Origin of the sequence: Haliscomenobacter sp., assembly GCF_965225875.1 — a bacterium.
Taxonomy (GTDB): Bacteria; Bacteroidota; Bacteroidia; order Chitinophagales; family Saprospiraceae; genus Haliscomenobacter.
This window is the reverse complement of sequence record NZ_CBDDBS010000002.1, coordinates 1,671,478-1,729,148: the sequence shown is the minus strand read 5'-3', so window position 1 is coordinate 1,729,148 and position 57,671 is coordinate 1,671,478. Positions and strand designations below refer to the sequence as shown.

Genomic DNA, 57,671 nt, shown 5'->3' with positions numbered 1-57,671 from the left:
AGGCAAACTTCCGCTCCGCCCCAAAACTCAAAGAGCCAATCGCTCCATCCTTTTTTAAATCCTTTTCCCCATCGCTATGCCAGGCCATGCCTTCTTCCCCGCTGTGGTAGAGGTTGAGCAGGCAAGAATTGTAGGTTTCACCGGTTTTTTCCTCGGTGATTTTTTTCAATTCCAGCAACTCCGGCGTCCAGGGCAAGGCGCGTTTGGTGATTTTGGAATAGGTGTATTCAAAATCTGTCTCAGCATACCAGGCTACCTTGCGCTTGGTGGTGATCAGTTTGCCAAACATCAGGGCTTCGTCGTTGCGCCATTCAATCTTGTGCAGCAATTGCTGGTAGTACTGATCCGCTTCCTGAGGACTAAAGATCTGGCCAAAATAATTGACAATCCCGTCTTTCGGCAGCAGGTTGAGGCTAGCATCTGTAAGTTTACTGAACAAGTCCATGTTTCCAGATTTGGTATTCACTCCTCATACAATGTCCGCAAGGGCGAAAACCACTTTTGATGGCTTCGGCTGCGGAGGCAAAAAAAACGCGGTTGACCCGTTTCATTCTTTTGCCCGAGGCGCAATGCAAAGTACCGTAGATTTTTAATTGTTTGTTGCCGCCCAAAACGATGGTCTTATTGCGGATGGCCCGCTGTAATTCGACATCACTGACGCATTCATGAAACAGCATCGGCCTCAATTTGTTTGCGTTTTTGCCCCTTCCCAACCAATCATCGCCGTTTTGCGCGTAGGCCCCCACATGTAGCCCCCAAAGGTTCCGGTCGATTGAATTACCCGGTGACAAGGGATCAAAAAGGCCACCGGATTGCTGCCAATGGCGGTACCAACGGCGCGAGAGGCATTCGGATTGCCAATTTTTTGGGCAATGGTGCCATAGGTGGCCAGTTGTCCCATGGGGATTTTGAGCAAGGTTTCCCACACTTTGAGTTGAAAATCGGTGCCTTTAAGGTGCAATTTGATTTCATGCAGTTTGCTCCAGTCATTCTGAAAAATGAACAGGGCATTTTGCTGAATCATATCCAGTTTGCGGGTGAATTGTGCGTGGGGGAAATGCGCCTGCAGCGCCGCAAAAGCAGTGGGCTCGTCTTCATAAAAGCCCATGAAGCAAACCCCTTTGACGGTCGAAGCCACGATCAGATTGCCAAAGGGACTTTCGGCAAAACTGTAATTGATGTCCAGATTTTTTGCACCGTTTTTGTATTCCGCTGGCGTCATGCCTTCGATGTTGATGAAGAGGTCGTGTAGCCTGCTGGTGCCGGAAAGTCCGGTTTCGTAAGCGGTATCAAACAAGGTAGCCTGTTCTTCTTTCAAGAGTTTTTTGGCGTGCTGCACGCTGATGTACTGTAAAAACTTCTTCGGACTTGTACCCGCCCATTCACTAAACAAACGTTGAAAATGAAAAGGGCTTAAATGTACCTTTTCGGCCACTTCATCCAGATTGGGTTGCTCCTTGAAGTGGGTGCGGATGTATTCGATTGCCTCGGCAATGCGGGTGTAGTTGAGTTGATCTTGTGTGTTCATCGTTGGTGCTTTTTACGCTACAAAGATCGGAGGAATGGGGCTGGGATAAAATCCGAAACTTGCGGAGATGGTGTACATTTTTATTTTCAGACACGAAGGACATGAATGGCCCCTGGCTTTAGCCTGGGGTCATGGAAACACTCTCTTGATCGGGCTTTAGCCCAAGCCTTATTTCAAACGAGGGCTAAAGCCCGAACAAGAGGGATTACGCCAACCCCAGGCTAAAGCCAGGGGCTATTCATGTCCTCCGAGCAAAACGTCCATTAGTTTTTTTTACAAAACAAATCTATGCAGTTAGGCGCAAAAAAGCTACTGCCATAGAGCGATCTCCAAATTTCCCCAAAATCCTTAACTTACCACCCGAAAAGAAGATGAAAGCCCTGCCTCTTTCATCTTTCATCTTTCATCTTTCATCTTTAATTAATGCAGTACACCGAGTCTTTCCTTCGTGAGTTAGAAAAACTCAATCCTGCCCAGCGTTCCGCCGTTGAGCAGATTGAAGGGCCGGTGATGGTGATTGCGGGGCCGGGCACAGGGAAGACGCATATTTTGGCCTCGCGAATCGGTAAAATCCTGATCGAAACCGATACCCAGCCACAAAACATCCTTTGCCTCACCTTTACCGACGCCGGGGTGACGGCCATGCGCGAACGCCTGCTGCAACTCATCGGGCCGGATGGACACCGGGTACACATTTACACCTTTCACTCCTTTTGCAACGCGGTCATCCAGGACAACCTCGAACTGTTTGGTCGCCAGGATTTGGAGCCCTTGGGGGATTTGGAAAAAGTCGACCTCATCCGCAGCTTGCTCGACCAACTGGATGTAGAGCACCCGCTCAAACGAGGCCAAAGCGACATCTACTTCTACGAAACCCACCTGCAAGACTTTTTTCAGCGTTGCAAAATGGAAGACTGGACGGCGGAGTACGTCATCCAGCAAATTGATACCTGGTTGGCCAGTTTGCCCGAACGCCCCGAATACCGCTACCAGCGCAAGCAGGGCGATCACCAAAAAGGCGACCTGAAGGAAGCTAAAATCAAGGAAGAGCAAATCCGCATGCAACGCCTGCGTGCCGCCGCCGAGCTCTACCCGCGTTACGAAGCCGCCAAACAAGCTGCGCGCCGCTACGATTACCAGGACATGATCCTTTGGGTGCTCCGCGCCTTTGAAACCCACGAGTACCTCCTGCGCAGCTACCAGGAGCGCTACCTGTACGTGTTGGTCGATGAATACCAGGACACCAACGGTTCCCAAAACGAAATCCTGCTGCAACTGATCAACTACTGGGAGACCCCCAACGTGTTTTTGGTGGGCGACGACGACCAGTCGATTTTTGAGTTTCAAGGTGCCCGCCTCAAAAACCTCACGGATTTTTATACCCGCTACGAAAAGGATTTGCACACGGTGGTGCTGAGCGACAACTACCGCTCCGTCCAGCCTTTTTTGGACAGCGCCGGGCAACTCATCCAACACAACCAACTGCGGGTTATCCAGCAATTGCAGGCACTGGGTTTGAATAAAAACCTCAAAGCGGCTGCCGCCAAAGGGCAAAACCAGCCCCACATCGTGGAATACCCCAACCGCATCAGCGAAGAAAGTGACATCGTGCGGCAGATCGAACAGCTGCAAAAAAGTGGCATTCCACTCCAGGAAATCGCGGTGATCTACGCCCAACATCGGCAGGTGCGCAATTTGCTGGGTTTGTTGGAAAAAAAAGGCATCCCTTACCTCACCCGTCGGGATGTGAACATCCTGGAATTGCCGCTGATCCAACGGCTGCGCAACTTGTTGGACTACCTGCACCACGAAACCTTACAGCCGCATTCGGGGGAGCAGAAGTTGTTTCAAATCCTGCACGCGCAGTTTTTGGGCATTCCCCCAGTGGAATTGGCGCGGCTGAGCACCCACTTGTCGCGCTTTCCTACCGATGCCCGCCCACCCTGGCGCGAGCTGCTGCTGGATCAAGGTGCCTTGTCGGAACTGAATCTGGAACATGCCAATACCCTGAGTAACTTCGCCATTTTGCTGGAGGAGCTCATCAGCGATAGTTTGAATGAACCCTTGCCCGTTTTATTGGAAAAATTGCTGAACCGCTCGGGCTTCCTGCAATTCATCCTGGCGCAGCCCAATCACGCCTGGCAAATCCAGGTGCTGCACACTTTTTTCCAATACGTGCGCGAAGAATGCCAGCGCCATCCGCACTACAGCCTTGGCGAGCTGCTACACAACCTGCACCGTATGGAGGCCAATCGCCTGCCCCTGGCCCTGAGCCGCCTGAGCGACGATCAGGTGGGGGTACAACTCCTGACGGCGCATGGCGCGAAGGGTTTGGAGTTTAAGGCTGTCTTTATGCTGGATTGTGTCAAAGACTATTGGGAGCCTTCCAATGGGCGCAACAGTTACCGCTTCTCCTTGCCGGAAACTTTGACGTATTCGGGAGAAGAGGATGCTACCGAGGCGCGGCGCCGCCTGTTTTATGTAGCGATGACCCGGGCCAAAAGCTTTCTACACCTGTCTTACGCCCGGCAGGACGATACGGAGAAAGAATTGCAACGGGCCTTGTACATCGACGAGTTGTTGAGCACCGAGGCGCTGAGTTTGGAACAAAAAGTGCTGCCTGCTGCCGAGATCCTGGGTACTCAATTGCTGCGCTTGCAGGAACAGGAAAAGCCGAAAATCGCGCCGCAGGATCGGGGTATGGTGGAGGCGCTGCTGCGCGACTTCCGCATGAGCATTTCGGCCTTGAACACTTTTTTGAATTGCCCCCTGGCTTTTTATTACGAATACATCCTGAAGGTGCCGGGCTTGCACAACGAGGCCACGGCTTATGGCACTGCGGTACACAATACCTTGCAACGTTTGTTTTTGCGCATGTTGGCCTCCCCGCAACGGCTCTTCCCCTCGGAAAAAGAACTGCTCTACTTCTTCGAACAGGAACTGAACCGCCAACGCCAACAACTCTCCAACGCCTCCTTCGAGCGTCGCCTGGAACTGGGTAAACGCCAACTGAGCCGCTACTACAACTATTACTACGGCCGCTGGCACAAACGGGTGAAGGTGGAATACACCATCCGCCAGGTGGAGGTCGACGGCGTACCGCTCACGGGCACCATCGACAAAATTGAATACTACGACCAGCTCCGCGTGGGCATCATCGACTACAAAACGGGCAGCCACGATACCAGCAAACTACGCCGACCCAGCGATACCAACCCCCACGGCGGCAGCTACTGGCGGCAACTGCTTTTTTACAAACTGCTTTTTGAACATTTCGACCGCTCGTCCCGCCGGGTCACCTTCGGCGAAATCGCTTACCTGGACCCTACGCCGGATGGGCAATTCCCAGTGGTACAATTGAGCTACACTGCGGATGATACAGCCTTTATGCGGCAAATGATCCGGGAAGCCTACGCGAAAATCCGCAAGCAGGAGTTTTATGAGGGCTGCGGGAAGCCGAATTGTGCCTGGTGTAATTTTGTGAAACGGGAAGGGGGCGTGGATCGAATTGAAAGGGTTGTGGTGGGGGAGTTGGATGATGAGGGGTAGTGAGAGTTGCCTAAGAACTTGTTGTCTCGTCCTAAAATTAAAGGCTTGTCCTAAAAGTTTACATTCACCTGGCGATCCGGAATAAAGCAGCAGAGCCTCAGGAAATGACCTGCGGCTATGCCGCTGGTCGTAAACCTGGAATTTGGGCAATGAATGCAAAAATCGAATGCCCCAATTTCCCCCTTTCCTCCAGAAAAGTGTGTCACGCCTCATTTTTTCGTACGAAATAATGTAAAGGCTCAATGCCATGCTGGGAAATGCCCAACCGAAAGCCTTCAAGCGCCATCCGTACCCCAATGAGCCGTTTTCGAGCACAAGACTGGATGATGAACATCCCACTCTACGGGATTGCTGGCATCTAAACCGAACGAACTTTCAAGTGATGAATCGACAAAAAACTATACTGGTACTGGCGGTTTATGGGATCAGCAAAGGCAGACATACAACGCTTTCTCCTTGGCGTCAGTCTTTTCCCCGCAAGTTCAGCACCACTTTAGTAGTGGGGCAAAAATTAATGTCCATTTTTCTTAAGCTATAGGATTAGATAAGACACTTAAATTGAACCGTTTCCTTATCTAATCCTATGGCAAAATGAACATTTATTTTTTTATCGCCCTTAGACCTGCTGGGCCAAACTTTCTTCCGGAAAGACAAACATTAATGATGAAGATTTTACCCGTATCCATCTTGCTACTCTTTTTGGTAGGCTGCTCTGGCAAAAGGAATGCTGAAACGGAAGTGTATTTTGCAGGATTCAAAACCATTCAAACGCGAGACAAATCAAGACTTTACAAGCCCGGTACTGACACTACCGACTACCTGCATTTCCGGCCACTTGACATTGACATTTGGTATCCTGCACATCAACCATCCGCCAGGGACAGCTCGCTTTTGTTTCGCAACATTTTGGGACTTTTGGAACAAAGGGCAAATTACTACACGGCATCAAATGCTGGAAATGGGCTCACCCAGCAGGTAGCCCAATATTTTTGCGATGGTTTTAAGTGTTCTGATTCGCTGAAAGTGCTGAATTTTAAAACCCAGACCTTCAAAAATGCTAGAGCAGTAGCTGCCAAGTTCCCTTTGGTGGTCTATCTTTCCGCATACAACGGGATGAGTTATGAAAATTTTACCTTGTTTGAAACACTGGCAAAAAAGGGGTTTGTGGTGGTTTCGATCAGTTCCATCGGGCGTTTTCCTGGCGATATGACCATGAAGAAGGAAGATTTATTGGAACAAATAAACGATGCAATCTTTTCCATCAATACCTTGAAATCGAGCACAAATATTGACTTTACTAAAATTGGAATAGTGGGGTATAGTTGGGGCGGGCTTGCCGGTTCAATATTGGCAACTAAAATTCCCAATGTTGCTTGTGTGGTCTCTCTCGACGGTTCAGAGTATCATCACTATGGGCAACAAAAAGAAGAAAATGCCGATTTTGATGGAATAAGATACAGTCAGGATTTTAAAAATAGGAGTATTTCGGTTCCTTATCTTCGTTTGGAAAGTTCAACTTTAGAGACTGATGAAAAAGTAGATTCGGTCTATAATTTTTCAGAGAAACTTACGGGTGAGCAGCAAATAGTAAAGATCGATGCGGCACAACATGAGGATTTTAGTTGCCTCCCATTGGTCGTAAAAACATCGGGAAATTGTAAGCTGAATAAACAAGATCAAACCATTTCAACATCAACCATAAGTTTTTTGGAGAAGCATTTGAAGCGCTGAAAGCTACTGTTCATAAAGTCCTTCGATTCTGAAATACAAAAATGTCCAGTAATGCTGCCAACCCCACCTACCGAAACCACTCATTATCCCTCGTCTCCTTTTCCCGCTCCGACTTTGTTTTCAAAAACGCATCGCGGTTCAAAAAGAACTGTTCCTGGTTGTAGGTTGGGTCATTTTCCCAGGAGGGGATTTGCCGATGTTCGTCACGTTCAATTGAATTTTTGAACAGAAAGGAAGCAAATACCCCGACTACTGCGCCCAACAAATGGCTTTCCCAACTCACGCCTTCCTGGCCGGGGAAAATGCCATAAACCATCGAGCCGTAATAAAAACCTACGATCAGGGCGAGGGCGATCGATTTGAGGTTGCGCCGGAAAATGCCGTTGAACACCACAAAAGCGGCCAGACCATAAATCACCCCGCTGGCGCCAATATGGAATACGGGACGACCAAATACCCAAACTGCAGCCCCAGTGAGCAAATAGATCAGCGAGATACTGGAGATGGCCACCGATCGATAAAAAAACAGCACCATGGCACTCAGCACAAACAAGGGTGGTGTATTAGACAACAAGTGTGGAAAATCGGCGTGGATCAGCGGCGCAGTAATGACTCCCGGCAATCCAAAGGTCTCCCGGGGGTAAATGCCCCAACTGCCCAGATTCAAATTTAAAATGCTTTGGGCAAAATGGATCAGCCAAATGCCCACCACAAATTTGAAGGGAAGCGAAAGGCTTTCGTATACGCGATGTTGGACAGCTTTTTTTGACATGGTTTCCTTTTTCAAAGATGCATTATGCAGATTTTAACGGATAGATGCAAGGAAAAGTTTTTGGGCATAGCCTGTTCGGGATTTTGGATAAAAAAGCCATTTCAATAGACGACTTTAGCATTTCACTGACAAAACTTTAAGCTTTCCTTTTTATCCCCAAAATGGGAATTGTCGTTTTAAAGTCGAAGTAATCACATCCAACCATCTAATTGAGTACATGCAGCACCCCTTTACCCTTATGTGAGCGTTTGATTCACCCGATAAAAAGGATAATTATGTTAAGGGTAACTTTTTTAACGGTCATGCTGCTGGGCTTATGGGCTTGTACCCCCGATGCTGACGACAGTTTAACGACCACCCCCGTCGAGTCCGATGATTGTTTGGTCAAAGCTTCGGCCAGTAGTGGCGCCATCATTGTGGATACTTATATTGTAGTGATGAAAGAAGGTAGTTTGCGCAGCAGTGCCACTACAGCGTCGGTACAAGCACAAGCCGAAGACCTCATGCGACGCTACAGTAGCACAAGTGAAGAAAATATCGAAAGCAGTTTTCATGGTGCTGCCATCGATGGCTTTGTGGCCCAACTCAGTGAAGCCACTGTGCAACGTTTGCAAAATGACCCTGCCGTTGATTTTGTTGAACCCGACCGCATCCTGGGCCTTTGTGCCTGTGTAGAACTGGTGAGCGCCCGGCAAGTGGTGTGGAATGTGCGCAAAACGGGCTATGGCAATGGCCTCAATTTCAGTGATAAAACCGTCTGGATCATCGATTCTGGCGTCGATTTGGATCATCCCGACCTCAACATTGATACCGAACGCAGCCAATCCTTTGTGTCTGGTGAAACCACGGTGGATGACGTGAATGGACATGGTACCCACGTGGCGGGCATCATCGGGGCGTTGAACAACAACCTGGGCGTTTTGGGCGTCGCTTCGGGTGCCCACATGGTGGCGCTCAAGGTGTTGGACAAAGATGGAGAAGGCCGGGTTTCGGATATCTTGCGTGCCGTAGCATATGCCAGCCAGAATGGCCAGGCGGGCGATGTGGTCAACATGAGTCTGGGCGGCGAAGGCACCTCTCTGGCATTGGACCGCGAAATCCGCGCTGCTGCTGATAAAGGTATCCTTTTTGCCATTGCTGCTGGGAATGAGGGTGAAGCTGCATCTGCATATTCACCAGCCCGGATCAACCACAGCAATGTTTTTACGGTATCGGCGGTGGATAGTACGGATACTTTTGCCAGTTTTTCCAATTTTGGCAATGATGTGGTGGATGTGGCGGCTTATGGGGTAAGAATTACTTCTACTTGGTTGAATGGGCGGTATGCGATTGCTTCGGGTACTTCGGCGGCGGCGCCGCATGTGGCGGCATTGTTGTTGATTCGAGGGGTGAGGATACCGACCAGGGGAACGGCTAAAAATGACCCGGATGGGGTGGCTGATCCCATTGCGAGAGAATAACTCGCTCCTGAAGTGCCCCTTCAGTGCCTTAGGTTTCTTAGGTGGTTAAAAATCTTTTTCTTCACCACCTAAGAAACCTAAGGCACCGAAGGTACACCTCAGTAGTTATTTTCTAAGCGCCCTTACCCTGATTTTAAAAGCCTCCTGCGGGTTTTTCACCAACATCAATTCAATTTCTTTTTCCGAAAAACCCCGCTCCCGCAAAACAGGCAAAAGGTGGGTAAAAATCAAAGTGTAAGGCTGAAAGCGCCCACCGCCCGGCACCCCATGCGTATACCAGCCCGCATCGTGCGACAACAAAACCCGCTTCAAACAGCCCGCCACCTTCAACGCCTCAATGGCCTTGACATAATTCATCAAGGCCGTAGAATCACCGCCTCGTTCAGCTGGATTCACCCAACCCAGGCCATCCAACGAAATCCAGGCTCCTTTTTTGGCCAAGGCTATCCGTACTGCATCGGTACCACCTTGGGCGTGCGTCCACACCCAGGCATTAAGGGCTACACCTGCCTGCTCCAAGATCTCCACCTGTTGCAAAGCCAATGGATCAGGGCCAGTATGGGCCACAATCGTCAGGCCGCTGCGCAAGTGGGTTAGTGCTGCGGCGCGTACGATTTTGGCATCAATCTCGGAAAGTGTTGATTCTCCATCTACCCCAATTTTGATGAAGCCAGGCCGGATGGAGGTGCCATCAATGCCATTTTTAAATTCATCCAGCCAGCGCTCGGCAATTTGTTCCACCGTTTCAGTATAGGCACTGGCAGGGATGTGTTGGTCACCTCTTGCTCCATAATAACCTGTATTGCTCAAAAACTGCAGTCCGGTGCTATCTGCCAAACGCGCCAGTAGTTTGGGGTTGCGGCCAATGTAGTGGGGGGTGCATTCCAAAATGGTTTTGACGCCATATTTTTGGGCGGCCCTCAAATAAGGCAGGATGACAGTTACTGCGGAGTCGTTGTTCCAGATTTCTGGCCGGGTTTTTTCTGCGCCTGACCAATCGAGAAACACGTGCTCATGGATGAGGGTGAGGCCCATTTTGGAGGGGGAAATGCTGCCGCCTATGGTTTGGATTTTTTGTGCATTCAGCACGGTTAGGCTAAGGCAGAGCAAGATGGAAAGTGAGGTAAAATGGCTGAACATGGCGGTCTTTTTGGTTTTGGACAGTAGATTTAAGGTGAATTTGGGTAAATTTTTTAGATTCATTGACCCTGACTGGAAACTTTTTGCTCCTATTTTTGGCTTTTGATTAAAACTACTTTTAGCAATGGACAGCATCCTGGAACAACTCCACGCCACCCGTCAGGCGGCCCGCAAACTGAATCAACTCAGCAATGCGGACATCAATACCATTCTAAACCGCCTGGCCGATGCCTGTGTCGCTCAAACTCCCGCTCTTTTGGCCGCCAATCAACAGGACCTGGAACGCATGGACCCCGCAGATCCCAAGTACGACCGCCTTTTGTTGAACCCCCAACGCCTCCAGGACATTGCCAACGACATTCGCAAAGTAGCTCAATTGCCTTCACCACTGGGGCAGGTATTGGAAGAAAAAACCTTGCCCAATGGTCTGGAGATCAAAAAAATAACGGTGCCCATGGGCTTGATTGGCATCGTGTACGAATCCCGGCCCAATGTAACCTTCGACGTATTTGCCCTTTGCCTCAAATCGGGGAATGCAGCTGTGCTGAAAGGTAGCCGCGATGCCCATTTTTCCAATCTGGCCATCGTTGGCCTGATCAAAAACATCCTGGCTGATTACCAGCTGGAACAAACGGTGTATCTCGCCCCCAGCGAACGGGAAGCTCTTTTGCCCATTCTGACCGCCAACCAATACATCGACCTGGTGATTCCCCGAGGCAGCCAGGGGCTGATCGATTTTGTGCGCAAAAACGCTACCGTACCCGTTATCGAAACCGGAGCGGGTATTGTTCATACCTATTTTGATGCCAGTGGCGACCTGGCCAAAGGCAGTGCCATCGTGCACAATGCCAAAACCCGGCGGGTCAGTGTGTGCAATGCCTTGGACACTTTGATCATCCACGAAGCTAGGTTGGGTGATTTGGCTGCCTTGTTGCAACCTTTGGCCGCCAGCCAGGTGGAATTGTTCGCCGACGAGGCAGCACTGGCGCAACTGGAAGGCCATTACCCTGCCGGGTTGTTGTCCTTAGCCACGGAGGCGCATTTTGGGACCGAGTTTTTATCCTACAAAATGTCGGTAAAAACCGTGGCCAACCTGCAAGCTGCCCTGGACCACATCGATCAGTATTCCTCCCGCCATAGTGAAACCATCGTAGCGGAAGACCCGGATGTGCAAGCGCAGTTTTTGCGGGATGTGGACGCAGCGGTGGTGTACACCAATGCTTCTACGGCTTTTACCGATGGTGCTCAATTTGGGATGGGCGCCGAAATTGGCATCAGCACCCAAAAGTTACACGCCCGTGGGCCGATGGCTTTGCCGGAGTTGACCAGTTACAAGTGGGTGGTGAAAGGGGATGGACATATTCGGGCGTAGTTTTTTTGCCACAAAGACACAAAGACACAAAGACACAAAGAAATAAAGGATGGTTATATTGTAACTTAGTGTCTTAGTCCCTTAGTCCCTTTGTGCCTTTGTGCCTTTGTGGCTTTGTGGCTATACTTAAAAATAAGCCCTGCCGTAGGCAGGCCCTCAAATTTTTACCATGCAAAATCCCTTCCTTACGGCCGAATGGCGTCGCCTTCTGATGTTCAATTACGCCGTTGATCCAGCGGTACTGGTGCAATACCTGCCAGCCGGAGTGGAACTGGATTTGTGGAATGATACCTGCTACGTCAGTTTGGTGGGCTTCCGGTTTATGAATACCAAAGTGCTGGGGATGGGTTTTCCCGGGCATAGGCATTTCCCGGAAATCAACCTGCGTTTTTACGTGCGGTATCAAGACCCCGAATTGGGTTGGAAAAGGGGCGTAGTATTCATCCGCGAGTTGGTACCCGTACCCACCATCACCTGGGTAGCCAATACCTTATACCGTGAGCGTTACAAAACGGTACCCATGCAGTACCGATGGAATGAAACGCCCGGACAGCTACAAGTTGAATATTCCTGGAGGCAACAAGGCCGTGAACATCGTTTTTCCACCATTGCTGATGCTCAAGGCGTCGATTTGGTTCCTGGCAGCGAAGCAGAATTCATTACTGAACACTATTGGGGCTACGCTCGCTGGGATGCACAACAGACGATGGAGTATGCCGTAGAGCACCCGCGCTGGCAAACGTATGCGGCACAAACTTTTGAATGCACTGTTGATTTTGGTGCAGCCTATGGCACAGAATTTGCCTTTTTAAATGGCCTCGAACCCAAGTCGGTGTTTTTGGCCGAAGGCTCGGAAATAGCGGTAGGCAAAGGGAGTTTATTGAAAAAATAGTGAGCTTGAATTTTTTTTGAAAAAACTTCGCAAACGAGCGTAAGAAACCAACGGCTTTGGAGATGAGTAGATGAAGCCTACTTATCAGACTTTATGAACAAAAGCTCAATTGGCCAGCACAAGGTTTTTTTGAGCTTCAATTTAGAAAGTCTATTTCGTCCAAATTTTAATTCCATGAACATGAAAAAGTTCCAAAGCCGTTTGATGTTAGTGCTCTTTTACCTCCTGATGTTGAGTGTTCCGAGCACCTTGTTGGCTCAAGTCCAACCTACCGTAACCAATACCGCTACTGCCAACGGGTTTGCGGTGAAGAAACAAGTCAGCAACTCTACTGTACCTTCGGGCGTCGTTTTTACCTACACCATTTTTTACACCATTCCGGCTGGGGCCACCAGCATCGCCATCACCGATCAGGTGCCAAGTAGTTTGGTGATTGATGGGGTTATTCCGGGTTCCGGTTGTGGTACCCCAGTGGTAAGTGTGAGTGGCAACCTAGTGACTTACAGTCTCGCTTCGGTAAGCTCCGGTTGTAGCGGCACTTTCCAAATCAACGTTCACTTCCCGGCGGGCACCACTTGCCCCGGCACAACCGCACGCAACCAGATATGCCTGGAAGCCAAAAACCAATCCAAAATTTGCACTGATTTTATCTCTACGACCGCTACTGCAAATAACCCCTTTGCCGTAAGTAAAGGTGTGACAGGTTTGTCCTGGAACCCTCAAAACAACGGTTGCCAATACATCATGGCGCTGGGCGGTAATGTTACCTATAACCTGATCGTGTACAAAGCCAGTCCTTACCAAGGCAACGACGATGGCCAAATCAACCTGAACAGCGCTGTTGTTACTGACGTACTACCTGCCGGTGCAACCTTGGTTTCCAGTACTTGCGGCATCACCCAAAGTGGCAACACCCTTACCTGGAACGTTGGCAACCTCAACGCCGCCAACCCCTGGGTGTATCAGGTTTGTCAAGTGACAGTGAATTACCCAGCAGCTTCTTTCCCAGTGGGTACTCAAATTCCCAATACTGCAACACTTTCCGGTACCAATGTTTGTAACCAACAATTCAGTGCCAACAGCAACACCACTTGTGTACAGGTTGCTGCGCCAATCAGCTCCGGTACTTTTAGCAAAGGTTTGTACCTGAACAACAAAATGCCTGGCTGCCAGGGCATTTACTACCTGACTACTTGCAACAATGGCAACACCCCGCTGACTTTTTCGGTACAAGACGTATTGCCCGCAGGTGTTACGGTTAACTCAATTGTATTCAACGCTTCTGCTCCCGTTACTGCCTCCGCTACTCTGGCCAATAGTTCGGTTTCTACCATTGCCAGCAGCCAAACGGGCAACATCAACTGGACCGCTCCAATCGGCAGCCCGGTGGCAAGTTTGAATTTTAGCCAAACTGGCCTGGCCGCTTCGGCCTGTTTACAAATCCAGATTTACTTCACCATCAATTCGAACGTAGCGCCCAATACAACCATTACCAACTGCGCCAATCTGACGTCAAGCCAAATTCCTAATCAACAAAGCTGCGTGAGTTTTGTCACTTCCACTCCTGCGCCGGATTTGTGCTTGTACAAAGAAATTTGCAGCCCCCAAGTGGCTTATCAACCTGGCAATACCTTCCGCTATCGTTTGCGGGTACAAAACATTGGTTCCCAAAACGCCACCAACTTCAACCTCAGCGATATCCTTGACCCCAGTTTGACCTATGTCGGCAACCAAATTGCCTATTCCAGCAACAATTACAATCCTGCCTGCGGTGGGGTAGGAGCAACCCCCTGGGCAATTAGCAGCCCCAGTGTTAGTGGCCAAACCCTGAACTGGAACAACCTGAACATCGCCGCCGAATGCCAGGACTTTTACTACGCCAATTGTGGGGTGTACGGCACCCAGGGCGTGACTTTTTACTTCATCGAATTTGATGTGCAAGTAGCGGCTGACGCAGCGAGTGGCATTGTTCCCAATACTTTCAAAGGCTCTGGCGGCAACCTGCCCGTTGGTGAAACTTCCAACGTGGTGTACACCATCATCAACGTAACCCATGGCACTGAACTGACCAAAGAAATCAGCAAAGACAACGTGACCTGGGCAAACAGTACGACAACAACCGCTGGTGGTAGCCTTTGGTACCGTTTGAACATTAAAAACACCGGTACTGGCCCATTGTACGATGTGCGCAAAGTTGACTTGCTGCCGATGAACGACGGTGCCAACGACTGGAGAGTGATGAATCGCTCTTTGACCCGTGGCTCACAGTTTGGCGTGAGCAACCCGACTGGCTATGCCTATGCGGTTGTTGCTACACCTCCCGCAACGGGCACCGCAGGTACCATGGCCGGAAACAACCTGAGTATTCTGAACTCGATGGGGATCAACATCGGCAGCACTGCCGACGCCTGGCCTTTCACTGGATCTGGCAACAACGTAGGCATTGGTTTCGGGGCGGCTTATGGCCTGATCAGTGGTGGTACCTTGCGCTCCAGCTTCAAGGTGACTACAGCTGCCAATGCTCAAACCAACCAGCAAGCTTGCAACGATTTTGTATCCCGTGGTTCGGGCAAATACATCATCAACGGCAACCTGACTTATACCCCGCTGACCCCGGCGGCTTCCAATACCGTTTGCGCCTCTGTAGTATCGAGTGGTTGCTGCGAAAAAACGACCCTACAAGCCATCCAGGGCAAGTGCTGCCTGAAACTGGTTACCCCTTGTGAAGTCAAACTGATTCAGGTTACGGTGCAAGGTGGAGTGATCAGCAGTGCCAACTGGAACTGTGCGGCTAGCCTGGGCGCTTACCAAGGCCAAAGCAACTTCAACTTCATCCCGAATGGTTGCGCACCTACAATGGACATGTGTTTTGACGCCAGCCCCAACAATACCACTGGCAGTATGGTGGTCATGTTCAGCATCACTTTTGCCAATGGAGAACAGTGCTTCAAAGAAATCAAACTGGACGGTTGCAAACCACAAAAACCTAGTGATTGCTGCGGCGAATGGGACTTGGTGTTCAAGAGCTCTCATTTCAAAAAGACTGGCATTTTCACTTATACGAATCCTTCTACCAAGCCAATTTGCTCGGTGAATATTCTCGCAGCGGCTGGGTTGAGCGCCGGAAGTTACACAGTGGATGGTGGTTTGTCTCAACCAATGACCAGCACCAGCCTGATTTCCCTGAGCCCTCCTGCTTACAATAGCCTGGTATTCTGGGTGAGTGCAAGTGTGACCTATGGCAGCAACATCGTTTTGCAAGTGAACTACTGCGATGGCACCTTCTGCCGCGATACCCTGAAGTGGAAAGGCAACATCATCAACCACGACGTGCCTACGCTGAGCCACGCCATCCAGTCGAAATTGTACGCAGTGCGTTTGCAAGCCGATCCTAATTCAAAGTACCACAGCGAAATTGCGGCCATGGCCGTGAGCCTGGATCAAACCGATCCTGGTACTGGTCGCTTGTCTTCTGCGCCCTACATTTTTGCTGCAAATGCTGGAAAAATTGAAGGTGAAGGCCTGCGTGATGATCAAAACTGTGCAGTCAACACTTCGATGGGTACCGATTATGTGTATAGCAGCTTCCCATCGGTGGAGGATCTGGAATACTGTGGAACGGCTATCGAAAAAGGTATCTCCCTGGTGATTGCCGACAACAGTGGTGCCAAAACCGCACCTACCTTGCTGATCACTTACTTTGATGCTGAAGGCAATATCCTCAGCACCCGCAAGTTCAGCAACTACATCAGTGGCGACATCAGCACCTCAGCGGTTGACCTCAAAAACAACGAAACCGACTTCGTACAACTGAGTGTGTATCCCAATCCGGCCAAAGAACAAGCTACCTTGACTTATGCCTTGGGCCGCTCGCGTACCTTGAAAATTGACCTTTACGATTTGAATGGCAAATTGGTTCAAACCCTGGATCAAGGGCAACAAACCGAAGGTTTCCACAAATTGAATGTGAATACGAGCACTTTGCCTGCTGGCATGTACTTCATCCGCTTGTTGAGCGATGGATTGGTACAGACGCAGAGGTTGAGTGTGGTGAAGTAGCAAATGATAACCCATTGTGGGATAAGACGAAAAACCCTACGGGGTGGATAGGTAGGTAAATTGATCCCGCAGCGCGAGGGGCGCTGCGGGATTTTTTTGTTGAAAAAGCTTACCTCAGGTTCAAAACAACCGCTCCAAACTTACCTCCGAATGAATCTCCTCCCGATAATAAGCATTTTGTAGTGCAGGGTAAGTTGTCAAAAGAGTAGTCACCACCGATTTTTTAGTACGAGTTAGGTGTTGGAAAACCGTACGCCTTCTCCTCAAAACAGCAGTATATTCCTTGGTCAATACAAATTCATCATTGGTGTATTTGGCTTCGCAAAGATTGATGATGCCATCGTTCCGATCGATGATCAAGTCGATCTGTACACCAGGTAGTTCATCATTTCCTTTAAAATGGAAAGAGGAAGCTTGGGTGTAAATGCCACTAATACCTAATGCTTCGTGGATCGGTTTGAGGTGGGTTAAGCAGATATTTTCAAAAGCATATCCCATCCAGGATTGGTAGCTCGCCCCATTAGAAAGACTTTGCCAGACATTGGTACGGTCGCTGACGTTCCCATTGATAAATTTTAAGAAAAAAATGCTGTAAAAATCAATGACCCGGAATACCGATTCTCTAGTTTTTTTGCCAAAAGGCCGTAGCGCTTTAACAAAACCACAATCGATCAGTTGATCCAATGTGCGGGCAAAAGAGCCACCATTGTTTACCTTAATCTGCTCCAGCAATTGATTGCGGGTCATTCCATAAGGATGTTTGGCCAAGGTCTCGATGATTTGAATGTGGTTTTCAGCATGTTTGAAAAGAGACTGAAAAAGTGGCCTGAATTCGGTAGCCAAGAGCCCATTTTGTTCGAAACAAAGCTGATCAATCACCTGAGGCACACTTTTACCTTGTTCAACTGCCTGCCAATAATAGGGTACTCCGCCCATCACCATGTACAATTGGGCAATTTGGTATTGGGTGAATTTCAGGTTTTTGAATTGACAAAAAGCTTTGGTCTCGTTAAGTGTAAAAGGTTTTAATTCAATACGTTTGGTGATGCGATTGTGTAAGCCTCCTTTGTCATTCAGCAATTTGCGCAATATCCATGATGCTGCCGAACCACAGGTCATCAGAATCAAATTGTTCATACGAGACGCATGCTGATTCCAAAAATAGGCTAAAGCTGAGACAAAGCCTGCACCGGTTCGGTCAAGCCAAGGGAGTTCATCAATAAAAACAACTATTTTTTCAGGGCTTACCGGCATAGCCAGAAGGAAGTCAGTAAGTAAATGGAAGGCCTCGGACCAGTTTTTAGGCTTTTTGCGATTTTCTGCTAAAGCCCAAACCCGTTTTAATTCTTCGTAAAAATTATTGAGTTGTGTAGCTGTCTCCGTTTCATAGGAACCTGTAAAGCTGAAAACAATACGGTCTTTAAAAAACTCTCTTACCAAATAGGTTTTCCCAACCCGACGGCGCCCATAAACTACTCCAAACTCAGCTTGGTTGGATTGAAGTAATTTCTGAAAAGTTTCTTGTTCTTGTGTTCGACCTATGATCATTGTGGGTTAATTTTGGAAATAAGCCTCTAAAATTTAGGCTTATTTCCAAAATTAAACCCAATTTTGGAAATATCTATCTTTTTGAGCTACTTATTTCCAAAATTAGCCTTGAATCGAAGCACAAAAACGCATTCCTAAAACAACATCGGCGCAAATAGGCTCAAATAAGTCCGCCAATTCGCCCAAGTGTGTCCACCCCCGTTTTCAAAATACTCATGCTTGATTCCGGTTTTATTCAGCATGTCCAAAAGGCGTTTATTCGATTCCATGACGAAGTCATCTTTGCCACAGGCAACCCAGTATTTATTGAAACCCGCCTTTTTAAGCGCCATAAATTTGGCCTCCTGATCTGGGCTTGGCTGAAAGATCCCGCTGCTAAACACTCCGATGTACCCAAACACCTCCGGGTATTCGATGGATGCAGTGATGGTGTGCATGCCCCCCATCGATAAACCGGCAACGGCCCGGCTTTCCTTGGCGGCTTTTACGCGGTAATTTTTTTCAATATAGGGGATAACATCCTTGACCAGGCTCCCTTCAAATAGTCCCGCATACTTCATGAATGTTTCACGGGTAATTACAGGCGCGTTGGCTGCAGTGCGCAGTGATGAGGTCTGAAAAGCATTTCCATTGGTCATCACCACAATCATCGGCTTGGCTTTGCCTTGGGCAATGAGGTTATCCAAAATATAGTTTGCCCGCCCCAAAGAAGTCCAGGCATCTTCATCGCCACCGCCGCCGTGCAAGAGGTACAATACCGGATATTTGTCTTTGCTGCTATCATAACCGGGAGGCGTATACACGTACATTCTACGATTAAGATTGAGCGAAGGAGAATTGTACCACACCTGCGACAATGAGCCATGAGGAACATCATTCACCTCAAACAGTTTTGAACCCTCGCCTGGAACCAGAAGCATGCTAGCATAACGCACACCATCTCGTAGCGCATGAGCATTTTTGGGGTCAATGGTGCTTACGCTATCAATAAAAAAATTATAGTGATACATACTGGGCTCCAATGGACCAACCGTTACAGACCATACATTGTCTGCACCTTTGATCAACGGAGTTGTCTGGCCAAATCCCATCCAGCTTCCATTGATCGTAACCGACTGGGCCTTGGAGGAGTGAACTTTAAATGTTACTTTGTTATCCGCCTCCACCACCGGGGAGTTGAATTGTGGGCCACGTTGTTGGCCAAGTTCCTGCGCCATTACCAAACTGTAGGTAAGCAAGGAGAGCAGAAGCAAACTGATTTTTTTCATGTTGACGATCATTTTATAGGATTGTAAGTAACAAAGGTGGGAAGAAATATAGTTTCCTGTGCATCCTAATTACTTGATCCATCGACTATTTTGCCTGATTTATCTAATATCCTTTGAGTGGAATTTTTTACTTGATAAAACAGGTAGCCTTATATTGGCATTTCAACATTTTTACCTTCGGAAAACCCGAAAGAATGCTGATTCAAAACAAACGCGCCAACCTTACCTCCGAATGAATTTCTTCCTATAATTTCGCATTGCACTACAGGTAACCCTCAAAACAGCAACAATGAGAAAAATAATTTCTTTTATGCACCTATCCCTGGACGGTTTTGTAGCAGGCCCGAACGGAGAAATGGACTGGATTAAAGTGGATCAAGAAATTTTTGATCACGTCGGTAAGCGGATTAGCGAAGGCGATACTGCATTATACGGGCGGGTAACTTATCAGATGATGGAAAGTTACTGGCCTACCGCCGCAGACCAACCGAACGCGTCCAAACACGACATAGAACATTCAAAGTGGTATAAGCAGGTGCACAAAATTGTTTTGTCAAAAACGCTGGAAGATTCTGGTCTAACCAATACAAAAATCATTAGCGATAGCCTCACGGACAGCATCAATGCAATCAAACAACAAGCAGGAAATGAGATTTTGCTTTTTGGTAGCCCGACGGCAACCCATGCACTGATTCAACAAAACTTGATTGACGGCTACTGGCTCTTTGTCAATCCAATTGTTCTTGGGCGAGGCATTCCATTGTTTGTAGACATCCAGGATAAAATAAAACTCAACCTGGTGACTACCCGGCCATTTAGTTGTGGGGTGACGGAATTGAATTACACAGTGGACAGGGAATAATGACCCATTTTATGAGTATCCATGTACCATGGGCGGAATGAGGGTTAAAAACACAAGATTCCGCCCGGTATACAAAATTTATTGGGCGGAATATATGCGAATCGTAGTGCATTCCGCCCAAGAAGGGTCAATAGTTGGCTTCAACTTGATTTTTTTACGCGTTAAAGCCAACTATACACCGTGTCCGCAATTTTGCGAATAATCGATGTATTAAACCAATTGGGAAAGAAGCAGGGGAACAAACTTGAAAAAAGTATCTTGCAACAAACAAACGAAGGCGGGCGAAATGTTAACTATGAATTAGTCAACTTCCACAACACCACAAAATGAACAACCCAAGACCCATTCATCCAGACTTCCAATCCTTGTTGGATTTTAAAGACCAGAGGCTTATAGGTCTATTCACCGATTTGCGTCAATACATCCTGGAACTATATCCCGACAGTAATGAACTCCTTTATCATACCCACGCCTTGACGGCCGTTTTTTCGATTTCTGACAAACTCTCCGACGCATTTTGTATGCTGCCCATATACAGCAATCATTTGAACCTGGGCTTTAACAAGGGAACCCTATTGAAAGACCCTCATAAACTCCTGACTGGAACGGGCAATTTGATCCGCCACATCGACGTAAAAGAAGCGAGTGATTATAGAAACCCGAAGGTGGAAGCCTTAATTCTGGAAGCCATTGACTTTGCCATCAAGGACATGGACAAAGCGACAAAATCAATTGCCAGGACCATTTCAAAAATCAAAAAATGAAAATAAGCCTTGCCAACCCCAACTGGCTTAACGGCCTTCAACCCCAAATCGAAGCTCCAAAAGTCTATTTTTTAAAAGTTTTATAAGTATGCTTATTCCTTAAGAATTAACTGTTTTAAGGAGATTATTTTTCCCGTATGGTAGCCTTCATGATAAAGCAAAAATTCCAGGGCATCATCAATTGTAAGCACTTCTATTCCATAAACCCTTTCAATATTTTCAGACTTGATGTATTGGTTAAAATCTTTGATGTGGTAATCGGTCTGCATGTTTTCGATCGTGCTTAAAGCCAGGTCTTTCAGGTTCTCAACATCGGTTGCAGTGATGTATCCATCGGGCCGGCTATTGGGCAAAAATGGCGTGATGTACTTTTCGTCAATGGTAAAAGGCAAACCAGCCCTCTTGTAAAAAATCATTTGAGCAGAAGCAATCAAATGACCCAAATTCCAGATGATGTTGTTGTTGAGCCCTTGCGGGATTTCATTGAGTTGCTCAATGCTCAAGGTTTCAATATTCTGAAGAATGAACTTTCTAAAGTGATGAATTTTTTGGATGTGCTTGTTCATGTTGGTTCAATATAATGTAAATAATCAGATAGCCACATTTACCAATGGCGACAGGAATTTTTCCAGATAGGCGCTCCAGCCATTTGAACAGGCTTCGTAACATTCTATCTCGGGTACCAAGCCTTCATGTGTAAAACGTACTTCGGTTTCATTTCCCTTTTCGGCAAATTCAAAGCACAATTTTGAACCAGTCCATTCATCCTTTTTTTCAATAAAAGACAGCTTGCTTTCGGTCACCAGCCAAACGATCTTTTGATTCAAAATGAGCTCAACCAGTTTTTGTCTGGAATAATGCAGCCCATCACCTGCCAGGAAGTCAAATTCATCACCCAGTTTGTCAGCACTGCCTTCAATTTTTTCGGAATACAAGCCCGACCACCATCCGCGAACATCGAGTATTTTTTGGAAAATGATGGCAGGAGCATCAGCTACCAACCAGGTTCTGGAATAATTTTGATTGTTCATGCTTTTTTGTTTTCTGCAAAATTAGAGTCTAAATATCACCTATGTAAGGTGCGAAATAGACATTTTCACGGGTTGATTTAGACACTTAAATACAATAGTTTTGTCTCTAAAAAAGGATGAAACAAGTCACCATTTTATACCCTCAGGAGCAAAGCGCTTTAAGTACAGTGGCTTGTGTAGTAGGTGCAGTTGAAGTATTTGCAAAGGCTGAAGATTATTGGAGAAAACAGGGTCATGCGCAAAAGTACAAGGTGATGATAGCCGGTACGGCTACAAAAGAGGAATTTATAAAAGGGATGGTGGCCATCAAAACTCATTCACATTTTTCACAAATCAATACTACCGACCTGATTATTATCCCGGCCGCCACTCCTGCCGCCAACCCCAATAATCAAGCGATGCTCGACTGGATCAAGCAGCAGTATAAAAAAGGAGCAGAAATAGCAAGTATGTGCTCTGGTGCCTTCATTTTAGGTTCGTCTGGCGTATTGGATGGGAAACGTTGTTCCACGCATTGGTCGCTTACCGACCGGTTCAGGGAAATGTTTCCGAAAGTGAATTTATGCGCCGACAAATTGATCACCGATGAACACGGCATCTATACCAATGGTGGAGCCTACTCTTTTTTAAATTTGATGATCTACCTCATCGAAAAATTTTATGATCGGCAGACCGCCATCTATTGCTCCAAGGTCTTACAAATTGAATTAGACCGGAACAGCCAATCGGAGTTTAGCATTTTTACGGGCCATAAATTACATGGAGATGAGATGATTCAGGAAGCTCAGAAGTACATGGAGAGTAATGCTGAAGAAAAGTTATCCATTGAAGAAATTTCTTCCAAATTTGCCATTGGTCGCAGAAGTTTCGACCGCAGGTTTATAAAAGCCACGGGAGTCACTCCCTTGGAATATTCCCAAAGGGTAAAAATTGAACTCGCCAAAAAAGCTTTGGAAAGCAGCCGCAAAAACGTCAATGAAGTGATGTACGAGGTGGGTTATTCCGACGTAAAAGCGTTTAGAGAGGTGTTCAGAAAATTTACAGGGATGTCTCCCCTGGAGTATAGGGGAAAATACAACAAGGATGCAATGGTTTAAGACGCTGTTTGAATTTATAAAAGGAAGCTATTTCAAGCTAAATGAGGCATAAAAAACCTGGAAAAGTTCATACTTGAAAGCAAATATTTTGATGGCTTTTAACGCTAATCAAAGCGGAAAGGGTAGTTTTGGCACTGCCTAAACTTTCAAAAATAAAAAAAATAAAACCATGACAACAGGATTCAAAATCATCGGAATCTCTACGAGAACAAGCAACAAAAACAACCAATCGCAAGAGGATTTGGGCAATCTTTGGGGGCGTTTTTTTGCGGAAAATATCCTGGAGAAAATTCCCAACAAGCTTTCATTCGAGATCCTTGCGATCTATACGGATTATAAAAGCGATTACACAGAAGAGTACACTACCATAATTGGCGTTCCGGTAACAACACTGGAGGAAATTCCGAGCGGCCTCATTGGTCGTGAATTCCCTTCCGATAATTTTCAAAAATTTAATGCCAAAGGAGAAATGCCTAAAGCGGTAATTGATGTTTGGTTAGATATTTGGCAACGCGACCAGGAGCTCAAACGAAAATATACTTATGATTTTGAAGTGTACGGACCGAACTCTCAAAATGGTGAAAACTCCGAGGTGGAGATTTATTTGGCGGTAGCTTCGCATTAAAGGATTCCACATCATTTACCACAAAAGTCCTTCAGCGTCAAGATTTCCTCAACGAAACCAAGACTGTGCTTATATCATCACGTTTAATGCAAGTGTAGAATGACAAACTATTACACAAAGAACACACAACAATGACCAGATTTATACTTACGATTCTGACTTTTTCTATTCTTACGATTGGTTGCAATGCTCAAAAAACAACCAACCCTAAGACCGCGAAAGTGTTCCTTGATAACGACACTACAAAAAATTGTTATACTATTATTTTTCCCTCAACAGCACCAATAAGAGGATACATTTTTTTGTTGCCCGGCTTTAGCGAAACCGCAGAAAGAGTGATGCAACAATCATCACTTCCCAGACAATTAGCAGAAAGTGGGCTATTGGCCATTATTCCAACACTGCAAGACGGTGTTTTTTCTTTTGGAATTGACGATTCAAGTCAACAATCATTTGCGAAAATAGTAGCAGATGTTAGGAGGAGAAACAACATTACTGACCAGCCTCTCTACTTAGGTGGTTATTCTATAGGTGGAAGTTGTGTATTAAAATATGCCGAAGAAATCGACCAAAAACCAAATGCAGTTTTTGCAATCGACCCGCCAGTTGACTTTGAGCAAGTCTATAATTCATGTAAACGGAATATAAGGCTTTCGGTTAACACTCAGCCAAATGGAGAAAGTGTTTTCCTCGTTAAAAAAATTCAAGAAATCATGCATGGCACCCCTGAAAATTCGATTGCAAACTACCATAAAATTTCGCCCTATTCATTTTCGGACACTACACAGACTGCGATTAAAAACTTGCTCACAGTTCCATTGAGAATTTATACTGAGCCTGACATCCATTGGTGGATGAAAGAACGTGGTATGGATTACACAAGCATGAATTCTACTTTCCTTTCGGCAATGGTAAATGAATTGAATCAACTTGGGCATCAAAATGCAACATTAATAACCACGCAGAACAAGGGGTATAGAAAGCCTGACAACAGTAGGCATCCTCATTCTTGGAGTATAGTTGAGAATGAAGAATTGATCAAATGGTTGCTAAAACACCAATAACCTAGTGGACAATATCATTCCCTGTCAACAATACTACACATGAAAAATACTTCGATGAATTCATCGGTTTGGTATTGTCAAGAACTTGCTAAAAGGCTTGAAGCAGAAAAAATGGATCAAAGCAGGTTATTTGCTTTGATGCGCCATGCATGGGATGATTAGGTGAAATTTCGGGAGATTTGATTTTCAACAATGAATTCGGGGAAATAAATCAAATGTGATTACTATTTTGTGCTAATCACATTTTCAATCCAGATACATGAAAAACACCTTCACCCTTTTTCTCCTCTTCCTCGCCGCATGTACCAACCCTGCACCGAGCAACCAGGGCAAACTAAGCATGCTCGAAAAAGACCACAAATGGGTAGTCGTCGACGAACAAAAAAACGTGCTCTACGACGTATTCATATATGACAATGGCCCCGATGCACCTGCTGATGGCCTGTATCGCATCGTCAAGGATGGCAAAATCGGGTACGCCGATGCAGGCACCAATGCCATTGTCATCGAGCCTCAATACGACTGTGCCTATCCCTTCGAAAATGGCAAAGCCAAAGTAAGTACCAATTGCAAAACTGTTAAGGACGGAGAATACGACGTTTGGGAGAGCGACTCCTGGCAGTTTATTGATAAAAAAGGGGGGCAATAAGCACTACCCAAGGCCTAATTGTTAAGGTGATTACTTCAGTGCCTTAGGTTGCTAAGGTGGTGAAAAACCTTCTTTTAATCAAAAAACATTCCTACGCCATGAAACACCTAAGTCTCCTTTCCGCATTCGTCCTCATCCTGTGGTCTATAGCGCCCATTCAAGCCCAAATCGCCTCCAAGGACATTGATGCCCTGGTCACCGATGCCCTCGCGAAATTCAAAGTAGCGGGTGTCGCCGTCGCGGTGGTAAAAGACGGCAAAGTGGTTCACCAAAAAGGCTACGGGGTAACGGACATCAATACCAAGAAGCCCGTCAACGAATTCACCAATTTTGCCATCGCCTCTAACAGCAAAGCGTTTACAACTGCTGCATTGTCCATTTTGGAAGAAGAAGGCAAGCTGAAATGGACAGATAAGGTGAAGGACCACATCCCCGAGTTCAAAATGTACAACGACTACGTGACCGAAAACTTCAACATCCAGGATTTGCTCACCCACCGCAGTGGAATGGGACTGGGCGTGGGCGATTTGATGTTTTTCCCGGATGGTTCGGATTTTAAAATCAAGGATGTCCTTGCAGCTTTTCAATACTTTAAACCCGTTTCGGCTTTCCGTACCAAGTTCGATTACGACAATTTGCTGTACATCGTGGCTGGGGAAGTCATTGCCCGGGTCAGCGGAATGAGTTACGAAGATTTTGTGCAAAAGCGCATCATCACGCCTCTGCAAATGAACCATAGTTTTGCCTCTCCGGATTTGATGAAAGACAAGAGCAATCTGGCCACCCCACATTCCTCTGAATCAGGTACCATCAAAGCCATCGCCCCCTTTGGCGAGCAGATCAACTCGGCAGCTGGAGGTATTTTGTCGAATGTGGCGGACCTGTCCACCTGGATGATGATGCACCTGAATAAAGGTAAGTACGGCGAAGGTTTGAAGTCTACCCTATTTTCGGTGAGGAACCAAAACGAGATGTGGCGCTTGCACACCATTTTACCCACCAATCCTGATCCCCGTTACAAGTCCCATTTCAATGGCTACGGCCTGGGCTGGGGCTTGAGCGATATCAGAGGGAATATGCGGGTGACCCATACTGGCGGTTTGCCCGGCATGCTCACGTCCGTAACGATGTACCCCGATTTGAACCTGGGCATTGTGGTCCTGACCAATACCGAGAATGGTGGCGGTGGGCTTTTTTCTGCTGTATCCAATACCATTGCGGACAGTTACCTGGGCCTGGACAATTTTGGCTGGACGGATAAAATCAACGAAAGAATGACCCAGCAACGAAGCGCTGGCGATGAGGTTACCAAAAAGGTTTGGGAAAAAGTGGAGTCCTCAAAAAACGTCAAAATAAAGAACGAAGACTACATCGGGATTTACCAGGATAAGTGGTTCGGCAAGGTGGAAGTATTTGAAAAGGGGCAGCAACTCTGGTTCAAATGCCACCGCTCGCCCAAATTAAATGGCCCGATGGCTTTTTACAATGCCAATACCTTTGCCATCAAATGGGAATACCAGGACATGAATTGTGACGCGCTCGCCCTATTTGCCCTGGATGAAAACGGAAAGGCCCAATCCATTAAAATGAAAGGCATTTCGCCCAATATTGATTTTAGTTTTGATTTTCAGGATCTGGACTTGCAAAAGGTGGGCAAATGAGGAAAGGCTGGCTGCTTTTGGGTAGATAAAACTTTAATGAGCCGATTAGAGCATCTATTCGGCTCATTTTTTAGCCCATTTTGAGCCGATTAAGCATCTGGAAGGAGGGATTTGTCCAAAAAACGTAGTACGGTACTCACTACCAAGTTAACTTAGCCTGATCATCCTTTAAACCAAATAAAACATGAAACACCTATTTACCATTCTCATTGCACTTGTTGCGCTTTCCAGTTTTGCCCAAAAAGCCCTACCCGCCGAAGTCATCAAAAGCATCGAATCCCGAATCGCCAACGGCTACAGCCCGAGCATCGCCATCGGCATCATTGACAAAGACGGGCCGCAGTATTACCTCTTTGGCAGCAAAACCGCAGGGGGACAGCCCGTCAACGAACATACCATTTATGAAATCGGCTCCATTTCCAAAACCTTTACGGGTATCTTGCTGGCTCAGGCCGTATTGGAAGAGAAAGTAAAAACCGACGATCCGGCTCAAAAGCACCTGCCTTCCACCGTAAAACTGCCCACCAAAGACGACAAGCAGATCACCCTCGGGCATTTGTCCGATCATACCTCAGCTCTGGCGCGAATGCCTACGAATTTTAACCCCAAAGACCCCGCAAACCCTTATGCAGATTACACCGTAGATCAAATGTATGCCTTCCTGAATGGCTACACCTTGCCCCGTGAGATTGGTTCCAAGTACGAATATTCCAACCTGGCGCAGGGCCTTTTGGGCCACATCCTTGCGCTCAAAGCAGGCACTTCCTACGAGGCATTGATGCTCAGCAAAATTGCCAATCCACTGGGCATGAAAGAAACCAAAATCACCTTTGATGAAAAAATGAAGCAAAACCTGGCCATGGGTTACAGCCAGGGCGTACAGGTCTCCAACTGGGATATCCCCACCCTCGCCGGGGCAGGAGCCATTCGCAGTTCTGTTCACGATATGTTGATTTACCTCCAGGCCAATATGGGTTTGAAAAAAAGCAAGTTGCTTCCCGCCATGCAGCTTTCCCAGCAGGCGCGGCACGACAAAGTGGGTGGCGGCACCCGGGTTGGCCTGGGTTGGCACATCTCCAAAGGTGCCGAGGGTGATGTCATCTGGCACAATGGTGGTACCGGTGGTTACCGCACTTTTGTCGGTTTTGTTAAGGAGACAGGTAAAGGAGTCGTAGTGTTGACCAACTCCAGTAAGGGCGCCGATGACCTGGGCATGCACCTACTCAACTCGACGGCCAAGTTGATAGAGGTCAAAAAAGCAGCTTTGATCGACATCAAAAAAGCAGCAGATGCACAAGGTGGCGATGCGGCTTGGAAGGTTTATGAGGAGTTGAAAAAGGATCAGGTAAACAAATACGAATTCAACGAGGATGAGATCAATACCCTGGGCTATACTTACTTGCAAGGGGGCAATACCAAGGCGGCACTTGCCCTGTTCAAAATCAATGTAACCGAATATCCCAAATCCGCCAACGCTTACGATAGCTATGGGGAGGCACTGATGAATGATGGCCAAAAGGAAGCAGCCATCGAAAATTATAAAAAATCCCTGGAGCTCAATCCCGGCAATACCAACGCCACCGACATGTTGGCCAAAATGGGCGTGGGTGAAGGAGTCAAAATATTCCCTGTTGAAGAATCCGTTTTGGAGTCTTACGTGGGGGTATATGAATTGGCGCCCAATTTCACCATCACGATTACGCGAATTGGAAATAAACTTTTTGGACAGGCTACTGGTCAGGGGCAATTTGAGTTGTTTCCTAAATCTGAAACCGAGTTTTTTCTGAAGGTGGTGGAGGCTCGGGTCACATTTTCGGTCAAGGAAGGCAAGGTGGAAAGTATGACTTTGTTTCAGGGTGGGCAAGTGTTACCGGGCAAACGAATCAAATAAAGTCTTGTCTTTGATGGTGATTCATCCCGGATTTTCAGAGGATCACCAAAGTGACATTTTTGGAGCACAAAGGACACAAAGAGAGGCATAAAGGACACAAAGGCTAGACGTTGACAGGGCATTCTGCCCAAAATGTGGAAAAAGAAAAACCAAACCTTGGGGGCATCGCTTGTCAACATCTCATCTTTGTGTCCTTTGTGCCTCTCTTTGTGTTCTTTGTGCTAAAAAATATGTCGCTTCGTGTTTCTCCGAGAAATTCGAGGTAAAGAATCGCTCAAAACTCAATACCATGAAACCCATCCTCACCCTCATCCTATTTCTCAGTCTCCTTTCAGCCAATGCCCAGGACAAATGGCCCACCCAGGCCTGGACGAAAACCAGCCCTGAAAAACTAAACCTGAACCCCGACTCCCTCGCCGCCCTCGACCGCGATTTTGCCGCCGGAAAATACGGCAATGTCGACGGCATGCTGATCATCCGCCATGGCCAGATTGCTTATGAGGCATCGTACAGCCACAATTACGCCGAATTGTACAAGCAAGAAGCCATTGAAAAAGGTGGTTTGAATGCCACCGATCCGACCGGGCCTTACAACTACTTCTCCGCCTGGTGGCACCCTTTTTACCATGGCAGCAAACTCCATACCTTGCAGTCTGTTTCCAAAACCATCACTTCGATGATCGTTGGGGTGGCGGTGACCCGCAAGGATTTCCCGGATCTGGACACGCCCGTTTTGAGTTTTTTCGATACCACTACTGTCAAAAACATTGATGACCGCAAAAGGAGAATGACCATCCGGCACCTCCTGACCATGACCGCTGGATTTGATTGGCACGAAAACCTCCCCTACTCCGATCCCAACAACAGCTGTAGCAACATGGAAGCCAGTTTTGATTGGGTCAAATTCACCATCGATTTTCCCATGTCGGATGAGCCCGGCAAAGTGTTCAATTACAACAGTGGTGCCACTGTATTGCTGGCTCATATCTTTCGGGTCGCCACGGGTCGGGACATTGAAGAATACGCGGTAAAACACTTGTTTGAGCCGCTGGGCATCAAAAATTATTTTTGGAAACGTACCCCCTTCGGACTGGTGGACAGTGAAGGTGGGGTTTATCTGGAAAAAAGCGACGTAGCCAAATTGTTCTACTTGTTTCTGAAAAATGGGAAATGGGACGGACAACAAATCATCAGTGCAGATTGGGTGCAGCAGTCGGTTTCTCCTTACAGCAAATTTGGCCCCAATCGTGGCTACGGCTACAAGTGGTGGCTGGGCTCCTATGGCAACAAAGCCACCGAAGTTACCTGGGGTGGCAATGGATTCGGGGGCCAGTTTCCGATCATTATTCCGGAGTACGATCTGGTGGTGGTATTCAATGCCTGGAATGTCCTGCCAGGTGCTGAATCCAGGAATTACAACCCGAATTTTTTGACCCAAAAAGTATTGAACGCGGTGGTGGAGTATCAGCAAAAGAAAAAATGAGTGCTTTTATACCCTTAAAAACAGTATTAACCCCACAAATTTACCAAGCGGAAAGCCGAATCAACCAACGGGAAATTGAGACTGGTCTTGTGATGGCGACTGTTGCATCTTTGAAACAGAGATCAACACAATTTAACCATCTAAAAACACGAGATTATGCCAACAGCAAAAGTAAACAGCGTCAAAGCCGCTGACCCAGGGCTGGGTTTTACCCTCAATTTTGATCCCCCCCTCGGCAACACCTTGAAGGTTGTGATCACCATGACCGATTTAAACCAACCAGAAATTGGAAGTTACCAGAGTGAAGTTACCTTACACAATTCCATTTCCGATAAAGAATTGGTATTTGTGGTACCATTTGGGGACAACGCATATGCACCGAGCAACCAATTTAGTTTTAAGATTGAGCTGTATTCGCCTCACGACAATGAAAGTAGTTTAACCCCACCACTGACTGGAGTGGTCATGGGGGAAAATGGGAGTTTTAGCTTTTCTACCAGTGTACCTACTACTATAACGGGGTTTCCGCAGACTGGGAACATGTTGCAATCTGAGGATGGGGCTTTCATCGGGATTTATCAAAAAGATGGAAACTTTTGTGTGTATCCGCAGTTTGCAGATCATCAATCCAATCTGAATCCAGTCTATTCGACCAATACTGCGATTGGAAGTCCAACTTATTTTGGAATTTATCCGGTAGACAAAAAAAATATTAAGATTGTGATTCAAGATTTATCAGGTAAATATATCTCATGGTCAAACATGAATTTCCCCTCTGTAGGGGCTTATAATTTTAGCATTAGCTCAAATGGTACTCTTTGTATCAGCGACCTTCCTGTTGTGTTTTCTAGTTACAACAATTGATGAAAAAGACTGAAGCTACCACAAACTCGACTCTATTTCTGGGTAAAGTTTTGTGGTGGCTTCTGATCAAGTCATTGAATTATTTTTAAAATGCTTGATCAATTGTTAAGTTTCCAAAAAATACATATCAATCGCCCCTTTGTTTTTGGCCTCTATCTTACCTCGATGCACAAAAGCAAAATCATCTTTAACCAGTGCATAAGTACTTCCCGAAATATTGATTTTTCCGGCCGCACTGTTTTGCTCCATCCGGGCGGCAGTGTTGACCGTATCCCCCCAAATGTCGTAGGCAAATTTTTTCACCCCTACGATTCCAGCTACTACTGGCCCAGAGTTCAACCCAATTCGAATTTCAAACTTGGAGCGGTTGTTGGGATCAGCCACCCATTCACAAATTTCGCGGGCAGCCATAATGGCTTTTTGGGCGTGTAGGGGGTCAGTGGTCGGTAAGCCCGATACAGCCAGATAAGCATCCCCAATGGTTTTGATTTTTTCCATCTCGTATTTTCCAATAATGGCATCAAAGGCCCGGAAGCAGTGGTCTATTTCGGCCACCAGGGCGGTTGGGCTAAGGGTTTCAGAGATGGTGGTGAATTTGACAAAATCGGTAAACAGCACCGTCACATCGTCAAATTGACGCGCGGTTGCGGAACCCTTGTCTTTCAATTCATCGGCTACCTCAGTGGGCAGAATATTCAACAACAGGTTATCCGACTTTTGTTTTTCAGCAGAAAGCAGGCGATTGGATTTGCGTTGGTTGCTGAAGTTGCGGTAAATGAAAAACAGCGCCAAAATTAAGAGCCCAGCACCTACAATGAGGATGTTGCGCTCCTGTTGCCTCGCCCGAATCGTGGCTTGTTGTAAGGCAGCTTCCTGGGTCATGGTTCTGAGTTCTGCTGCCTGTAATTGTTTCTCTCTTTCGACCAGGGTCAATTGTTTTTCCTTCTCCTGTTTTTCTGCCTGTTCTTTTAAAAAGGCTAGGCGTTGCAGGTCTTTTTCCTTGTTGCTTAGTGCTAGTTGTTGGCTACTGAGCAACAGCTGCTGGCTGCGTTGTTTGGCGAGCAGCACTTGTTTTTGCAATTGCTCGTCGGTTAGTCGCTGGTTGAGTTGGTACGTCGCTTCTTTTTTGTCAAATTCAAACTGGATTTCCCGACGGGTAATTTCTTTTTTAATCGACTGTCCCTGGATGCTATCGCGCAGCGTGATGTAGTTTTTATAGGCCTTATAGGCTGCGGTGTAATCACCTTGCTTTTCATACAACATACTCAAGTCGTTCCAAACCAATTGTTCATTCGCCAGGTCTTTGCTTTCCTGACTTATTTTCAAAGCCCGTTGTTGGCTGCTCATTGCCAAAGGAAAATTGGATAAGGCAGCATAGTTTTGCCCAATACTATTCCAGGCAACTGCCTGACCATATTTGCTGCCAATCGCCTCATAAATGGTTAAAGATTTTTGGAAAAAATCCAAGGAATTCTGAATCTTTCCTTGTTTTTGATACACACTAGCAATGTTGGCCAGGTTAGCAGCTATTCCGTCCTGATAGCCTATCTTTTCATAAATCGCCAAAGAGCGTTCATGGTACTCTAAAGATTTGTTGTAATTGGACAGGTTATAAAAAACCGAACCTATTGAATTGAGGTTCGTGGCTTGTCCAGGCTTGTCTTCTAATCGCTCACCAATAAGTAGTGCTTTTTGGTAATACCCTAGCGCTTGGTTAAAATCTCTCAAATCGAAATAGACATTTCCAATACTTGCAAAACAGCCAGCCTGCCCTGATTCATCCTCCATTTTTTCATACATGGCCAGCGCCTTTTGAAAATAACCCAAAGCACGTGGAAAATCACCCAATCGTTGGTAAGCTGTGCCAATGTTTCCTAGTGTTAGTGCTGAGTTGGCCTCATTCCCCAGTTTTTCATAAATGGGCTGAACTTTCAAGTAATTTTCCAGTGCAGCCTGGTTCTCCCCAGTGCTATAGTAAATATTGCCAATGTTGTTCAGGTTGTTGGCCACTTCCTGCGTATTGCCGATGCTTTCATTGATCGGCAAGGCTTTTTGGTAACAGGCCAGGGCTTTGGGAAGATCGGATTGGGCCAGGTAAATGTTGCCCGTATTGTTCAGATTGGCAGCCAGGCCTTTTTTGTCGTTGATTGCCTCGAACAGTGAACTGGCTTTTTCGTGATAGTCCAAAGCCTGGGCATATTCCGCCAAACGATACAAATTGACACCCGCCAGGCGATTGGCCTCCGCTTCGCCCGATTTGGAGCCAATGCTTTGAGCCAATTGTAAGGCCTGCCTGGCATAATAAAAACCGGTATCGGGATTGAAGCGGCGCAACTCGTAGCTGAGGCTATTGAGCGTATTTACTTTTTTTTGATCGTTTTGGAGTTTGGGCAAAACCTGTTGCAAAGAATCGATGAGCGCCTGCCCTTTCTTTTGGGCCAAAGCACTGGTAACTACGCCGAGCAAAAAAACAGGAAGTAACCATTTTAGCATCGGTGGGCGGGTTTTTGGTTGAAACAAAAATAGCATTTTTCAGCTGACTAAGCAGGTGTCAAATCATATTTTGAAGCGATCAAGCCACCCTCAGGATGGAATTTTGTGGCACAATCATTTTTTCATCCCTTTTAATCCATCCATTTATGAAAAAGATCATCATCACCCTGATCTGTGGTTTTAGTGCATTCTTTATGGTTTCCTGTGGCATCTTTGGTTCTTTGACTTCTGTGACCAATATTGGCCCGCAGGATAGTTTTGTATTGGGCAACAACCAGCATGGTTCTTTCCACATCAATTTGAAAAACATTGCTCAACATCCGCTCAATATCCATCTCGCTCCAATTGATGGAGGAAAACACTCGCCAGTGGTCGTACAGCCAGATCAAAAGATAAGCCTGAAAGTAGACCGAAATACAGCCGTAGTGATTGCGAACCAATCGAATGACAATGCCAGTGTAGAACTCAAAGTTGTGGGGGATACCGGATTATCGATGGGGTATAAAAAATAGGTTGTTCTACACTACCGGACATTTTGCTCGGAGGACTTGAATAGCCCCTGGCTTATGAAGTTTTTTGAAATAACCGTTCTCCAATCTTAGGTTCGAAGCGCATGAATTGCCTCCAGCTTTAGCTGGTGGATAAGCAGCGAACTCTAGTTTTGGGCTTATGAAGTTTTTCGTAAAAAACGATCTTTGAAATATTGGTAACTTAGCATCAAAAAGAGGAGAGATGAGAATCTATCTAACCTTGAGCGAAGGGGAAAAAGAAGCCTTGGAAGGCCTCTTGAAACGTTCACCCAAGCCCTATCTTCGAGAGCGAGCGAGTGCCATTTTACAAATTGCGTCTGGTTCCTTTGGCAACGAAGTTGCAAACAAAGGCTTACTGCGACGTCGGCGCAAGAACACGGTCTATGACTGGGTGGTTCGCTACAAAGCAGGAGGCATCAAAGGCTTAGAACAAAAGGCAGGCCGCGGTCGTAAGCCTGGGTTTTCCCCCTCTAAGCCCCCCACAACTACAAACCCAGGTTGAGTTGGTGGTAGGTCAAAGTCCAACTAACTTTGGTTTAGATCAAAGTCGGTGGACGCTAAAGGCATTGAGGGAAAAGATCGAGGCATTTAAGGACTACTCCCTGGGTGGAGTGTGGCAAGTACTCAAAAAAATTGGGGTTCGCCATTTACGAGCACGCCAATATGTACATAGCCCTGATCCAGCTTATCAGGCCAAAGTAGAGTACCTGCTACAGCAAATCCGAAGCCATAATCGTGGAGAGCAGGAAATTTATTTCTTGGATCAGCTCACCGTATATCTCCAGCCCACGATTGGCTATGACTGGAGTCCAGCTTCGCAAAAGCAACCCTTGTGTAGATTAGGTCATTATTCCAATAAAACGTTCAGAATCTGTGGCGCTTTAAATGGACTAACGGGCAAACCCACTATTTGATTCGTCATAAAATCAAGGTACCCACCATCATTCAATTTTTTGAGGAACTCACCCTGAAGCATCCTCAAAAAACCATTTGGGTCATCCTGGATAATTGGCCGGTTCATTTTCACCCCGACGTCCTTGCTGCTTTAGCTCCTCAGCAATCTCCATTCCCCATAATTTTACCCAAATCATGGCAACATCTCAAGCCTAAAGCAAAGTTCAAGGGTAAAAATTTACCCGTTCAATTGTTGTTTTTGCCCACTTATGCTTCTTGGCTCAATCCCATTGAAAAAATGTGGCGATGGCTCAAGCAAGATCTTTTGCACAATCATCGCCTGGTCGATCAATGGGATGCATTGAAAATTAAAGTCGAACAATGGTTTGCACAACCTGGTCATCAAAACCAGCCTTTGCTTCAATATGTGGGCCTAAGGGCTTTACAGTCGCCTTTTTATCGCCCTTTCGCTGATGTTAGTTCCAATATGTCAAAGAACGCTTTTTAAAGAAAACTTCATTAGCCCTAGCTGCAAAATTGAGTTTTGGGCTGAAGCTTATTTAAAATCTGGCCTTAGAACCACCAGCTAAAGCTGGAGGCAATTCATGCGCCAGGGTCTAAAGAACGAATATTTCAAAAAACTTCATTAGCCTGGGGTTGGAGTAATACCCTCCGATTTGGGCTTTAGCCCTCCTTTGAAATTAAGGCTGTGGCTAAAGCCCAATCAAGGGGGCGTTTCCATGACCCCAGGCTAAAGCCAGGGGCTATTCAAGTCCTCCGAGCTTAAAAAACAAAAATGTCCAGTCGTGTGAGGTTGTCCCCAAACTTTTTCTGCAGCATCGGGTTTTGTCTCTGGCCAGAGATAAAATCCCGAGCGCCGTAATAGCATGGATTTTCAAGTGAACTTATACGCCTTTGTCCTGCTTTTTGCCTTTTTGCAAGGGCTTTTTTATGTGTATCAATTCTGCAAAAGAGGCCTTTCGGAAGAGCGGGTTTCTGATTTTTGGCTGGCGGGGCTGATCCTGGCCTTGTGCATTACCAATCTTCCCTCAATGCTCGGATTCATGGGCATTTACATTTTGGGGCAAGCCTTGTGGTTTTTTCCTCAGGATACGGGGTTGATCATTGGCCCTCTGGTCTATTTTTACCTGAAAAGCCAAACCAATGTTCAGTTTAAATTTCAGCCCAGGGATTACTGGCATTTTTTACCCTACCTCATTTACTTTTTTTACCACATTCTGGTTTTTCTCAGTGGCAAAGAGGGGGTAGACTGGTGGGCGCAAAGCGTTCATGATCGATTGTATATAGGAAGGTGGGAGCGCATTGCCGAAAATGTATCCCTGCTGGTTTACATGGTTTTGTCCCTGCGTTTGTACCAGCGTTATCGCCGTTGGTTGCCTACCGAGCGCTCAGACATCGAAACCATTCGCCTGGGCTGGTACAGGCATTTTTTGGCTTTGGTGGTGTTCAGTGTTTTGGCGGCCATTGTTTTGTTTTTACTGGGTTTGCTCATGCACCTTTCTTACCAAGACGACTGGATTTTGCGGGCTATTGTCGCATTCAATATCTGCTACATCAGTTTTAACGGCTATATCCAAGTCCAGCCGCATCGGCTTACTTTTGATCACCATCTACCTGGCTCCGATCCTGAACCAAACCATCTCGAAGCAAGCACAAAAAAAGCAGAAAAACCAGACCTCGCTGAAGTGCAAATCTGGTGCAAAAAGGTAGAAGCGATCATGCAAGGGGAAAAGTTATACCTCAATCCCGAACTTACCTTAAGTGACCTGTCGGAAAAACTACAGACCCATAACTCCTGGGTTTCTTATGTTATCAATACTGGTTTTCAAAAAAATTTCAACGATTTTGTCAATGCCTACCGCGTTGTTGAGTTTCAGAAAAAAGTCAATGATCCCAGACTTAGCCATTATACCCTCCTTGCTCTTGCCTTTGAATGTGGCTTCAATTCCAAGTCCACTTTTAATCGGGCAGTTAAAAAAGCCACCGGGCAGTTGCCCTCCACCTTTGGCACCAAAACGCAGCAGTAAAACGTTCGGTGTAAAACAATTTGCGCTGCGCCTAAAACCACAACAAACATGAAGAAATCTACATTACTGTTCTCCTTTATGGCCTTTACAATCTTGGCTAGCCTTTATACTGAAAAAAGTAAGGGCATAGCTTCACTTTTTTCTCAAAATGCGACCCTCAAAAATGGCGACCTCATTTTCCATACCTCCCAATCCAGCCAAAGCCAGGCCATCCAATTGGCCACCAAATCCAAATATTCCCACTGCGGCATCATTTTTCAAGAAAGTGAAAAATATTTTGTTTTTGAAGCCATTCAGCCCGTCAAATATACACCTCTTGAACAGTGGGTTGCCCGTGGAAAGGAAGGCAAATATGTAGTCAAACGCCTGAAGAATGCTGCTCAGGTGCTAACTCCAGAAGTGTTGCGCAAAATGAAAGCAGTGGGCGAAGGTTTCAAAGGAAAAAACTACGATTCCACCTTTGAATGGTCGGACGACAAAATCTACTGTTCCGAACTGATCTGGAAGGTTTACCAACGGGCTACTGGCCTTGAGATCGGCAAACTCGACAAACTAAGTCATTTTGATTTGAGTGCCGAAGCCGTAAAAAAGAAAATGAAAGAACGCTACGGCAACAAGATACCCCTCAATGAAACCGTCATTTCGCCAGCAGCTGTTTTTGAGAGTGAGCTATTGATTACGGTAAAATCCAATTGAGTTTTTGTTTTGGGGGGTAATCTAACCCATATTTAAAGTACAAAAGCGGCTTGTGATACAGCTTTTTCCCTATATTTGCTCTACGCCATTACCCATTGTATTTTAGCCATGCTGAAAACCCTCCTTATCGAAGACAATGCCGATGCGGCGGAAAAACTGCTCTTCCTGCTCAATAAATACGGCAACGAAAACATCCAATTCCTGGGTCAGGCCCGCACCGGACAAGAAGGAATTGCGGCCATCGAAGCGCAAAATCCGGATCTGGTTTTTCTGGACATCGAATTAGGCGACATGACCGCCTTTGAAATGCTGGAGCGCCTGGATCAAGTGGACTTTCAGGTCATTTTCACCACCTCTCACGAGCAATATGCCATCAAGGCCATCCGCTACAGTGCCCTCGATTACCTCCAAAAACCCATCGGAAGAGAAGAATTGCTGGCGGCCATCAGCCGTGCCCTGAAGAGCCCGAACCGCATCTTGCGCGAACAGGTACAACAACTGGCCCAGCAAGGTAAACCCAAAGTGGCCCTACCTGAAAAAATTGCCCTGACCACCGCCGAAGGCCTGGTTTTTAAACCCATTCGCGATATCGTGCGCTGTGAAAGTGACCGCATGTACACCATCGTTGTTTTGCTGGGGGGTGAAAAACTCATGGTGTCCAAACCAATGGGACAACTGGAGGAAATTCTCGACGGTCAAGGCTTTTTCAGGGTGCACAATTCCCACCTGGTCAACGTTCAACACATCAAGCAGTTTGTGCGCTCCGAAGGCGGGTATTTGATTATGGAAGACGGGGCCACTGTGAGTGTGGCGCGCAACCGGAAAGATGAATTTTTGGAATTGTTTTCAAAATTTTGAAATACTTAGTAGTGGGGCAAAATAAATGTTCATTTTTCTTGAGCCCCTTACCAACTGGAAACTCAAATCTACCATCGGGAAAGTGACTGATCTAAGCCTCCTCCAATGGCTGTATTTTGCAACACACAAAACCCTGCACATGGCTTATCTGATCTCATTGTTGTTGCTGGCCATTCTGTACTTCAACAACCAGCAAAAAACCAAGGCGAACAAGGTACTGCGGCGCGCTTTGAACAGCCTCAACGCTACTCAACAACAATTGATCGCTCAAAAGGAACGGGCAGAGCAGGGAGAGCAATTCAAACAACGTTTTTTGGCCCACATCAGCCATGAAATCCGTACGCCCTTGCATGGGATCGCGGGGTTTGCCGATCTGCTGCTGGAAACCTCCCTCACCGAAAAACAACGCCGATGGTTGTTTTCCATTTCCCATTCCACGGAGCGTTTGAATGAAGTAGTCAACGATGTTCTGGAATTGAGCAAACTGGAAGCAGGGGCAGTACAACTCCGCAAAATCCCCTTTTCGCCCGGAAGTGTCGCCCGGGATGTTCAGGAATCACTGGCCCTCAGGGCACAAAATAAAGGCATTGATCTTTTGTTGGAATTGCAGCAAAATGTTCCAGAAGCTGTCCTGGGCGACCCCACCCGGCTTTTCCAAATATTGATCAACCTGGTGGGCAACGCTGTCAAATTCACAGAAAAAGGGGCAGTACGAATTCTGGTAGATGCCGATTTACCCCACGAAGAGGAGCAACAGGTATACTTGCGTTTCAGGATCATCGATTCGGGGATTGGCATTCCCGCTGAAAAAATCAAGGCGGTGTTTGGTAGTTTTCAGCAGGCGGGGGAAGATACGGTGGCTCGTTTCGGAGGGACTGGTTTGGGCCTTACCGTTACTCAGGAATTGGTACAACTTTACGGCGGAGAAATTCAGGTAGAAAGTACACTTGCGGTTGGCACCACTTTTACGGTCACCATACCTTTCCCTTTGACTGATGCTGCACACCTCAGCATCAAAACAGAGGAGCCAATTGAGATGTATTCCACGCAGAAGCTACGCATTCTCCTGGTAGATGACAACGAACTCAATCGCGAAATTGCGCACGAAGCCATTCTACGCCATTTCGAAAATGCGGAAATTGTAGAAGCCATCAACGGCAAAGAGGCCATTAGCACCCTTGAAACCAGGCCTTTTGATCTGGTGCTCATGGACATGCAAATGCCGACCCTTTCGGGTACCGAAGCTACCCGGCTCATTCGTGCATCCGACACCATTCCCGATCCCGAGCTGCCCATCATTGCCCTCACTGCCGCCACTACCCAGGAGGACATCGAAAGGGCCCTGACTTCGGGTATGAACACCCACCTGAGCAAACCTTTTAAACCCTACCAATTGGCCGCAGTAATGGGCGAAGCACTGGGGTTGGAAAGTGATGAAAAAGCAATATCCTCTAACGCTGATACCGTTGCCGAGCAAACGGATCAGTTTTTGGATCTGAACTTTCTACGTGATTTTACCGAAGGCGACGAGGAACAAATGCGGTATTTCATCAAAAAATTCCTGAAGCAGTATCCTCTGGAGATGGAACAGTTGCAGCAGGCACTGCACACTGCGGATTATACCAGTCTTAGCCTGATTGCCCATAGTTTTAAGCCCCAGTTGGAATTTGTTGGCTTGAAAAAAACGGCAACATTGGTAAAAGAGCTGGAACTGGGTGCAAAAGCTGGTCTGCCTATGGATCAGCTTTCCGGTATTTTGGATCAAATTTCGGGCGACTTGCAGGAATTGCAGTCTGAAGAACAATGGTTTGGAGGGGCTGTAGAAAATTAGCCCTGAAACGATTTTTTGCTTATATTTGTTAAAGCTACCTTCCAGGCAAAGCTCAACGCAGCATTCCCAGAAAACAATTGTTTGATAACGCTCCCCAGCCTCATTCACCTAAAAACCATACTATGCAGAAAATTCTTTACAGTGCAGTATTCCTTGCCTACTGCCTGAGCAGCATTGCTCAAATCACCGTAACTTCTTCTACCTTTCCTGCGGCAGGCGATACCCTGCGATACGCCATTGATGATCAGCCGACAGTTGACCCTCAAAGCATGTATACGCCGCCAGGCTTCAATCAGACCTGGGATTTAAGCCAGTTGAAGGTTCGTGTTTTGGCCAATCAGATTTTTCTGCCAGCCAGTGCTGGAAAAAATGTGGCCAGTTTCCCTGGGGCGGATTTGGTCACTACCAATGGGGTGACTGAAACCTATTACAACTTGACCTCCACCCGTTTAGAAACAATGGGCTACGCTGGAACTGACCCTTTTGGATTCAACCTGAAAGCGATTTATAAATTACGCCCTGCGTTTCCTGAACGCCGTGCACCCCTGAATTTTTTCGACACCAATTCGTCTTCCACGAATATTTTGCAGGGTTTCTCAGTCTCTGAATTACCTCCGGCGGTCGTCTCTTACCTCCCAGCTGGCACAGCCTTTGACTCCCTTCGGATTCGGATGGCTGTTTCCCGGATTTCCAGCGTCAACGCTTCCGGGACCATGAAATTACCTTCTGCTCAATACGATGTTTTACGCGAAAAAAGTACCCAATACCGGGAATACAGGGTGGATGCCAAGATCAAAATACTGGGCTGGCTGGATGTAACCGATGTCATTATAAACACCACTAATGCCTGGGATTCCTTCCTGGGAGTAGATACCACGGTAACTCACCTTTACTTCAATGACAAGAGCAAAGAAGTAATCGCTGAGGTCAACTGGAACACAGCGGAGAACAAGATTCTCAGCGTACGCTTCAAAGCTCCACCAAGGGCCACGGTGCCCGTACGCGAAGTACAGCCACCAACCGCTCAGTTGCAGGTAATCCCCAATCCAGTCGATGCGGAGATCCAATTGAGTTTTGTTCCACTCATTTCCGGAAAGCTCCGCATTGAATTACACGATGTATTGGGGCGGGTTCTCAAAACCAGTCAGGTAGAGGTAATCCAGCAGCAAAAAATGCGCTGGCAAATGCCCGGACATGATTTGCCGAATGGCATTTATACGCTGGTGCTGAGTACGGCAGATCGTCAGGAAACAGTACCTTTGGTGGTGCAGCATTAAGTAGATTTGAAGAATCAAACACCTAAGACCCGTTAAAAAATTCTATGCGACCGCATTCTCTTCGCTCCATCATCACCACTGCTACCGTAGGTACGGTGATTGAGTGGTATGACTTTTTTATTTTTGGCGGACTAGCCAGTATTATTTCCAGCCAGTTTTTTCCCAAAGAAAACCCAACTGCCGCCTTTTTGGCCACCTTGGCTACGTTTGCGGCGGGTTTGGTGGTACGTCCTTTTGGCGCCTTATTTTTCGGTCGCCTGGGCGACCTGATCGGGCGAAAATACACCTTCATGGCTACCCTGGTGCTGATGGGGGGCTCTACTTTTGTCACGGGGCTGGTGCCGAGTTACGAGCGCATCGGCTTTTTTGCCCCCCTGATCGTACTCATTTTAAGGCTATTGCAGGGCCTGGCCATTGGGGGCGAAACCGGCGGTGCCACCACCTTCGTGGCCGAACACGCTCCGGTGCGCGAGCGGGGCTTCTGGACTTCCTGGATTCAAGTAGCAGGGCCTTGTGGACTTCTCCTTTCCTTTGGGGTCATCTTGCTGACCAAAAACGCCATGAGTAGCACTGACTGGGAAAGCTGGGGTTGGCGGATTCCTTTTTTGGTTTCAGCTATTCTAGTGGGCATTTCCATTTACATCCGTAAAAGTATGGCCGAGTCCCCTTTGTTTGTGGAAGCTAAACAAGCAGGGCGCACTTCCAAAAATCCCTTAAAGGAAGCATTGGGCAAAAAGGAGAATTTAAAAGTTGTGCTATTGGCCACTTTTGGACTGACCCTGGGCATTGGTGTAGCCAGTTACGCCTCCATCGTTTATGTCCAGAATTTTTTGATCAAATTCCGTTTTTTGGACTACAACCAAACCTCCCAAATCGTCATGCTTGGTTTGTTGCTAGGCAATCCCTTTTACGTGTTTTTTGGTTGGCTATCCGATCGGGTGGGCCGCAAACCCTTGCTGATGTTGGGGCTTTTGCTGGCCATTTTTTGTTTTCGGCCCATTTACGGTCAAATGTACCGGACTACTTCTACAGCTCAGCGCACGGAAAACAAGGCGGCCCAGGAGCTTACTGTCAGCTATACGCTCCTGCCCAACGGTGATTCCTTGCGCACTACCACCAATACCCAGGTTTTTACCGATGGCACCGTCCAACAAAGCATCGAAAAACAAAGCTTTAAGCAGGGGGAAATGGGCGAAGCCGAATTGAGCCAGGTCATTACCATCAATACGGCAGACCGGTGGACCCTGATTGGGCTCACCCTATTGTTGGTCATCATTTGTGCCCTTTCGGCCAGTCCTTCCACTGCTTTTTTGGTGGAAATGTTCCCCATCCAAATTCGCTACACTTCCTTTTCATTGCCTTATCACATCAGTTATGGCATCTTTGGGGGAATGGCGCCGGTGATTGCGACGTATTTGATTGAAAAAGCCAATCTGGGTAGGGACGCACAGTATTATCTCGCAGGTTTGAACTATCCCATTTTATTGATGAGTATCAGCCTGGTGATTGGATTGTTGTATTTGCATGAAAAACCCGCAGTGGGAACTTGGGTAAAAAGGCTAAACCCGCTTAAAAAATTCATGGGTTTACTTTGGATGTTGTTGGGTTTAGCTGCGGCCTATTTTGGAATCTTTGAATTGGGAATCCCCAAAGTCAGTTCAGGCCATCCGGATGATCTAATTTTTGGGCTAATCGCCATGTTGATCATCACGCCGGTTGCGAGCATTGGTTTGTTTCTTTTTGGGAAATACGCCTGGCAGGGGAGTTATTCATCGTGAAATTGTCTACCAATTTGCATCGGTCCTCCACGAAAAAAGCGCTCAAAATCGTTCTTTTTTTAGCCACTTTTGACTAGTAAAACAAAAAGCCCTCATCCACAAATACTGCTGTGCCTTGGAGCGTAGACTTGATTGTGTTTAACTTTTCAATAGTGCCATTGCGCAATAAAACACGGATACGGTTTTTTTGTGCAGGACTGGCATTGGTAATAAACTCCAGTATTTGATTAGCGGAAAGGGAGGCATCACCCATAAACAAGATAGATGCATTTGCGCTTAACAGGGTTTGTAACTGGTTTTCGCTAAATGAACTGGCATTGATAATCACTTTTTCTCTACCGATTGCCAAAAAGCCTAATAATTTATTCATATCAAGAGGATCGGTCAAATTGTAACGGCTACACACGATTTTTATCGGCCCATTCAGCAAGTTTTTGACTTCATCATTATCCAGCTCGCCCACTGAAATCCATATTTTACTCCCCGCTGGTTTAGGTGCCTGACTTAAGCCCGCCAACTCATCTGGGCCTAAGTCTCCATCTCGGCTAATGGTGATCGAAGCGCCTTTGGACAGTTTATCTTCCATGGTTGAGCGGACATAACCTCTAAAAAACACCTTGTTGCCTGCCAATGCAAATAATTTCTGAGCATCAGTAGGCGAAAGTTGATTGCGCTTCAAACTAAACCACATGCCCTTGTTGATCCAGCCTTGCAATACCGCATCAGCTGGCAAAGCCTTGATGTTTAGCATCGGCCAACCTTGATTAGACAACACAGTATTCAGGTTGTTGGTAACCTGGTTATCGTCGGTTTGTTCTATCCAAGCGAAAGGGGGTAAGACTTTCATAAAAGGTTCCATGTGTTATGTTACTTTTTTTTACTCCACAAACTGATCAGCGGCACGTCAATCAAAAATGAAAGAGAGAGTCGCGACCCCGTAATTAGGTTATCTTCCGTAAGGCTGGTACGGATATTCTGGAATCGTTGCCAACCAAGACCAAAAGTAAAGGGGCTGCGATTGATGTTTTTAAAGACGAAAACACCCGGCGTAAAAAAGTCTGCAAAAACCAATTTATCCGCTTCTTCTTTTTTTCCTTGGGTAAAATCATAACTTACAATTGGGCCAACATCCAGGATGGACGCCAGAACGGTCCAACTTTGGCGGTAATTCCCGGCAGATGGCCCAGTTCGGAAACTATACGCTACCCCCAGGGGTGAACTCAAAGAAACTTTGCCCACCGTGCTGTTATCCCGAAATTCCAATACAGATGAAGCTCCGAGGTAAGCATTGATGGACCAGTTCTGATCGTTTAATCTTTTGATCTGGGAACTGCCCGGTGGCGCCGCGTAGGCACGCAACAGGTTTTGAATTTGTTCTTGGCTATTGGCTTTAGCCATTTCGGCCAAAAAATTTCCGTACTTGGAAATATTGAACTGAAATTTGTTGTAATCTTTGGAAGACTCCTTTTTATCACTCATTAGCTGGAACAATCCAATCGTATTGCCAAGTGCTTGGAGGTATGCTTTCTGATCTAGGTTATCGTACAGATTTAAAGCTTCATCGAATACGTTGAAAATACTGCTGAGTTTCCAGGCACTGCCTAAAGTTTGTTCATTTTTTAGTTCGATCGAAGCCAATTCTTTAAAAAGCCTCAGACAACTCTGTATCAATGGGAGATAATCTCTGAACTCTAACCTGATGGGTTTTAACCTGGCGGAATCTTCCTTTTTTTGGATGTTGCTTCGGTATTTTTCCAGTTCATAAAAAATATCGACGATTTGAATGGCCAGGTTTTCTAAACCTGCATTGCGTAGTGGCAAGTTTGTATTATTGGAAATTTGGTGGTGCAAACCGCCTAAAAAGGCCGATTTACGGTAGGGGTCGTCCAGGATGAAAAAGAGGCTATCTCGACCAAGCCATTTCCGACTATAAACTACGTATTTTTCTTGTCCGTCTTTTTTAAGGGGTTTAATAAGGTCAGTGTTTTTTAAGGCTGGCCTTAACTCAACAGTATCCACTGGACCATAGTAGCTAAAGTCATCCATAATATCTATTCCCAAACGAGCCAAACCACTTAAATACTGGGCATTTAGACTGGCTTTTTTATAGGATTCTCCCTGGGTTAAATCAACTGCCGCAGCCAAATTTTGGCGAGCCGCTTCGACATGCTGACGCGAGCCCTCTAAGTTTAACAATTCAACCTTAATCTGTTTAATTTCTGGCTTATCTTCCTGTGGGAGGGAGTCAATTACTTCCCGCAAAAAAGTATTTTTCATTTCCGTGGGGGGATCGGCGATAGCACCCTTGATTTTATCTTTAATCAGTGATTTTATTTTATCTATCTGATCATCAAGTTCTTGACCTGCTCTGATCATCTGGTTTTTTTGCCGGTATAGATCCGCCAAAGTGTTAAATTGATTCAGATAGCCACTTACAGGAGGGAATTTATTTGTGGTATTTTGTTTCTTGATTTCGCGCCAATGCTGTGCCAATAAATGCTTCAGTTTTTGGTTGTACTCATTCAGGGCAGTAATGCGTTCAAAAACCTTATCATTGGGTGAAGCTGCGCCTGTTTTTTCAAAAAAATCTTTTTCGATGGACTCCACCAAATTTTTGGAAACAGTTGGGTCGAGTATCGTACTGTAGAAAAAACCAACGGCCCTATCCGCCTCGGACAGGGGATTAATTGCCGAAGCTTGCTGCAATTCAAGGCCTTTCCGCAACAACCAATGAGTCCGATAAATGGATAGTACCCTTTCCAATTCTTCTTGAGATCTATTGCGCTCTAATTCGGCTGCAATTTCGGTAAGTTGAGGCAATACATCCTGGCTGACTTGCAAAGCCTGATCCAATTCCTCATAAAATAAGGTGTCTTGCCAGTTTAGGGCACGACGGAAGGTGAGTTGTGCCAACAAGATTGAATCGGCTTTATCTCCTTGCATAAACTTGTCGTAATCATCCAGAGAAAAGCGACGTGTGGGATCAGGAAGTCCATTAAGCCAATTTTTGATTTTGCTTAATTCCGTTATTTGAGCATTGTCATCGTATGGTTGAGCGGGGTCAAGGTTGTTGATGCCATTGAGCATTTGCTTATTTAGCTCATCGTACTGCTGTTTCAGGTTGCCTTGGGGGTCAGATTTTGCGTCGAAGGTAAGTTTTGTTTGACCATAAGTTTGCAGGCCTAGCAAAGTTCTGCGGGCATTTGATTTCAGGGTTTTGACCGTATCCGCGATACTTTGCAAATTTTCATAGAGCTTTTTTAAATCTCCCTTTTTCTTGGCCAGTTCTACTTCTTTGGCTTGACTCAGGATTTTGCCTTGTTGCAGGTATGAATTGTAAGTAAAAACCAAAAGGCTATCCAGGTTTTTGCGTTGCAAGGTTTGTTGGATCAAACCAATTAAAAAAGCGGTATTGTACACCGCAGGGTCGTATTGGAGGTTATTTTTTCTACTGATGAATTCGGCAAAATTTACGCCAACCTGCTCCATGTCCTTTTTAAAAGCGGGCAGGGCCTGAGCCAGTGCACTCTTATAACTGGAAAGCTCAAAGCGGCCAAAAATTTTTCTGGTTTCTGGGAAAAGCGTGCCCAAATCCGATTTATCGAGTTGTTGATTAAGTCGATTTAAAAACAATAAATTGATTTCTTCCTGGGCCCGTTTTTCAATAAATGCACTTAATTCGCGCAATACCGCATTTTCATCCAATTGAAAAGTCGCAGTGTTGGCAGTCATTTTAGCAGAATTTTGCTTCAGCAAGGCCTGCGCGTCAATTGCATCTGTCAAACTTTCGGGGTTATTGCGCTGAAATTGATCTGTTACCGAATTGGCTTTTAATTTCCTTTGAAGCGCAATTGAATTGAGGGCAGCTGTTTTTTTGAATCCAAAAGCCGCTAAAGCAGACTTCATTGCCGACTCGTTGTCAATCCATTCTTTAAGCAGCAAACCTAAATAAGGGTTGTTCCTGAGTGAAGCCAGTTTGGTTGGGTCAATTTTTCCCTGGGTGGTATCCTGAACCAGCTTGATGATAGCCTTCCAAATCAGGGTATCTGCAGATAAGATCGAATCCTTGGGTGAGATTGCAGGATAATCCACTTCAGCTTTTAACCCATTGTAAATTATCTTGAACTCACCATGCTCAGGCAACAGTTTGATTCTTTTATTTCCTTTCCAAAGGTGAATGGTGTCATTTTTAGCATTTGGGTTAGGCGAACAAATGTAAGTGCCGGTTTTTTTTAGCAATAAAAAAGGGTTTTGGGCAGGGTTTTGATCCTTTCCATCCAAAAAAATTGAAAAATTTTTTGCTGAGAAATCTAATCTGATAAATAAAGAATCCCCTTTAGCTAAAAGCCCTCCCAGTACTCGGGAATCTTCAAATAAACTTTGGGCTTTTCCAATTGTAAATACCAATAATAGAAGAGTTGCCAGGGTGTATTTACTCCATTGAAAGCTCATTGGCTAAGATTTTAGGTAATATCTGCACTGTAAATTACTTCTAATACTTAAAGTTACAAAATAATCTACTGTAAAACAACCCTCGGCGTTTAGGGTGTAAAAAAATGTCAGGCAATCCCATCATTTTCCTAACTTTGGAGCATGCCCTATAAGTCTAGCTCCTATGGAAAACGCCAAAATCCTCATCGTCGAGGACGAAATCATCATTGCTGCCGATATTTCTATGATGCTCAATAACCTCGGTTACGACGTTACTGGCATTATTCCGCGTGGCGAAGATGCCCTGAAAAGCATCGAAGCAACCCGACCCGATCTGGTGTTGATGGATGTGGCGTTGAAAGGCAAAATGAATGGCATAGAAACCGCCCTCAGCATCCGCGAAACCCATCAAATCCCCTTGATTTTCCTCACCGCCAATGCGGACGACGATACCTACAATCAGGCCAAAGCCGCTCAGCCTTACGCTTTTATGTCCAAACCATTCCGCCAGGCCGACCTAAGTCGCACCGTCGAATTGGTGCTGCAAAAAGTAGCCGAAGAAAGGAACCAAATCCCTCCTGTTGCTCCGGTGGAAGCCTTTCATAAAGAAGAAAGTATCCTCGCCGATCGCATCTTTGTACGCTACAAGGATCGAATGGTAAAAATAATGTTAAACGAGATCCTTTTTGCCGAAGCGGATCGCAGTTATTGCAAGTTTCATACCTCAGATACCGAATACCTGATGAGCCTTCCCCTGGGCACCTTTGAGGAAAAGCTGCAGTCGGGCGATTTTATGCGCATCCATCGCTCGCACATCATCAATGTCACTAAAATCGATGCCGTACTTGACAACTACAACTACGTCAGCATCGGTAAGCATACTTTGCCGGTGAGCCGGGGATTTCAGGAGGCTTTGGCGCTGCGTTTGAAGGTGATTTAAGCCTTAGGGGCGATAAAAAAATAAGTGATCATTTTGCCCCACTACTAGAGGTAACTTTTCAGGGCACACTTTTTTTACAAAGCTTACAGTCAAAAAATTCCATTTATCTTTAGTACAAAAACATGTGGAAACTCCTCAAATACCTGGCCATCCTCTTCGTCATTTTGGTGCTGGTCATGCTGTTCAACACCTTCCGTTTGTCCTCCAAACAAATGGCTGACATTTCTCCTGCTCCAGCCCTGGCCATTGGAGATTCGGTAGTAGGCCACCTGGCAAGTGCCATTCGGTTCCGCACAGTATCCAATGCTGATGTTACCCAAATCGATAGCGCTCAATTTGAAAAATTCATCGCCTTTTTGGCCAAAACCTACCCTTTGGTGCATGCCCAACTGCAACTTGAGCGGGTGAATCAATACGCTTTGTTGTACAGTTGGAAAGGCAAAAACACCGGGCTCAAACCAGCCCTACTGATGGGGCATTACGATGTGGTGCCGGTGATCCAGGGTACGGAAAGGTTGTGGAAGCACAAGCCCTTTGCCGCTGAAATCGCCGAGGGCTTTTTGTATGGGCGTGGCACCTTGGATGATAAAGTTACGGTGATTGGTATTTTGGAAGCGGTGGAGCACCTGCTGCAAAAAGGGTATCAACCGGAGCGCAGTTTTTACCTTGCCTTTGGCCACGATGAAGAAGTGTCGGGCCACAATGGAGGGAAAAAAATCGCCGAATTGTTGGCCGCACGCAAGGTTGAATTGGAATTCGTAATGGATGAAGGCGGGAGTATCCAGGTGGATGCAATTTCCGATATCCCCAAGCCGATTGCTTTTGTGGGTGTTGCCGAAAAGGGTTACACGACCTTAACGTTGACGGCGGTAGGGGATGGTGGGCACTCTTCCATGCCGCCGCCCCAAACCAGCATTGGCGAATTGGCCACGGCAATTGACCGGCTCCAAAAACATCCTTTCCCGGCACGCCTGGAGGGAGCGGTGGGTTATTTGCAGGATTACCTTGCCCCAGAGATGCCCTTCGGCACCAAAATGGCCATGGCCAACCGCTGGTTGTTGAAATCTACCATCATTAGCATGCTGGCGCAGTCGAATCCGGGTAATGCCTCCGTGCGTACTACCATTGCCCCCACCATCCTGGAAGCAGGGGTAAAAGACAACGTGTTACCCATTGAAGCTATCGCCAAAGTTAACTTCCGGATTTTGCCCGGCGACTCTGTAGCAGGTGTGATTGCCCATGTCAAAAAAGCCATTGACAATGAGCGGATTTCGGTTGAATCCAATCCTAAATTCGATACCAACCCCTCTCCGGTTTCGGATACAGCTACTTTGGGCTTTCGGCTGATTCACCGTACCATCAAGCGCTGTTTTCCAGGTGTGCTGGTCGCCCCTTACCTGGTGCTGGGTGCAACCGATTCACGTTTTTTTAGCCAGGTTTCTCCCAATGTCTACCGCTTCATGCCCGTGCGCATGAACGACGAAGACCTCAAACGCCCCCACGGTACCAATGAACGGATCAGTACAGCGGATTTTAAAAATGTGGTGAGGTTTTATGTCGAACTCATCCAGGGGAGCTAAGCCCTTTTTTACTCAACATTCACTATCTTGTTTCTTCATCAATTGTTCAACATCATGTTCAAACCATTTGCCCTTCAACCTCTTGCTTCGCTGGCATTTTTGTTGCTCATCGCAGCTTTAAATGCTTGCCAGCCCCAAGTTACACCAACTGCCGACCACGTTCACCTGGAAGACTATTTCTCCAGCACCAGCGACGCAAATCCAAAATCCGGTGGCGTCCGCCTAATTCCCATCAAAACCCCAAAGGGTGAATTCAAGGTTTGGACCAAACGTTTTGGCAACAACCCCAAAATCAAAGTGTTGCTGCTGCACGGCGGCCCGGCTTGCACCCACGAGTATTTTGAGTCTTTTGAAAGTTTTTTGCCGCAGGAAGGCATTGAGTTCATCTATTACGACCAGCTTGGCTCGGCTTATTCGGATCAACCCAGCGATACCAGTTTGTGGAACCTCCCACGTTTTGTGGAGGAGGTAGAACAAGTGCGTCAGGCCCTCGGCTTGAACAAGGATAACTTCTACTTGCTGGGGCATTCCTGGGGGGGTATTTTGGCTATGCAGTACGCCTTGAAGTACCAGCAAAACCTCAAAGGTTTGATCGTGAGCAACATGATGGCCAGTTGCCCTAAATACGGTGCTTACGCGGATAATGTGTTGGCCAAACAACTGGATCCCAAGGTGCTGAAGGAAGTCCAAGACCTGGAAGCCCAGGGGAAATACACCGACCCACGGTACATGGAGTTGCTGATCCCCAATTTTTACGAGCAACACATTCTGCGGATGCCTTCGGCAGAATGGCCGGATGCGGTGAACCGCACTTTTGCCAAGCTCAATTCGGTAATTTATGTCTCCATGCAAGGCCCCAGTGAGTTTGGGATTTCTGGCAAACTGGAAAAATGGGATGTGAGTGCCGAATTGCCCAAAATCAAAACGCCCACCCTGGTCATTGGTGCCAGCCACGATACCATGGATCCGGAGTACATGAAGTGGATGTCGACGCAGTTTCCCAAGGGGCAGTTTGTGCTCTGCCCCAATGGTGGGCATATGTGTATGTGGGACGATCAGGAGCATTATTTCCCGGGGCTGATTTCGTTTTTGAAGCAGTAGGGGAGCTGGGGCTTTCGCCATGTTTACTACCAAAACGGCATTTTTATTGGCACAAAGGAAAAAATAGAGGGACACAAAGGGCACAAAGTTAGGCGTTGACCACGCTTCGCTTGGTGTTCTTTGTGGTTCTTGGTGCTTTCTTTGTGAAAATTATGTCGATTTGGGACGATCCTGAAAATTCGGGATTCAAGATCGTGTTTTTACCAAGCGGATAGTCAAACCTACCAACGGGAAAGTCTCCTTTGCATCCTCAGCAGTTTCGAGCCATTTTTAGGGTATCAATTAGCGGTGTGGCCACCCTGCGGCTGCACCCTTCACCATAAACTCACTACAAAATGATCTCGAGAACCTGCTTCATCGGTATTTTTACCGTCCTCGCCTCTACTTGCCTCCAAGGTCAAAGCAATGCCAACTTACAAGCTAAATCTGGCCATTTACTCAAAGCAGTACCCGCCACTTCAAATGAAGCGGAGCAAGGTTGGCGAACCATCACCGGACGCATTCTGGATTTCAACAAAGAAGCCCTGATTGGCGGGGGAGTTTCCAGCCGCAATGGCAACAGCCCTGCGTTTTCCACCACTACTCAGTTGAAAGGGGAATACCAGATCAGGATTCCCAGAAGCCAGTCGCGCTTGGAATACACCTACGATGGCTTTGATTATGGAGAAATTGCTTTAGGCAATGAAGACACCTTGAATGTGATTCTTTTGTACTACGGTGGCTATGGCGTAAGCCCAGAATTGGAGGCCATCCAATACACACAGCCCTCCAAACGGCCCTTTTCCATCAAAGTCCGCGGCAAAATCCAGTCTGGAGGGCCACAGCAGGCCATCGGCCCCTATGTGCGCATTGAAGGTACAAAAGACAAAATTTTCCCGGATGCCCAGGGCAATTTTGAGTTTATGGCGCCTCCGGGTCGGGATATTCTTTCTTTTGAGAGTGAGAATTTTCCCGCGCGGAAAGTGCTGTTGCCCGATTTAAGATCGGTGTATATTCCTGTGAAATTGTGGCCAGGCAAACCTGAACAACCCAAAAAAAGGCGTAAAAGTTAGAAGCCCTGTTAAAGAAGCTGTTTGTGTTTGTATCGCGAAAGCGAAAAGGAGGCTATTTTAAGCTAAATGAGGCACGAGAAGTGGAGTTTAGCAGCGCTAAATGAGCATTTTCGGAACGAAATTTGGCTTAAAATAGACCCTTTGGAGCTCGCGATATAAACACAAACAGCTTCTAAAGATACATTCATACCAATCCGGAGGGCCTGGGGAGCATTTTTATACTCCATTTATTTTAGGTAATTTACCACACCTAAAACCTGCTCCTATGAAGGCCCTCTTTTTTTTCTCTCTGATCGTTTTTAGTTTCCATGTTCAAGCCCAAAAGCCCCGCGCCCGCGACATTGGCATTCCTTTTGAAGGTACTCCGGGCCCCTACAACGCCATCACGGATGTAAAAGGGGTGGAAGTGGGCTACAGCACCATCATTTCTGGTCAGGGGGAAAACATCCGGGGTAAAGGCCCGGTGCGTACGGGCGTAACCGCCATCCTGCCCCGTGGCCGCGTCAACAACCCCGTTTATGCCAATTGGTATTCCCTCAACGGCAATGGTGAAATGACCGGCACTACCTGGATCACCGAATCCGGTTTTTTGGAAACACCCCTCATGATCACCAACACCAATAGCGTGGGGGTGGTGCGCGACGCCGTCTTGAAATGGTTTGTGGATCACCACTGGTACCAGGAAGATTTTTGGTACACCTATCCGGTCGTGGCCGAAACCTACGACGGTTTCCTCAACGACATTTATGGCTTCCACGTCAAGGAAAGCCATGCCTATGCTGCGCTCGACAGCGCCAAAACCGGGCCGATCAAGGAAGGCAATGTAGGTGGCGGCACGGGCATGATGTGTCTGGGTTTCAAAGGTGGCACGGGCACGGCATCCCGGATCGTCAAAGTTGCCGATTCGACCTACACCCTGGGGGTATTGGTACAATCCAATTTTGGTTCCAAGAAGCATTTTCGCATTGCTGGTGTGCCCATTGGGCAATTGCTGAAGGATACCTTGAACTATGAATTCAAAAAGGCACCGCAACACTATCGTAAGCCCGGCGATGGTTCGATTATTGTTGTCGTCGCCACCGATGCTCCGCTTCTGCCACATCAACTGAAACGGATTGCTGCCCGGGTGCCGCTAGGCATTGGTATCGTGGGCGGGCGGGGTGAAAATGGCTCTGGCGACATCTTCCTCGCCTTCTCCACGGGCAATCCTGGCGCCTTTCAGCGCGAAAAATTCAGCAAAATAGTCGAGTTGCCCAATGATGAAATCAACCCATTGTTTGACGCCACCGTGCAAGCCGTGGAGGAAGCCATCATCAATGCGATGGTTGCCGCCGAAACCATGGAGGGCATCAACGGCAATAAGGCATATGCTTTGCCGCACAAGAAAGTAATGGAGTTGTTGCGAAAATATGGGCGGGTGAAGTAACTTTAAGGGACAGAAAATAAACAAACAATGACATTATGTCCACCAAAGCAAAAATTCTCATCATCACCGGAGACGCCGGCGAAAGTTACGAATGCCTTTATGCCAAACACCGCTTTGAGGAAGCTGGCTATCAGTCCGTTATTGCCGCCCCCAGCAAAAAACGCATGAACCTGGTCATCCACGATTTTGAACCGGGTTGGGATACATACATCGAAAAGCCTGGATACCTGGTGGAATCGGATATCGCTTTTTCCGAAGTCAACACCCAGGATTACCTTGCCGTACTGCTCCTGGGGGGGCGGGCACCCGAGTTTTTGCGCCACGATGCCAAAGTGCTGGACATCGTACGGGAATTTGACCGCGACGGGAAGTACATTTTTTCCATTTGCCACGGCATCCAAATTTTGACCGCAGCAGGCCTGGTTAAAGGAAAAACCCTGACCTGCTACGAGAACGTCCGCTTTGAGGTGGAATCCTGCGGCGGCACCTTTGTGGGCAAATCCGAAGCCGTAAAGGATGGCCGCTACGTGACTGGGCAAACCTGGCAATCACATCCCGATTTTTATCGCCTGGTGTTTGAGTGTTTGCAGGGCTAAATTTATCCCATAAGCAGGGCCGATGCCTGGATATTGGCCCTGCTTAGATTTCATTCGGAGGTCAATTCTTACCACTCGGAAAGTCTCACCGTCCATTCGGAGATTCATCATAGCATTGAAGTGATCCTTGCCCTACTTTTGGAGTACAATCATTTTTACATCACTTTAATCGCTATACCATGAAAACGCAAATCCAAACCGCTCATAATTATTGGTTCATCCTGGTTTTGATCGCAGTCATCCAAAGCTGTGGAGCTTACAAAACGCCCATATTGAATCATGAGCATGAAGCCAATCAGGATGGCATCGTGCATTTGAAGACTTGCCCAGTGGTGTGTCAGGAACGTACTGTATTTTTTGAGGAGCATGTTTATGATGCAGCGGCGACTACTTGTGCTTATTGTGGGCAGAAGCAGGTGGTGCAGATGGCGGCACTGAAATAATACCAAACTTCTACCCTGATACCGCGCATCACGAATGACCTAGGCTGCAAAAAGACCAAAAACTGAGGGTCAGTTTACATTTAAGGTACCATCATCAAAAAAGCATGAAGCAATTATTTTACGCATTAGTTACTACATTCCTGCTTTTTGCCGTTCGCTCAAAGGGGGATTGTCAACCAATGCCAGGCAATCAAAAAACAATTGATAGCTTGACCCATCAATTGGAAGTTGGCCAATTTGATACCAACAGGGTTAAAACTTTAGTGCACCTGGCAAGAATATATACTACCATCAAGCCTGCATTAACACTCAAATATGCTAATAGAGGTCTTTCCCTTTCGAAAACGTTAAATTATCCCTACGGCTCAATCATCAGTCTTCAAGCAATAATTTTTGCCTCAGCTATTACTGGCGAATGGAAAATAGCTACTGAGTCTGTTTACCGGGGCTTGGAATTTTGTAAAAATCATTACACAATTTATACTATCGGGTTTTACAATCTGTTTGCCCTGGTTCAGGAAAAGCAAAACAACAATAAAAAAAGACTGGAGTGGCTTTTAAAAGCATATCATCACCCTTTGTTCAAATATGCCTCTCCGAGTATGTTTCAGGGAATTACCTTTTACAACTTAGGAGAAGTGTACGAAATACTCAATAAGCTGGATTCAGCGCAATATTTCATACAGAAAGCTAATGTAATAGCTCAACAATATAACTCTATCGCCATCCAGGGCTTTACGAACAGGATTTCGGGGCGGATTGCAGCCAAAAAAGGTAATTACTCAGAATCTCTATTTCACTTTCACAGAGCATTGCATTTAGCTCACCAGATGGATAATTATTTATTTGAAGCCGAAAATAACTTAGAATTGGCCAAAACATTCCATGCAACAAATCAAGCTGATTCGGCTATCTATTATGCAACCTTGGCCTTAGAGAAGAGTAAAGACCTAAATAATGAGGTTGTAATATCGGAGGCCAGTAAAATATTGGGTGAGGAGTTTGAAATAAAAAAACCTGAATTAGCTGTTGGCCACTTCAAAACCATGATAGCCGCTAATGATAGCTTGTACAACCTGGAAAAACTCCAACAAACCCAAAACATTATTGATTTAGAGCAACAGAGGATAAGAGATTTGAAAGCTGCTAAAACCCAATATGACCAGAATATTAAGCAAAATACTTTCTTTGGAATATTAGCTACCCTTGCTATTCTAATGGTAATGCTGATACTCAATAACAAACAAAAACAAAATGCAAACATCCTGCTTATACGACAAAAAGAAGAAATTCAAAGTACTCTATTTCAACTCAAATCCACCCAAGCCCAACTCATCCAATCCGAAAAACTCGCCTCCCTCGGTGAACTCACCGCAGGCATCGCTCACGAAATTCAAAACCCGCTTAATTTCGTCAACAACTTCGCCGAAGTAAGCGCAGAAATGCTGGACGAGATGCAGGAAGAGCTGGAAAAAGGGGACACTACTGAGGCCATTGCCATTGCTACTGATCTAAAAACCAATCTGGAAAAAATCAACCACCACGGCCAACGCGCCTCCTCAATCGTCAAAGGTATGCTTGAACATTCCCGGGCGAGTACGGGGGTAAAAGAGCCTACCGACCTTAATGCGCTGGCTGATGAGTTCCTGCGTTTGGCCTATCATGGCTTGCGGGCGAAGGACAACAATTTCAACACTACCTTGAAAACGCATTTTGATCCAGAATTGCCGCTGGTTTCGGTTATCCCGCAGGACATTGGCCGGGTGCTATTGAATTTGATCAACAATGCGTTTTATGCCGTGCAGCAACGTACGGTAGAGACGTTGCATGCAACGTCTCTACAAAATCCCCCATATCAACCAACTGTCACCGTTTCCACCCAAAAAACAGGTGATCAGATCATTATTAAGGTTCAAGACAATGGAAATGGTATACCTGAAGCGATCAAAGACAAAATCTTTCAGCCTTTTTTCACCACCAAGCCGACTGGGCAGGGAACGGGTTTGGGGCTTTCCCTGGCGTATGATATTGTGACTAAAGGGCATGGTGGAACTTTGGAAGTAGACACCAAAAAGGGGGAAAGCACCACGATGATCATTCGGTTACCTCTTCAATAGCATTTCCTTCGGAGTCCATTTTCCTCCATTCGGAAGCCAATTCCAGTCATTCGGAAAGCGGTGCTTGGGCTTGTTCATGGTTTATCCCAACTTTAAGGAACAAACCAAAAAACACCCAAAGTATGAACGCCCTAAAACTAGATTTTTTCATCATTTTTTGTTTTCTGCTGAGGATTCCTATCCCGACAGCAAGTGCACAAACTGAAAATGAGGGGCTTTTTGACAATGAAAGCCCTCTGAAAATGGCCCTAAGTGGAACTTTACCCCCGT

At 46.5% G+C, this 57,671-nt stretch carries 48 protein-coding genes (2 of these 48 only partly in view); 36 read left to right on the top strand and 12 right to left on the bottom strand.

The features are described 5' to 3' along the window. The 3 genes in view from ACO08K_RS09685 to ACO08K_RS09675 are tightly spaced (at most 5 nt apart) and all read right to left on the bottom strand, a layout consistent with a single transcriptional unit that may run on beyond the window. Positions 1 to 445: the 5' portion of an alpha-ketoglutarate-dependent dioxygenase AlkB family protein gene (locus ACO08K_RS09685; RefSeq protein WP_421796195.1), read on the bottom strand. 170 nt of this gene lie to the left of the window's left edge; 445 of the gene's 615 nt are visible here — the first part of the coding sequence; it begins with the start codon at positions 443 to 445; its stop codon lies off the left edge, out of view. Continuing rightward, positions 429 to 677 carry an Ada metal-binding domain-containing protein gene (locus tag ACO08K_RS09680; protein ID WP_421796194.1) on the bottom strand — a complete coding sequence of 83 codons (249 nt, stop codon included), beginning with the start codon at positions 675 to 677 and terminating at the stop codon, positions 429 to 431. The genes ACO08K_RS09685 and ACO08K_RS09680 overlap by 17 nt, the downstream gene beginning before the upstream one ends. 5 nt (positions 678 to 682) lie before the next feature. Beyond that, positions 683 to 1,528 carry a methylated-DNA--[protein]-cysteine S-methyltransferase gene (locus ACO08K_RS09675; RefSeq protein WP_421796193.1) on the bottom strand — a complete coding sequence of 282 codons (846 nt, stop codon included), beginning with the start codon at positions 1,526 to 1,528 and terminating at the stop codon, positions 683 to 685. Between the two features lie 423 nt (positions 1,529 to 1,951). On the opposite strand from ACO08K_RS09675, the gene ACO08K_RS09670 reads away from it, so the two are divergent. Together ACO08K_RS09670 and ACO08K_RS09665 are read left to right on the top strand one after the other, a co-directional pair. Then, complete coding sequence (locus ACO08K_RS09670) at positions 1,952 to 5,077, top strand: ATP-dependent helicase (RefSeq protein ID WP_421796192.1); 3,126 nt, start codon at positions 1,952 to 1,954, stop codon at positions 5,075 to 5,077. A 591-nt stretch (positions 5,078 to 5,668) separates the two neighbouring features. Next, on the top strand, positions 5,669 to 6,808 hold the full coding sequence (locus ACO08K_RS09665) for a dienelactone hydrolase family protein (RefSeq protein ID WP_421796191.1): 1,140 nt from the start codon (positions 5,669 to 5,671) through the stop codon (positions 6,806 to 6,808). Between the two features lie 67 nt (positions 6,809 to 6,875). On the opposite strand, the gene ACO08K_RS09660 is transcribed toward ACO08K_RS09665, so the two are convergent. Next, entirely contained in the window at positions 6,876 to 7,580 is a 705-nt protein-coding gene (locus tag ACO08K_RS09660; protein ID WP_421796190.1) for a rhomboid family intramembrane serine protease, read from the bottom strand. Positions 7,581 to 7,855: 275 nt separating this feature from the next. On the opposite strand from ACO08K_RS09660, the gene ACO08K_RS09655 reads away from it, so the two are divergent. Beyond that, a complete protein-coding gene (locus tag ACO08K_RS09655) occupies positions 7,856 to 9,040 on the top strand; it encodes a S8 family serine peptidase (RefSeq protein WP_421796189.1) in 1,185 nt (394 codons plus the stop codon). Between the two features lie 105 nt (positions 9,041 to 9,145). Here ACO08K_RS09655 and ACO08K_RS09650 read toward each other — a convergent pair whose 3' ends face one another. Continuing rightward, positions 9,146 to 10,180 (bottom strand): phosphotriesterase family protein, encoded by a 1,035-nt coding sequence (locus ACO08K_RS09650; RefSeq protein ID WP_421796188.1) that lies wholly within the window; start codon positions 10,178 to 10,180, stop codon positions 9,146 to 9,148. 124 nt (positions 10,181 to 10,304) lie between these two features. Here ACO08K_RS09650 and ACO08K_RS09645 point away from each other — a divergent pair, with 124 nt between their 5' ends. From ACO08K_RS09645 to ACO08K_RS09635, 3 genes are all read left to right on the top strand, one after another. Then, on the top strand, positions 10,305 to 11,552 hold the full coding sequence (locus ACO08K_RS09645; protein WP_421796187.1) for a glutamate-5-semialdehyde dehydrogenase: 1,248 nt from the start codon (positions 10,305 to 10,307) through the stop codon (positions 11,550 to 11,552). A gap of 169 nt (positions 11,553 to 11,721) precedes the next feature. Continuing rightward, positions 11,722 to 12,444, top strand: a complete 723-nt coding sequence (locus ACO08K_RS09640; RefSeq protein ID WP_421796186.1) for a YqjF family protein — start codon at positions 11,722 to 11,724, stop codon at positions 12,442 to 12,444. 180 nt (positions 12,445 to 12,624) lie between these two features. After that, positions 12,625 to 16,503: a T9SS type A sorting domain-containing protein gene (locus ACO08K_RS09635; protein WP_421796185.1), complete on the top strand. Its 3,879-nt coding sequence runs from the start codon at positions 12,625 to 12,627 to the stop codon at positions 16,501 to 16,503. A gap of 120 nt (positions 16,504 to 16,623) precedes the next feature. Here the strand turns inward: ACO08K_RS09635 and ACO08K_RS09630 are convergent, their stop codons facing one another. Further along, on the bottom strand, positions 16,624 to 18,051 hold the full coding sequence (locus ACO08K_RS09630; protein WP_421796184.1) for an AAA family ATPase: 1,428 nt from the start codon (positions 18,049 to 18,051) through the stop codon (positions 16,624 to 16,626). A 134-nt stretch (positions 18,052 to 18,185) separates the two neighbouring features. Further along, entirely contained in the window at positions 18,186 to 19,319 is a 1,134-nt protein-coding gene (locus tag ACO08K_RS09625) for an esterase (RefSeq protein ID WP_421796183.1), read from the bottom strand. Positions 19,320 to 19,608: 289 nt separating this feature from the next. Here ACO08K_RS09625 and ACO08K_RS09620 point away from each other — a divergent pair, with 289 nt between their 5' ends. Then, complete coding sequence (locus tag ACO08K_RS09620; RefSeq protein ID WP_421796181.1) at positions 19,609 to 20,181, top strand: dihydrofolate reductase family protein; 573 nt, start codon at positions 19,609 to 19,611, stop codon at positions 20,179 to 20,181. Positions 20,182 to 20,507: 326 nt separating this feature from the next. After that, a complete protein-coding gene (locus tag ACO08K_RS09615; RefSeq protein ID WP_421796180.1) occupies positions 20,508 to 20,945 on the top strand; it encodes a DUF1801 domain-containing protein in 438 nt (145 codons plus the stop codon). Positions 20,946 to 21,037: 92 nt separating this feature from the next. Here ACO08K_RS09615 and ACO08K_RS09610 read toward each other — a convergent pair whose 3' ends face one another. Both ACO08K_RS09610 and ACO08K_RS09605 read right to left on the bottom strand, forming a co-directional pair. After that, complete coding sequence (locus ACO08K_RS09610; RefSeq protein ID WP_421796179.1) at positions 21,038 to 21,511, bottom strand: DinB family protein; 474 nt, start codon at positions 21,509 to 21,511, stop codon at positions 21,038 to 21,040. A gap of 24 nt (positions 21,512 to 21,535) precedes the next feature. Further along, positions 21,536 to 21,976, bottom strand: a complete 441-nt coding sequence (locus ACO08K_RS09605) for an SRPBCC domain-containing protein (protein ID WP_421796178.1) — start codon at positions 21,974 to 21,976, stop codon at positions 21,536 to 21,538. Between the two features lie 116 nt (positions 21,977 to 22,092). Between ACO08K_RS09605 and ACO08K_RS09600 the strand changes: the two genes are divergently transcribed. The 9 genes from ACO08K_RS09600 to ACO08K_RS09560 all read left to right on the top strand — a co-directional run bounded on the left by ACO08K_RS09600 (position 22,093) and on the right by ACO08K_RS09560 (position 31,310). Beyond that, on the top strand, positions 22,093 to 23,073 hold the full coding sequence (locus tag ACO08K_RS09600) for a GlxA family transcriptional regulator (protein WP_421796177.1): 981 nt from the start codon (positions 22,093 to 22,095) through the stop codon (positions 23,071 to 23,073). A gap of 169 nt (positions 23,074 to 23,242) precedes the next feature. Continuing rightward, positions 23,243 to 23,698: a GyrI-like domain-containing protein gene (locus ACO08K_RS09595; protein ID WP_421796176.1), complete on the top strand. Its 456-nt coding sequence runs from the start codon at positions 23,243 to 23,245 to the stop codon at positions 23,696 to 23,698. 131 nt (positions 23,699 to 23,829) lie between these two features. Next, positions 23,830 to 24,762, top strand: a complete 933-nt coding sequence (locus ACO08K_RS09590) for an alpha/beta hydrolase (protein WP_421796175.1) — start codon at positions 23,830 to 23,832, stop codon at positions 24,760 to 24,762. Positions 24,763 to 24,801: 39 nt separating this feature from the next. Beyond that, positions 24,802 to 24,924, top strand: coding sequence for a hypothetical protein (locus ACO08K_RS09585; RefSeq protein WP_421796174.1), 123 nt, complete (start codon positions 24,802 to 24,804; stop codon positions 24,922 to 24,924). Positions 24,925 to 25,021: 97 nt separating this feature from the next. Further along, the gene (locus tag ACO08K_RS09580; RefSeq protein ID WP_421796173.1) at positions 25,022 to 25,411 is read left to right on the top strand and encodes a WG repeat-containing protein; all 390 of its coding nucleotides are present in this window, start codon (positions 25,022 to 25,024) and stop codon (positions 25,409 to 25,411) included. A 98-nt stretch (positions 25,412 to 25,509) separates the two neighbouring features. Further along, on the top strand, positions 25,510 to 27,072 hold the full coding sequence (locus ACO08K_RS09575; protein WP_421796172.1) for a serine hydrolase: 1,563 nt from the start codon (positions 25,510 to 25,512) through the stop codon (positions 27,070 to 27,072). A 184-nt stretch (positions 27,073 to 27,256) separates the two neighbouring features. Next, positions 27,257 to 28,963, top strand: a complete 1,707-nt coding sequence (locus tag ACO08K_RS09570) for a serine hydrolase (protein ID WP_421796171.1) — start codon at positions 27,257 to 27,259, stop codon at positions 28,961 to 28,963. Positions 28,964 to 29,252: 289 nt separating this feature from the next. Beyond that, positions 29,253 to 30,446, top strand: coding sequence for a serine hydrolase domain-containing protein (locus ACO08K_RS09565; RefSeq protein WP_421796170.1), 1,194 nt, complete (start codon positions 29,253 to 29,255; stop codon positions 30,444 to 30,446). Between the two features lie 156 nt (positions 30,447 to 30,602). Continuing rightward, a complete protein-coding gene (locus ACO08K_RS09560) occupies positions 30,603 to 31,310 on the top strand; it encodes a hypothetical protein (RefSeq protein WP_421796169.1) in 708 nt (235 codons plus the stop codon). Between the two features lie 105 nt (positions 31,311 to 31,415). Here ACO08K_RS09560 and ACO08K_RS09555 read toward each other — a convergent pair whose 3' ends face one another. Continuing rightward, positions 31,416 to 33,803 (bottom strand): tetratricopeptide repeat protein, encoded by a 2,388-nt coding sequence (locus ACO08K_RS09555; RefSeq protein ID WP_421796168.1) that lies wholly within the window; start codon positions 33,801 to 33,803, stop codon positions 31,416 to 31,418. A gap of 146 nt (positions 33,804 to 33,949) precedes the next feature. Here ACO08K_RS09555 and ACO08K_RS09550 point away from each other — a divergent pair, with 146 nt between their 5' ends. From ACO08K_RS09550 to ACO08K_RS09505, 10 genes are all read left to right on the top strand, one after another. Continuing rightward, positions 33,950 to 34,315, top strand: a complete 366-nt coding sequence (locus tag ACO08K_RS09550; protein ID WP_421796167.1) for a hypothetical protein — start codon at positions 33,950 to 33,952, stop codon at positions 34,313 to 34,315. Between the two features lie 220 nt (positions 34,316 to 34,535). Next, positions 34,536 to 34,835 (top strand): hypothetical protein, encoded by a 300-nt coding sequence (locus ACO08K_RS09545; RefSeq protein WP_421795433.1) that lies wholly within the window; start codon positions 34,536 to 34,538, stop codon positions 34,833 to 34,835. 64 nt (positions 34,836 to 34,899) lie between these two features. Beyond that, positions 34,900 to 35,247 (top strand): hypothetical protein, encoded by a 348-nt coding sequence (locus ACO08K_RS09540; protein ID WP_421796166.1) that lies wholly within the window; start codon positions 34,900 to 34,902, stop codon positions 35,245 to 35,247. Beyond that, the gene (locus tag ACO08K_RS09535) at positions 35,244 to 35,735 is read left to right on the top strand and encodes a transposase (protein WP_421796165.1); all 492 of its coding nucleotides are present in this window, start codon (positions 35,244 to 35,246) and stop codon (positions 35,733 to 35,735) included. The genes ACO08K_RS09540 and ACO08K_RS09535 overlap by 4 nt, the downstream gene beginning before the upstream one ends. 379 nt (positions 35,736 to 36,114) lie before the next feature. Continuing rightward, positions 36,115 to 37,275 carry a helix-turn-helix domain-containing protein gene (locus tag ACO08K_RS09530; protein ID WP_421796164.1) on the top strand — a complete coding sequence of 387 codons (1,161 nt, stop codon included), beginning with the start codon at positions 36,115 to 36,117 and terminating at the stop codon, positions 37,273 to 37,275. A 48-nt stretch (positions 37,276 to 37,323) separates the two neighbouring features. After that, a complete protein-coding gene (locus ACO08K_RS09525; protein ID WP_421796163.1) occupies positions 37,324 to 37,971 on the top strand; it encodes a YiiX family permuted papain-like enzyme in 648 nt (215 codons plus the stop codon). A gap of 108 nt (positions 37,972 to 38,079) precedes the next feature. Further along, on the top strand, positions 38,080 to 38,829 hold the full coding sequence (locus tag ACO08K_RS09520) for a LytR/AlgR family response regulator transcription factor (protein WP_421796162.1): 750 nt from the start codon (positions 38,080 to 38,082) through the stop codon (positions 38,827 to 38,829). A gap of 25 nt (positions 38,830 to 38,854) precedes the next feature. Then, entirely contained in the window at positions 38,855 to 40,660 is a 1,806-nt protein-coding gene (locus tag ACO08K_RS09515; protein ID WP_421796161.1) for an ATP-binding protein, read from the top strand. A 122-nt stretch (positions 40,661 to 40,782) separates the two neighbouring features. After that, positions 40,783 to 41,937 (top strand): T9SS type A sorting domain-containing protein, encoded by a 1,155-nt coding sequence (locus ACO08K_RS09510; RefSeq protein WP_421796160.1) that lies wholly within the window; start codon positions 40,783 to 40,785, stop codon positions 41,935 to 41,937. Positions 41,938 to 41,981: 44 nt separating this feature from the next. Beyond that, on the top strand, positions 41,982 to 43,715 hold the full coding sequence (locus ACO08K_RS09505; RefSeq protein WP_421796159.1) for an MFS transporter: 1,734 nt from the start codon (positions 41,982 to 41,984) through the stop codon (positions 43,713 to 43,715). A 73-nt stretch (positions 43,716 to 43,788) separates the two neighbouring features. On the opposite strand, the gene ACO08K_RS09500 is transcribed toward ACO08K_RS09505, so the two are convergent. Together ACO08K_RS09500 and ACO08K_RS09495 are read right to left on the bottom strand one after the other, a co-directional pair. Then, positions 43,789 to 44,562: a hypothetical protein gene (locus ACO08K_RS09500; RefSeq protein WP_421796158.1), complete on the bottom strand. Its 774-nt coding sequence runs from the start codon at positions 44,560 to 44,562 to the stop codon at positions 43,789 to 43,791. Between the two features lie 20 nt (positions 44,563 to 44,582). Then, positions 44,583 to 47,954 carry a hypothetical protein gene (locus ACO08K_RS09495; protein ID WP_421796157.1) on the bottom strand — a complete coding sequence of 1,124 codons (3,372 nt, stop codon included), beginning with the start codon at positions 47,952 to 47,954 and terminating at the stop codon, positions 44,583 to 44,585. Between the two features lie 376 nt (positions 47,955 to 48,330). On the opposite strand from ACO08K_RS09495, the gene ACO08K_RS09490 reads away from it, so the two are divergent. The 9 genes from ACO08K_RS09490 to ACO08K_RS09450 form a co-directional block, all read left to right on the top strand. Then, entirely contained in the window at positions 48,331 to 49,086 is a 756-nt protein-coding gene (locus ACO08K_RS09490) for a LytR/AlgR family response regulator transcription factor (protein ID WP_421796156.1), read from the top strand. Positions 49,087 to 49,208: 122 nt separating this feature from the next. Beyond that, positions 49,209 to 50,666 carry a M20 family peptidase gene (locus ACO08K_RS09485; RefSeq protein WP_421796155.1) on the top strand — a complete coding sequence of 486 codons (1,458 nt, stop codon included), beginning with the start codon at positions 49,209 to 49,211 and terminating at the stop codon, positions 50,664 to 50,666. Between the two features lie 54 nt (positions 50,667 to 50,720). Then, the gene (locus tag ACO08K_RS09480; RefSeq protein ID WP_421796154.1) at positions 50,721 to 51,767 is read left to right on the top strand and encodes a proline iminopeptidase-family hydrolase; all 1,047 of its coding nucleotides are present in this window, start codon (positions 50,721 to 50,723) and stop codon (positions 51,765 to 51,767) included. A gap of 335 nt (positions 51,768 to 52,102) precedes the next feature. Beyond that, a complete protein-coding gene (locus tag ACO08K_RS09475) occupies positions 52,103 to 52,819 on the top strand; it encodes a hypothetical protein (protein ID WP_421796153.1) in 717 nt (238 codons plus the stop codon). A gap of 265 nt (positions 52,820 to 53,084) precedes the next feature. Then, positions 53,085 to 54,245, top strand: a complete 1,161-nt coding sequence (locus ACO08K_RS09470; RefSeq protein ID WP_421796152.1) for a P1 family peptidase — start codon at positions 53,085 to 53,087, stop codon at positions 54,243 to 54,245. Positions 54,246 to 54,280: 35 nt separating this feature from the next. Next, positions 54,281 to 54,841, top strand: a complete 561-nt coding sequence (locus tag ACO08K_RS09465; RefSeq protein ID WP_421796151.1) for a DJ-1/PfpI family protein — start codon at positions 54,281 to 54,283, stop codon at positions 54,839 to 54,841. A gap of 179 nt (positions 54,842 to 55,020) precedes the next feature. Next, the gene (locus ACO08K_RS09460) at positions 55,021 to 55,284 is read left to right on the top strand and encodes a hypothetical protein (protein WP_421796150.1); all 264 of its coding nucleotides are present in this window, start codon (positions 55,021 to 55,023) and stop codon (positions 55,282 to 55,284) included. Between the two features lie 104 nt (positions 55,285 to 55,388). Next, positions 55,389 to 57,401, top strand: coding sequence for a sensor histidine kinase (locus ACO08K_RS09455; protein ID WP_421796149.1), 2,013 nt, complete (start codon positions 55,389 to 55,391; stop codon positions 57,399 to 57,401). Between the two features lie 122 nt (positions 57,402 to 57,523). Next, positions 57,524 to 57,671, top strand: partial view of a hypothetical protein gene (locus ACO08K_RS09450; protein ID WP_421796148.1) — the 5' end (the start) only. Its footprint extends 926 nt past the window's final position; the window shows 148 of its 1,074 coding nt (coding positions 1–148); the start codon lies at positions 57,524 to 57,526; its stop codon lies beyond the right edge, outside the window.

Bases quoted from the DNA above. Each gene is read 5' to 3' on its own strand.
- ACO08K_RS09680 (WP_421796194.1), bottom strand. From the start codon at position 677: ATGCTGTTTCATGAATGCGTCAGTGATGTCGAATTACAGCGGGCCATC.
- ACO08K_RS09675 (WP_421796193.1), bottom strand. From the start codon at position 1,528: ATGAACACACAAGATCAACTCAACTACACCCGCATTGCCGAGGCAATC.
- ACO08K_RS09670 (WP_421796192.1), top strand. From the start codon at position 1,952: ATGCAGTACACCGAGTCTTTCCTTCGTGAGTTAGAAAAACTCAATCCT.
- ACO08K_RS09665 (WP_421796191.1), top strand. From the start codon at position 5,669: ATGAACATTTATTTTTTTATCGCCCTTAGACCTGCTGGGCCAAACTTT.
- ACO08K_RS09660 (WP_421796190.1), bottom strand. From the start codon at position 7,580: ATGTCAAAAAAAGCTGTCCAACATCGCGTATACGAAAGCCTTTCGCTT.
- ACO08K_RS09655 (WP_421796189.1), top strand. From the start codon at position 7,856: ATGTTAAGGGTAACTTTTTTAACGGTCATGCTGCTGGGCTTATGGGCT.
- ACO08K_RS09650 (WP_421796188.1), bottom strand. From the start codon at position 10,180: ATGTTCAGCCATTTTACCTCACTTTCCATCTTGCTCTGCCTTAGCCTA.
- ACO08K_RS09645 (WP_421796187.1), top strand. From the start codon at position 10,305: ATGGACAGCATCCTGGAACAACTCCACGCCACCCGTCAGGCGGCCCGC.
- ACO08K_RS09640 (WP_421796186.1), top strand. From the start codon at position 11,722: ATGCAAAATCCCTTCCTTACGGCCGAATGGCGTCGCCTTCTGATGTTC.
- ACO08K_RS09635 (WP_421796185.1), top strand. From the start codon at position 12,625: ATGAAAAAGTTCCAAAGCCGTTTGATGTTAGTGCTCTTTTACCTCCTG.
- ACO08K_RS09630 (WP_421796184.1), bottom strand. From the start codon at position 18,051: ATGATCATAGGTCGAACACAAGAACAAGAAACTTTTCAGAAATTACTT.
- ACO08K_RS09625 (WP_421796183.1), bottom strand. From the start codon at position 19,319: ATGAAAAAAATCAGTTTGCTTCTGCTCTCCTTGCTTACCTACAGTTTG.
- ACO08K_RS09620 (WP_421796181.1), top strand. From the start codon at position 19,609: ATGAGAAAAATAATTTCTTTTATGCACCTATCCCTGGACGGTTTTGTA.
- ACO08K_RS09615 (WP_421796180.1), top strand. From the start codon at position 20,508: ATGAACAACCCAAGACCCATTCATCCAGACTTCCAATCCTTGTTGGAT.
- ACO08K_RS09610 (WP_421796179.1), bottom strand. From the start codon at position 21,511: ATGAACAAGCACATCCAAAAAATTCATCACTTTAGAAAGTTCATTCTT.
- ACO08K_RS09605 (WP_421796178.1), bottom strand. From the start codon at position 21,976: ATGAACAATCAAAATTATTCCAGAACCTGGTTGGTAGCTGATGCTCCT.
- ACO08K_RS09600 (WP_421796177.1), top strand. From the start codon at position 22,093: ATGAAACAAGTCACCATTTTATACCCTCAGGAGCAAAGCGCTTTAAGT.
- ACO08K_RS09595 (WP_421796176.1), top strand. From the start codon at position 23,243: ATGACAACAGGATTCAAAATCATCGGAATCTCTACGAGAACAAGCAAC.
- ACO08K_RS09590 (WP_421796175.1), top strand. From the start codon at position 23,830: ATGACCAGATTTATACTTACGATTCTGACTTTTTCTATTCTTACGATT.
- ACO08K_RS09585 (WP_421796174.1), top strand. From the start codon at position 24,802: ATGAAAAATACTTCGATGAATTCATCGGTTTGGTATTGTCAAGAACTT.
- ACO08K_RS09580 (WP_421796173.1), top strand. From the start codon at position 25,022: ATGAAAAACACCTTCACCCTTTTTCTCCTCTTCCTCGCCGCATGTACC.
- ACO08K_RS09575 (WP_421796172.1), top strand. From the start codon at position 25,510: ATGAAACACCTAAGTCTCCTTTCCGCATTCGTCCTCATCCTGTGGTCT.
- ACO08K_RS09570 (WP_421796171.1), top strand. From the start codon at position 27,257: ATGAAACACCTATTTACCATTCTCATTGCACTTGTTGCGCTTTCCAGT.
- ACO08K_RS09565 (WP_421796170.1), top strand. From the start codon at position 29,253: ATGAAACCCATCCTCACCCTCATCCTATTTCTCAGTCTCCTTTCAGCC.
- ACO08K_RS09560 (WP_421796169.1), top strand. From the start codon at position 30,603: ATGCCAACAGCAAAAGTAAACAGCGTCAAAGCCGCTGACCCAGGGCTG.
- ACO08K_RS09555 (WP_421796168.1), bottom strand. From the start codon at position 33,803: ATGCTAAAATGGTTACTTCCTGTTTTTTTGCTCGGCGTAGTTACCAGT.
- ACO08K_RS09550 (WP_421796167.1), top strand. From the start codon at position 33,950: ATGAAAAAGATCATCATCACCCTGATCTGTGGTTTTAGTGCATTCTTT.
- ACO08K_RS09545 (WP_421795433.1), top strand. From the start codon at position 34,536: ATGAGAATCTATCTAACCTTGAGCGAAGGGGAAAAAGAAGCCTTGGAA.
- ACO08K_RS09530 (WP_421796164.1), top strand. From the start codon at position 36,115: ATGGATTTTCAAGTGAACTTATACGCCTTTGTCCTGCTTTTTGCCTTT.
- ACO08K_RS09525 (WP_421796163.1), top strand. From the start codon at position 37,324: ATGAAGAAATCTACATTACTGTTCTCCTTTATGGCCTTTACAATCTTG.
- ACO08K_RS09520 (WP_421796162.1), top strand. From the start codon at position 38,080: ATGCTGAAAACCCTCCTTATCGAAGACAATGCCGATGCGGCGGAAAAA.
- ACO08K_RS09515 (WP_421796161.1), top strand. From the start codon at position 38,855: ATGTTCATTTTTCTTGAGCCCCTTACCAACTGGAAACTCAAATCTACC.
- ACO08K_RS09510 (WP_421796160.1), top strand. From the start codon at position 40,783: ATGCAGAAAATTCTTTACAGTGCAGTATTCCTTGCCTACTGCCTGAGC.
- ACO08K_RS09505 (WP_421796159.1), top strand. From the start codon at position 41,982: ATGCGACCGCATTCTCTTCGCTCCATCATCACCACTGCTACCGTAGGT.
- ACO08K_RS09500 (WP_421796158.1), bottom strand. From the start codon at position 44,562: ATGAAAGTCTTACCCCCTTTCGCTTGGATAGAACAAACCGACGATAAC.
- ACO08K_RS09490 (WP_421796156.1), top strand. From the start codon at position 48,331: ATGGAAAACGCCAAAATCCTCATCGTCGAGGACGAAATCATCATTGCT.
- ACO08K_RS09485 (WP_421796155.1), top strand. From the start codon at position 49,209: ATGTGGAAACTCCTCAAATACCTGGCCATCCTCTTCGTCATTTTGGTG.
- ACO08K_RS09480 (WP_421796154.1), top strand. From the start codon at position 50,721: ATGTTCAAACCATTTGCCCTTCAACCTCTTGCTTCGCTGGCATTTTTG.
- ACO08K_RS09475 (WP_421796153.1), top strand. From the start codon at position 52,103: ATGATCTCGAGAACCTGCTTCATCGGTATTTTTACCGTCCTCGCCTCT.
- ACO08K_RS09470 (WP_421796152.1), top strand. From the start codon at position 53,085: ATGAAGGCCCTCTTTTTTTTCTCTCTGATCGTTTTTAGTTTCCATGTT.
- ACO08K_RS09465 (WP_421796151.1), top strand. From the start codon at position 54,281: ATGTCCACCAAAGCAAAAATTCTCATCATCACCGGAGACGCCGGCGAA.
- ACO08K_RS09460 (WP_421796150.1), top strand. From the start codon at position 55,021: ATGAAAACGCAAATCCAAACCGCTCATAATTATTGGTTCATCCTGGTT.
- ACO08K_RS09455 (WP_421796149.1), top strand. From the start codon at position 55,389: ATGAAGCAATTATTTTACGCATTAGTTACTACATTCCTGCTTTTTGCC.